This window comes from Sessilibacter corallicola (assembly GCF_021290925.1).
GTDB classification, from domain to species: Bacteria; Pseudomonadota; Gammaproteobacteria; order Pseudomonadales; family Cellvibrionaceae; genus Sessilibacter; species Sessilibacter corallicola.
Genome location: NZ_JAJSLX010000005.1, coordinates 57,672 through 115,342, shown reverse-complemented (window position 1 = coordinate 115,342; position 57,671 = coordinate 57,672). Strand labels below are relative to the sequence as shown.

Genomic DNA, 57,671 nt, shown 5'->3' with positions numbered 1-57,671 from the left:
TTTCTCGCTTTTGATGGCAAAGAATTCTTCTACACCAGCAACAAAGCAGAATCAATCCAAGAGCTGACACCGGGAATTTACGGATTATCCAACCATTTGTTGGATACACCTTGGCCGAAGGTAGTCAGTGGAAAGCAAAGATTTGCAGAAATCATTGATCAACAGACCGTATCTGTTGATGATTTGTTCGATTTGATGACCAACACCGACCGCGCAGCCACAGAAGATCTGCCAAGTACCGGGGTCAGTTTAGAACTTGAACATCACCTTTCGTCACGATTTATCACTCCAACCGCAGACAACATCCCCGACAGTCACGGCAATTACGGCACTCGAACCTCAACGATCATCCTGATCGACCACAAAGGTCACGGTCGCTGGTATGAACGAAATCACGATCAAGGATTGGTCAGTGAAGGGCCGACGGCTGAATTTGAGTGGTAATCTGAGTTTTCGCGGCTACTGGTAAAAGCAGTAGCCGTTCATGCAATAGGTGCGTGTAATAGAAGAATTACACCAGCGCATCAAGCATAAGCTGTAAGCACTGTTGCGGAGTTTTCTGCTCGCAATCGATGGTGATGTCAGCGTATTTCGAATACAACTCAACGCGCTCTTCCATCAGGGACTCAAAACTCTGCCCCGGTGCGCGCGCGATTCCCCGCTCTTCGTAATTGTGAATACGACCGCGCAAGGCATCTAACGACAATGATAGATACACCACGCGCCCGTGCTTGCGCATGTTTTCCATACCAAGCTCGCTGTAAACCGCGCTTCCACCAGTCGCAACAACCTTTGGCGTTAGAAATTTCAGTTCAAGCAGGACTTGCTGTTCGACATCACGCAACGCTAAGTAACCGTTTGCGTCCATGATTTCTTGCAGTGTTTGGCCTTCACGCGTTTGAATGGATAAATCGGTATCAACAAATTCCATACCCAATTCTTTTGCGAGCAAGACCCCTAGAGTACTTTTGCCCACACCGGGCATACCCACTAATACAACACTTTGCTTTTGTACTCCCAAGGTACCTACCTCAACCATAGAAAAAATAATTATATACATCACGTAAGAAGGCGATGTTTTAGCGATAAATACCGCCACAAGCAACCAAATTTTGCGATTTGTGGTTAAATTTTATCGATAAGAATGGATTATTGATCGATCTCGATGTCTTCTGTGGCCGCAGGCGTGCGCAGTAACTTGTAGACTCCGGCTTCTTTCAGAAACTCATCGACACTGTGATTCACACTGGGGGCGTCAGGAAATTCAATCACCTGAGCGAGCAGCTCTTCGGCGTCTTCGACTGTAATCGCGCGCAGCGCCGCTTTCACTTTCGGCAAATTAGTAGCATTCATCGACAGCACATCATAGCCCATTGCCACCAACAACATGGCAGCCCCAGGATCACCGGCCAATTCACCACAAATGCTCACTGGTGTGCCTTGGCTGTGCGAGTGCTCGACAATATCTTTTAATGCTCGCAATACGGCGGGATGCAAAGATTCATACATACCCGCGACTCGACCATTGTTTCGATCAACGGCCAACAGATATTGGGTTAAGTCGTTGCTGCCCACAGAGAGAAAATCGACGCGCGCAGCCAATTCCCGGGCCTGATAAACCGCAGCTGGAACCTCTACCATCACGCCAATTGGCGGCAGTGAAATCGCGTAATTTTCATCGAGCAGCTCGTGGAACGCCCGATAGATAAGGACTTGGGCTGACTCCAACTCACTGACGCTGGAAATCATTGGCAGCATAATGCGCAGGTTGTCCAAGCCTTCACTGGCTTTCAGCATCGCGCGAATCTGGGACAGGAAAATCTCAGGGTGATCGAGCGTAACGCGAATCCCGCGCCAGCCTAAAAATGGGTTGGCTTCTTCGATGGGAAAATACGGCAGGGATTTATCACCGCCAATATCCAACGTGCGCATCGTCACAGGATTAGGATGAAAGGCTTTTAGTTGCTCGCGATAGATTTTGCGTTGTTCTTCCTCGGATGGAAAACGATCACGCAGTAAAAATGGCACTTCCGTGCGATACAAACCCACGCCTTCTGCGCCGCGCTCTAACGAACGCATAACATCAGCCATTAATCCAGTATTTACCCACAGTGCAACTCGGTGATTATCCAAGGTTTCACAGGGTAAATCGGTAATCGCCTCTAGCCCTTCAACCAGTTGCTTCTCTTCTTCGGCAATGTGCTGATATTGGCTGACCAGCTCTTCAACCGGATCGGTAATGACAAGACCGCGATAGCCATCAACGATGATCGAGCGCTGATCCATCTTAATGTAAGGAAGATCAACCGCACCCATAATGGTGGGAATGCCCATAGCACGAGCCAAAATCGCCACGTGGGAGTTGCTCGATCCTTGAACGGAAACCACGCCCGCCAATCGACCTTGAGGAACTTCGCCCAAAATAGACGCCGTCAGCTCTTCGCCGACTAAAATCGTGTTGTCTGGGTAAATTCGACACTTCGCCGCCGATTGCTGCAAATGCCCGAGAACACGTCGGCCTAAGTCGCGCAGATCGGAGGCTCGCTCACTCAAATAGGCATCGTCCATATGAGTAAACGCAGCGACGTGATTGAGAATGACCTGGCTCCAAGCCCAAGTTGCACTCTCACCGGTATGAATGCGATCGGTAACTTCTTTAATGATGGTGGCATCGTCTAGGATGGCCAAATACACATCAAACAGCGCCTGTTCTTGCGCGCTTAAACGGCCTTTTAACTGCTCGGCGAGATGCTCGATGTCAGTTTTTGCCCGTCGCATACAACCGAGCAGAAATTCAATTTCGCTGTCGGGATCGTCACAGACAGTTTGAGCCACAGCCGATAAATCCGCCGGCGGAGTAACCACAACACCCTCGCCGAGAGCAACACCACCTGAACAACTGACGCCACTGAATCGCGCTTGCTTAGGGGCAGAACCGATAGAACCAAGGGCACCAGTCGCTTCGGCGTGGGCGATCACCCCGGCCAGCTGCGCCGATACCGTCACCAAAAAGGCTTCTTCGCTTTCGTCGAACTTTCTGTTTTCAGACTGTTGAACAACCAGAACACCGAGCACTTCGCGGTGATGAATGATAGGAGCGCCCAGGAAACCCTGGTATTTTTCTTCGCCGGTTACCGGGAAATATTGATAGCGAGGATGCTGAGCAGCATTCTCCAGGTTGATAGGCTCGGCCCGAGCAACAACCCAACCGACCAGACCCTCGTCAAAACCCAACACCACTTGACCGACCGATTCTGACATCAGTCCTTCGGTGGCCATAAGCTGGTAGTTTTCTTTTTTGGTACGCAGATAAATAGAACAAACGTCGGTTTGCATGATTTCACGCACTCGCTGAACGATAATATCCAGCGCAACATGAAGATCATGTGTGCTGTTTACCTCTTGGACCAGCGTGCGCAGTGAATGCAACATAGATTATTGCCCGTAAGCGGTCTCCAACTGACTGTGCAGAGCCGACAATTCTTTGAGTGCTCGACGATAAACATCGCGTTTAAACGCCACAACTTTACCCAGCGGATACCAGTAACTGACCCAGCGCCACTGGTCAAATTCCGCATGGCCGAACTTTTCTAAATCAATGGATGAATCCTTTGCCACCAGCCGCAGTAGAAACCACTTCTGTTTTTGGCCAACACAAATGGGCGTGTTGCCTTGGCGAATTAACCGTTTTGGCAAGCGATAACGCAGCCAACCGCGCGTGCAACCGAGTATTTCTACATCCTGGGGTTTTAAGCCAACTTCTTCAAACAGCTCTCGATAAAGGGCTTCTTTAGGAGATTCATTTTCATTGATACCACCTTGGGGAAACTGCCATGCATCTTGACCATTAACCCGCCGGGCCCACAACAAACGACCTGCGTTGTTCGTCAAAATTATCCCCACATTCGGGCGAAAGCCGTCGGCATCAATCAAACCTAACTCCAAAAAAATCTTCGATGAAACTTCAATATAAACTATTGTTTCACAAGTTTCACAATTTCAGAAACTTACCCCCATTAAAATTAGCTAAATAATTCCATCTGCGCGTTAAAACAGTGACAAGAACCCTTCCCTTCTAGGAAAATACCATTAATGTTCGTTCTGTGCTCGAACATTACATGCTGCACCTGCACAATAGGCGAGGAAATATTTTGAGTTTAGCGATTTTTGATTTAGACAATACGTTAATTCGTGGCGACAGCGACCACAGCTTTGGCGAATATTTAGCGGACGAAGGCTTGGTCGATGCCGATGAATTCCGCGAACAAAACGACCTTTTTTACCAACAATATTTGCAGGGCACTTTGGATATTTTTGAATACTCGCAATTTGCCTTAAAAACCCTCGTCGGTAAAAGTACCGATGAACTTTCATTCATCCAAAAAGATTTTTTCGCCAAGAAAATAGAAAAAATGTACTTGCCTAAGGCGCAAGAATTAATCGACTCACACCGAGACCAAGGTGACGACCTGCTCATTATCACCGCCACCAATCGATTCGTAACCGCCCCGATTGCACAGTGGTTAGGCATTACCGAATTGCTCGCAACCGAGCCAGAAGTGATCAATGGTGCCTACACAGGAAAAGTTGTCGGAATTCCGTGCTTCCAAGACGGAAAAGTAAAACGTCTCAACGAGTGGTTAAAATCCTACAACGGCGATTTGAACAACAGCTGTTTTTACAGCGACTCTTTCAATGATATTCCGCTACTGGAAATTGTTGATACTCCCGTAGCAGTTGACCCGGACGATAAATTACGAAAACACGCAGAAAATAATCACTGGAAAATCCTGTCGCTGCGCTAACCATTGACTACGGAAGATAATCACGGAATGAACAACGCAAGCTCAAAACAACGCGTTTTATTAAACCCCTGCACAAAAATAATAATGAGCGGCTTGTTCGCGTCGATCATGTTGATTGCCGGTTGCGATCAACAATCGACACCGGAATCGACACCGGATACCAGCACTGCCAACAAAACCAGTAATACAACGGTTGCTGATCAACGCGGCAGCCCCGACCAGCTTGAGAGTGCACAATCTTCCGTCAATATCGTCAACGATTGGATCAATAACGCTATTATTTCGGCGGCAAAAGAAATAGAAACCTTGTCTAACGCAGGCGATGCCTTCTACAACACACCGTCTGAGCAAACCCTCGAACAATTAAAAACCGCTTGGGTAAATGCTCACACGGAATTTTCTAAAACAGCCCCTGTATTTTCACTGGCACACGCAAGTCCAGATTTATTTTATTCCCTGCGCCAGTGGCAAAATTTGCTGGATGCTCACCCAGTTCAACCGGGGTACCTCGACAGTTTCGACGTTTATACTCACAGCGGTATTGTTAACGATACGCTGTTGAGCATTAATGCAGAGACCATTCGCAATCAGCATCAATTAACGCACAGTGATGAAATCGCATTGGGATTTCACGCCATCGAATTTTTAGTGTGGGGAGAAAACAGCAACCGAGACTTAAGCTTGTTTATCGCTGAAGGCAACGACAGTTCTGCCGCAGAAAAACCGGAAAATCGGCGCAGAGAATTAATCCGATTATTGTCGCTGTTGTTATTGGATGATTTCCAACTCCTGAAATCTCAGTGGCAAAAATCAACTCAACAACAGTTGTCGCGACTAAGTCCGTTATCACAAGCGCAACTTTGGAAACAGGCCATTACCCATTTCTGGCAGGAATACAGCGTTAAACAAATTGCGAACAACGACGATGACATTCACAACCCATTCTCAGGGCAAAGCTTCGATGATTTTCTCGCAATGAATGCAAACACATTGCAGGGAATTTTATCGTTATCGGCAACACACGATACTTCCCTCTACAGCCAAGCCACCACTAAAAAACTCAGTGAATTAATCACTGAATTTCAAACCGTGATTCTTCCTGTGTCTACAACCGAAACCACCTCATCGACACAACTCAATTCCAGTACAGACGAAGTACCTGAAGAGAATAAAAATGAAGAGGGTCTCGCCGACAGCGTAGATTCAACTCTGCAAAGTCAACGAGAAAAACTCAGCCAAGACATTTATCGCCTACTCAATACTGGCGTTTAAGCCATAAAAATGCGGGCGAACTGAGCTTTCAGATAACGTGTTTCGGGAATGGCCGGATGAATGGGGTGATCAGCACCTTGAGCACCGTAGTGAAAAATTTGCGACTGGCGATCCAAATGGCGGCTGGAAGAACGAATAAGATCGGTCAGTTTATCTTCTGCTAAATGCATGGAACACGAAGCAGACACCAAAATACCGTCACGCTTTAATAAACGCATCGCCAATTCGTTTGTATGGTAATACGCCGCTTCACCGGATTTTTGATCTTTCTTACGTTTAATAAACGCAGGCGGGTCTAAGACAACAATATCGTATTTTTCGCCCGCTTCAATCAGCGCTTTTAATACTTGAACGGCCTTGCCTTCGATGCCTTGAAAACGATCCAAAACACCGTTTAATTCTGCATTTTTTTCGGCAACATCTAACGCAAATTCGGAAGCATCAACACAGGTAACCTCGTCCGCACCTGCGGCCAACGCCTGAATACCCCAGCTGCCAACATAAGAAAAAACGTCCAACACACGTTTCCCTTTGGCGATGGATTGCAAATATTGGCGATTATTTCGGTGATCATAAAACCAACCGGTTTTTTGGCCCTGCATAACGGGTGCGACAAAATTGACGTTATTTTCTCGCAGCTCAACAAACTCGGGCACATCACCGACTGCATCAACGTATGAATTTAGTTGTTCCAACTCACGCGCCGAATGATCGTTTTTAAACAAAATACCTTTGGGTTTTAAGCATTGTTCAAGCGCTTGCTGAATGTCGTCTTTGACGCGATCCATTCCCGCCGTCGCCATTTGCACCACCAAATAATCGCCAAAGCGATCCACGATCAAACCCGGTAAAAAATCCGAGTCGCCGTAAATTAATCGATAAAAAGGCTCGGCAAAATTTAATTCGCGCAATGACAGCGCTTGTTTAATGCGATGCACTAACAACGATTTATTAAGACTGTGTTTTTTATCGCGACTGACAACACGTGCGCAAATTAAACCGCTGGGATTAACTGTCGCAATTCCCAAACACTTGTCACGCTCACCGTAAATTTCAACTTGATCACCGGCATTAAGCGCTTTTAAGGGCGTCGCTTTGATGTCTATTTCGTTGGAATACAGCCAGAGATGGCCTTGCTTTAATCGGCGATCGGCCTTGGCTTTTAATTGCAAACGAGGCAGAGACATACAACTTCCTTAACTTAATACAAACAATTGATTCGCCATAAAGGTAATCGCTGGTGAATCAATATCAGAGAATTTACGGAGCAATCTTATGGTTTGTGAATTCACATTTTCTGAGCGCGAAAACTAAATAGCCCGGCCAAAAGCCGGGCTAAGAATTCAGCAAACAAGATTTCTTAACAACGAATTTAGTCGTCGTCTTCAAGCGTTGCTTTGTAACCGTCGACATCTAACGCATCGTCGAGATCAGTCAGGTCGCTCGGTTTTACTTTGAAGAACCAACCGTCGTCGTACGGAGATTCATTAACGGTCTCAGGCGCGTCTTCTAAAGCACTGTTGACGGCAATCACTTCACCGCTGACCGGCGAGAAAATATCAGATGCCGCTTTTACGGACTCAACCACACCAGCTTCTTCACCGGCATTGACTTCGCTGCCAACCTCAGGAGTTTCTACATAAACCACATCGCCAAGGCTTTCTTGGGCGTGGTCAGTAATACCGATGGTTACGGTGCCATCTTCTTCAACACGCGCCCACTCGTGGGAAGATAGGTATTTTAATTCGTTGCGAAATTCGCTCATTATTTGTTCCTCAAAAAAGCGGATTTGTCACCACTAACGGCTAATCATTTCACCTAAACAGCAAAGTCGCTTTGAGCATTTCTCAGCTGTTTATAGGGTAGTCACTTATAGGATAATTAGAAAGCAAAAACGACCAGGAGGTAAAGCCCCTGAATAATTTTAGTAAATATTTAATCGCGATTACTGCGTCGAATCATCATTACTACTGGAATGATGCTTACTAAAACAAGCGTTACTGCGGGTAATGCTGCGCGTTGCCATTGACCTTCTGCGGTCATCTCAAACACTCTTACCGCTAATGTATCCCAACCAAAGGGGCGCAAGATTAACGTGGCTGGCATTTCTTTTAAAGTATCTACTAACACTAATAGTGCCGCCGTTAATAATCCGGGGCGCAAAAGCGGCAGATATACCTGGCGCAAAATCTGGAATTTCCCCACCCCCAAGGTTTGCGCAACCTCTTGATAACTCGGGCGAATCATATCCAAACTCGACTGCACCGGACCAACCGCAACCGAGAAAAAACGAATCACATACGCCAAAATTAGCGCCGCCAAACTGCCGACCAATATTTGATTAAGGCCCAGCCAATTTTTCACCGGCGCAAGCAGATTGTTCTCCAGCAAGGTAAAAACCAGCAAGATTCCCACCGCCAAAACCGACCCCGGCAAGGCGTAACCAAGACTGGCAATGCGCATCCAAAAGCTCAAACCATTCACCGGGCTCTGGCGACGTCCATAACCCACCAACAGCGCCAGAAACACCGAGGTCACCGCCGCAAGTACCGCCAAAACCAAGGAGTTTTTCACAAATCCCCAGTAGCGGCTGTCGATATCGTTCAAATGCCCCAGAGTCCAAACGACCAATTGACCGATGGGTATGGCAAACGCAATCAAGAATATCAGCGCACAAAACCCGGTAGCGGCAAATGCTTTAACACCGGTTAGACGATAGCGGTCGTACTGCGCTCTTCTCGACTGATTGCGGCCACGGCTGCGCGCTTGCTGCTCAGCCCATACCCCCAACAAAACAAATAACAGCAGTAACGATGCTAACTGCGCAGCCGCCGGCAGACTGAAAAAGCCAAACCAAGACTTATAAATTGCTGTGGTGAAGGTATCAAAGTTAAAAACAGAAACAGCCCCAAAATCGGCCAGAGTTTCCATCAACGCCAATGCCATTCCAGCAGCAATTGCCGGACGAGCCATAGGTAGAGCTACTTTGAAAAACGCCCTTGCTGGAGAAGCCCCTAAGCTGCGAGCGGCGTCCATGAGTTCGCGACCCTGGCCGACAAACGCCGAACGAGCCAACATATACACGTAGGGATATAGCACCAACGACATAACAACAATCACACCTGGAGCGGTGCGAACATCGCCAATACCGCGAGCCAGACCAACAGTCTCTCGCAGCCAGGTATTGATCGGTCCGGCGTAATCGAGCAAGCCCAAAAAGACAAATGCCAACACATAAGGCGGGATAGCCAGAGGCAACATCAGGCCCCAATCGAGCCACTTGCGCCCCGGAAACTCACACGCCGCCACCAACCAAGCCAACGCCACACCAATAACAGCAACAACAACCCCAACGCCCACCATCAGCACAGCGGTGTTTTTCAATAACCGAGCTAATTGAGTATCGAGTAAATGCGCCCAAATTTCGGGCTCAGGTGTCAGCCACGAAAGTACAATGACCGATAAGGGCAGAATAACCAGAGCGGCAACAAAATAGGTGGGGAAACGCCACCAAAAACCCGGCTTGATGATCCGGGTTTTTACGTCAGTGGCGCGAGGGATAGCAACTTCGGGATTGGACAAAAGATTAATGACTCACTATTGGTAACCCACACGATCCATCAATCGAATCGCATCGGCTTGTAATCGACCGGCAGCCTCAACGTTAACAGAATCCGCTTTGAAATCCCCCCAAGACTTTACTTCCTCGGAAGCTTCAACGCTTGGATTCACAGGGTATTCCTGATTCGACTCAGCAAATAAATACTGCGCCTCAGGTTCACTGAGCCATTCTAAGAAGGCTTTTGCGCCCTCGGGGTTTTTCGCGTGTTTGGTAACTCCAGCGCCAGAGACATTCACATGAACGCCGCGATCTTGTTGATTAGGCCAAAAAATTGCCAGCGGTAAATCGGGATTTTCTTTTTTCATTCGCCCGAAATAGTAGGTATTCACCACAGTGGCATCACACAAACCGGCAACCACAGCTTCCATTGCTTTGTTGTCGTTAGAAAACGGCGAGGTCGCTAAATTATTCACCCAACCGGCAACCAGGGATTCGGTTTCTTCCTCGCCCAAGGTTTTGATCATCGTTGCCACCAACGATTGGTTGTACACCTTTTTCGAGGTGCGCAAACACAAGCGGCCATTCCAATCTTCATCGGCCAAGGCTTCGTAGGTACTCAACGACGCAGGATCGACACGATCTGTTGAGTAAATAATGGTGCGCGCTCGCAACGACAAACCCACCCAATCGTTTTCGCTGGAGCGATAAGATTCAGGAATATTAGTAGTTAGAGTTTGTGATTCTATCGGCTGTAACACGCCTTCGTTAGACGCCTGCCACAGATAACCCGCATCTACCGTCACAAACAAATCCGCAGGCGTACCCTCACCTTCGGCTTTAAGACGAGCCAACAACGGACCTGCGCTGTCGGTGATGTAACGAATCTTAACTCCGGTTTCTTCGGTATAGCGATCAAACAAAGGTTTGATCAAATGCTCGTTACGCGCGGTGTATACCGTGATCACAGATTCGTCTTCAGGCTCGTTCGCACAGGCGCCCAAGAGCGCCGATAACAACACAGCCGCGGTAACTTTTAAGGATTTTTTCAGTCTCAAGTGCAACATGATTCGTGTAGGATAGTTCATAAGTAAAATAACCGATCAAAATAAGGCGGGCAGAAATTCAACATTGCTATTGATGCTGCTCTAATTGCGAAATAATTGCAAATGATAATTCTTATCGTTTGATTTAATCGGTGATGTCCTCGTCGGTGCATTTTAAAGACTTTGGGGAAACTCATGCAAAAGCTATTGAAAATATTATTGGGTGGATTACTGGTTTGTGTCGCCCTCGTTGTTATCACTGCGGTCATTATCACCTCAGTGATTGACCCCAATGATTATAAAGGGGAAATAGAATCCACCGCAGCCAAACAGGGTTACCCTATCGTTATTCACGGCGATCTTGCCTGGCAGTGGTTCCCAGAATTGGGCATCAGCATTGGCAAAACCGAATTACTGGTTGATGACTCCCAACAACAGGCATTTGCATCCATCAGCAGTGCCACCGCCTCAGTCCAGCTACTGCCCCTAATCAAACAAGAAATTATTGTTAAAACCGTTGAATTGGTCGGCCTAAAAACTCACCTAGAAATCGACAAAAACGGCACCGGCAACTGGGAAGTATTTATTCCAGAGTCCGACGATACTACAGCAGATACTCAAGTAAATACGACCAATAGCTCAAGCGCTTCACCGTTATCACTAGAAGCAGAAACCATTCGTATTCGCGACGCCGCAATTACCTTTGCCGATCAACAAAGTCAGCTCAACGCCAATTTAAACGACTTCGATTTAATTATTAATAATCTCAACCTCGAAGGAAAAAGTTTTCCAGTTGAAAGCCAATGGCAGGCGGGCGTATCTGGGGGCGATTTTCCACAACCCGTTAAGTTTGCAGGCAGCCTTACCTCAAAAATTACCTTATCCGATGATTTTTCAGCGGCGGAATTAGCCGACAGCAAACTGGCTGTGTTAATCGAAAATACCGCCGCTGCTGTATCGGAATCAATTGTGACTGAATTTTCGCTGGCGGCGAATTCTATCGATACAAATCCAGCGATCAACGGCCGAGTTAAAATCGACCCATTTAATCCAAAAAACATCATGAAAGCCTTGGGATTAGAGGCCATAGAAACACAAAATTCTGAAGCTCTTACCCGAGTTGGCCTTAATCTAAACTTGGAAGGCAATCAAAACGATTTAACTGTCGGTCAAATTAATTTAGCTCTGGACAAAACCAACGTCACAGGTAATTTATCCGTTAAAGATTTATCGCAAATCGCGTTAAATTTGCGCGGCACGCAACTTAATTTAGACGACTACTTGCCCCCTGAATCATCCCAAGAAACCACGCAGATAAATACAGCAAGCGCCGAGAACAATAATGAATCCAACAGCGATGAAGCGTTGGATTTGAGCTTTTTAGATGAATACGCAGCCAACGTTGATATCGCCTTTGAGGCATTAACCGCCAATAATCTAACGTTTAATAAACCCACGTTTAAATTTAATGCCGGTAACGGTAAAGCCGCAATCGAAGAAGCCTCGTTGTTGTTACAAGGCAAAAAAATCGCAGTTACAGGAGATATAAACAAAGCCCAACAATTTAATGCCAAGGTAACCGTACCGACATTAAATGCGAGCCAACTGATGACAGATTTCGGCATTGAAAAACCGGAAATGTCCGATCCAAAAGCGTTAACCCAAGTCGCTGCTACTCTTGTTGCCAAGGGTACACCGCAAGCTATAAAAATCCCAACCATCGATTTATTACTGGATGGCACCAAAGTAACAGGCACCGCTGAACTCAAGACCTTGAATTCGCTGACCGTAAATTTAAACGGCGGCAAGCTCGATGTCGATCGCTATCTGCCTGAACCCGTGAAAGAAACCGAAACCAATAATAACCAAGCCAGTAATACAGCAAGCTCAGAACCAGAAGAGCCTTTACCGTTTGAATTACTCTCGGATTTTAACGCCGACGTAAATGTGAATTTTGAGCAAATCAAAGTCACTAACCTTGCCTTTGATAATTTTAAATTCTCCGCCAACAATCAAAACGGTTTGGCCGTATTGAGAAATTTCAGTGCCGATTTTTTCCAAGGCACTTTAGCCAGTAAAGGCAGACTCGACGCCAGAGCAACACCCGCAAAATTGTCGTTATCGGGCAACGGTAGCGGCATTGCTATGGAACCGCTGCTAGAAGCCTTATCGGAAGAACCTGCCACCACAGCACAACAATTTTTAATTCGCGGTTTAGCCAACGGTAATTTTTCATCCAATACTCAAGGCAATACCGTCACAGAAATGTTTGAAAACCTCAACGCCAATGTAAACGCCAATACGCAAGCGCTACAACTGGTGCCCATCAACGTTGAAAAAATGGTGTGCCAAGCCATTGCCTTGGTACAGGGTGACAGTTTTAACACCGAGTTTAACTGGCCAGAAATTACCAAAATGCAGGAGTTCGCCGCAGAAATTACCTTTGCCAATCAGGTTGCGAACATCAAAACCTTATCCGCTGGCGTGCAACAAATTAATCTCGGCGCCAACGGCAAAGTAGATTTAAAAAATCAAACCTTAGATGTTCGCATGCCGTTTTCGGTAACCCAGGCGGATTTAGAAACCCAAGGCTGCCCAATCACTAACGATTATTTAGTCGGCAAAGCGTTATCGTTGGTGCGTTGTAAAGGTGATTTAACCAATCCACTGGCCGCCTGTGGTATTGATAATCGTGCCATTCGCGAACTGGTTAAAGATTTTGCCGAAGACAAAGCCAAACAAAAACTCGCTGAAAAAACCAAAAAGCAGAGAGACAAGTTCGATCAAAAGAAAAATGAATTCCGCGAGAAAATCGACGATAAACTCGGCGAAGGCGCCAGTAAATTGTTAGAAGGATTGTTTAAGCGCGACAAAGATAATTAATCATTCGAAAACACTCTGAGTCGTCAGTCGATGACTCAGAGGCTCCTATAAATCTTTCCAGCAAAACGCTACACTCACGTCGCCTGTTAATACTCTTATAAATGACATACGCCGTGAAAGCTGAAGCATCTTCCAATATCTCACCTCAAGAATTCACCCAACGCGTTTTGTCGTGGTATCACCAACACGGCCGCAAGGATTTGCCTTGGCAAAAAAACATTACCCCCTACCGCGTGTGGATTTCAGAAATCATGCTTCAACAAACTCAGGTGGCCACGGTAATTCCGTATTTTGCCAAATTTATGAAGCGGTTCCCCAGTTTAAAATCGCTGGCAGAAGCTCCGGTCGATGACGTGCTCAGTCACTGGAGCGGGCTTGGCTACTACGCACGCGCACGCAATTTACACAAATGCGCGCAAACCGTCGTCAGCGAATTCGCAGGCCGGTTCCCAAAATCCGTAGACGAACTGGAAACCCTACCCGGCATTGGCCGCTCCACAGCAGGCGCCATTGCGACCATCAGCATGGGCTTGAGCGCGCCAATTTTGGACGGCAACGTTAAACGCGTTTTAGCACGACACTTTGCCGTAGAAGGTTGGCCGGGCAAAACTGCAGTCCATAATGCACTTTGGGATATCGCCGAGGCACACACGCCAGATTCCGACTGCAATCACTACACACAAGCCATGATGGATTTAGGCGCGACGCTGTGTACACGCACAAAACCCGACTGCAAACGCTGCCCACTGGTATCAACCTGCATTGCGGAAAAACAAAATCGGCAACTGGAATTTCCAGGCAAAAAACCCAAGGTCAATAAACCAGTTAAACAATCCGTGTTTTTGATCATTCAAAGCAAAAACGGAAATCTATTGCTAGAGCAGCGCCCGCCTCAGGGAATTTGGGGCGGACTGTGGAGCTTTTTAGAACAGCCCCTGAACACATCAATTAATGCCGATTTAAGCCCTGAAGAGTGGCTAGACCTCGCACACCCTCAGCTACAGTCGATCAGCTCCAAAATCTACTCAGTAGAAATTTGGCCAGGCTTTCGCCACACGTTTAGCCACTACCACCTAGACATTTACCCGCTGTTGATAACGCTTGAAAGCCCACCAAACACCATCAACGAGAAGCAACAACAATGGCTCGCGCCAGCTGAGGCGTTGGAATTGGGTTTAGCCGCGCCGGTCACCAAGTTACTCAAGCGCCTGAGCAATCACTCAGGCAACTTGAATCTCTTCTAACAAACGATCCAGCGCTGCCACCAACTTCGGCAGTGCCAGTTCAGAAGACTCAATGTGTAAGTCTTCGACCTCAAAGTATTCGATGTCATCGGCAAGATTCTGAAAGTGTTCTTGCATCATTGGATAGTGCTCATCACGACTCGCGGCAATCACTCGATCATACTGATCAAAGTGCTCCTGTTCGACGCTCTCAGGGTAGCGGCTGTCATCCCAATCAATGCCTAGAGTCGTCAGATAATCCAGCGTGTGGCCGGAAATTGGGCCAATATTGGGACCGTTTTGCATATCGCGCAGCAAACCCATCGAATAAGCCCGCCAAGGCAGATTCATTGCATCCGCGTGATGATTAAAATACTGCTCAGCAAAACGGCTGCGATAGTAATTGCCAGTACACAAAAACAACAATCGATTCATAAACCTTCCCAATATGCTGATGTTTTGAACATGAATCCAACAACGTAAACAAACGCGCTCACAGCGATAAAAAATCGTATAATAGCGCTCAAATTTGACCATACCATGAGAGACACCATGCGCACCGTATTCTGCCGTCGCTACCAAAAAGAACTCGAAGGACTCGACCGTCCGCCCTACCCCGGCGCCAGAGGCGAAGACTTGTTTAACAACATCTCGAAACAAGCTTGGGCCGATTGGATGAAATACCAAACCATGCTCATTAATGAACGTCAGCTCAATATGATGGACCTTACCGCGCGTGCCTACCTCAATGAACAGATGGATAAGTTCTTTGCTGGTGAAGAAACCGACAAAGTGGAGGGATATGTACCACCTGAACACGGCGGTGATGCCGGTTAATTTTCAAGCACCTGATTTTTCATAAGTTTTTCTTCAATTTGGTCTTGACTCACCCGCTAGCAACAGGTTTAATACGCGCCTCTTGCAGCGAAGCTTAAACGCCGCAAAGTATTGCCCAGATAGCTCAGTCGGTAGAGCAGGGGATTGAAAATCCCCGTGTCGGTGGTTCGATTCCGCCTCTGGGCACCATAGAATTCTAAAGCCTCGCACTAGCGGGGCTTTTTTATGCCTGATAAAAACGCAAAAATAGTGGCGGTTGAGAAACACCGACCGTGGTTCGATATTTCAGATTCAGCCTAAAGCGACCAAGCATTGAGTCACAAGCGCATCGCGCGCAGCCCGCAGCCCGCAGCCCGCAGCCCGCAGCCCGCAGCCCGCAGGGGAAGAATAGCCCAAAGGCTATTCGGATGCTTCCGCCTCTGGGCACCATCGAATTTTAAAACCTCTGTAATGCGGGTTTTTTTTGTACCTGAAATAAAACCGAGATAGAATTGATCCAAACTCGATTTATCAAACTAATACCTAAACCACAAAAAACAAATAATTCAGAGACTGTGGAGATATTTCCGCATAAGCATCTCGCCTACCACCACAAAACTCCCCCTAATACTCAGTATTATTTCCTACTTTTGAATATGCAAGTCCGTAAAAACTCAAGCTGTCAAAATAGACATCACAGAATTATACGGTAAGCTGCTGGATAAATGGTACGCTATTTCCCTATGTCACACTCAATTTTCTAAAAAATCAGTCAAAATATTGAACATATTTTAAGGCATATTAAGGTACAAATGTGTTAGACCAGTCATTTTCTCCAGAAAATTTCAGAAGAATCATCGATTACGAAAATAGAAAAGGGAATTATTTGGAGAATAAATTTTTTCCAAACCTAGAAGATATAACTCTAGAAATAAGGTCAAAAATTTCAAACATAAAAGAATTAAAAAGGAATAAGAGAAATTTATCACCGAAGACTTACAAAGAAAAAATAAAAGAGTTATACAAAGAAAAAAAACAACTTCAGGAAAACAAAGAGATCATACTTAGAAACTATCTAACAAAAACAAGCAACAACATCGCGGAAAAAAAGTTCACATTTAACGTAGAGGAAAAAACCACTCACAACAACAAAAAAATATATACTACTGGCGAAAATCAAGAAGCATTTTTCGCATTAAAACAACTTCAAAAAAATATTAGCCATTTATACAAAATAAAACAAAGTAATAGAAATCATATCATCTCCCAACTAAAATCAACTCTATCTGACAACTTTCCCAAAACCATTATCAGAACAGATATAAAAAGCTTTTATGAAAGCATACCAAGAAAACCACTCATTGAAAAAATAAATAACGACACATTGTTAACGCTAAAATCAAAAAAACTAATAAAACAAATATTATTTCAATATGGAGTTTTAACCAATTCTGAAACAGGGATCCCAAGAGGAATAGGCATTAGCGCTTATTTAGCAGAATTATACATGAGGGATTTCGACAAAAAATACAAAATAAACGAAGAAACTATTTACTATGCAAGATATGTAGATGACATTATCATAATAATTTCACCAAAAAATAGAATAGATGAATCACACTACCTTGATGAACTCAAAGACAAGTTGAGCATACTAAAGCTAGAGGTCAATGAAAACAAGACCAACTATAAAAATTCAACAACTGACAACTTTTCCTTTGACTACTTAGGTTATGAGATAAATATATCGAAAAATAGCTTTGAAACAAGACTTACGAATAAAAAATTAGAGAAATATAAACATAGAATCAAACTATCAATAATTGAGTACAAGAAACTAAAAAACGAAAAAAAAGCTAGAAAACTACTAAAGAAACGACTGATGTTCTTAACTGGAAACACTAGACTAGTTAATAACAAAAGAAATGCTGTTGTTGGAATTTACTTTTCGAACACACAGCTGACAAATCCAACCGATTTAGACGGGCTAGATCAATATCTAAAAAATCAACTATTTTCAAATAAAATTAAAATACCGGAAACAAAATTTAGCTTCAAAGAAGGATTCAACAAAAGAATATACTACAAATTCTCTGGAGAAGAGCTAAAGTTAATTGTAAAGGCTTGGAAATATGCCCCGCAAGAAAATTAGATTGAATTATAAAAAAGAGCGAGTAATATTATCGGACACGCTGCCTTATGAAATTCCAATAACATTCACAAATCGCCACCTATACAACTTTATCACCTACAACCACATAGAATATATAGATGGAGGATTATCCTGGAAAGAAAACAGTCAAACACTAGATAATATTATCCATATTTTATTCTCTTTACCCAAAGAAGCGCGCAATCTAAAAAAAATAGAAAAACAAATTGGTCCAAACTCATTTTCTTTTAATATATACACACTTAAAAGCAGAGATTTATCACTAGTTCCATTTGATTTCAAAATCAGCCATAAATACAAAGAGTTTCGCAACCTAAGCATCCCCCATCCAAGAAGCCAATTAGACGTGGCTTCATTTTACGACCAATACAAAGAGTTAATTATTTATTACTGTTCTTTAAGCCCATTCTCTATCAGAAAACCAGCCAGAGTAGCAACATACAAATACCATAAAGATCGTCTGCATTATGAAAATCTAGCAACAGATGACCCACCAATTGAAGAACAAAATAAAGAATATGAAAATTTAAAATCTTTTTTCTCATATGATGATTTCAGCAACATTTACAAATTTTTTGGATCTCACACCCATCACAGATGCGAAAAAAAGTATAATAAAATGTTGAAATTAGATATAACCAAATGTTTTGACAGCATTTATACACACTCACTATCATGGGCTATATTTGGTAAAAATACAGTAAAAGATAACATCAAGCTCAGTGAAAAAACTTTCTCTGGAAGATTTGACAATCTAATAAGAAATTTGAATTATCAAGAAACAAATGGAATCGTTATTGGGCCTGAATTTAGTAGAATATTTGCAGAATTAATATTACAGGCTGTAGACAAGTCTGTTTATAGAAAACTAAATGGAGAGATCCCACCCATCTCTCACAAAAAAGATTATGAAATATTCAGATACGTAGATGATTATTTTTTATTTTATAATGAAGAGTCACACAAGGATATCATAGTAGATTATCTTCAGCACTCACTCAAAGAATACAAACTACATTTGAATTTCTCAAAAGTTGTAATTTACGAAAAACCAATTATTACAGAAATATCTATTGCCAAGAAAAAAATAGCTGATCTCTTCGACGATACTATAAAATATAACTTAGACAAAAGAACAGATAAAACCGAAAAAACAATATATACTGGATCTATATACATCAACACCGAGCAATTAATAACCAGCTTCAAAACAATAATAAAGGAATGTAATGTAGAATATAAAGACTTACTAAACTATGGACTTGCAACAATAGAATCAAAAAGCAAAAAAATACTAATTAACTTTAACAAAACCTCAAATGAATACCGCCCATTCAAACAGCTAATAAATTCCATTCAATCTATATTAGAGTTTGTTTTCTTTATCTACTCCGTATCTCCCAGAGTAAACACTACAATAAGACTGTGTAGAATACTAAGAATTTATTGTGAATTCCTAAGATCACCAAAAGTCAACAATGAAGCAAAAAGTAGAATTTTCAAATACATTTTCGACAACATCTGCTTTATCTTAAATAAAAACAAGAACAGCAAACATATCCAAGTAGAAACACTATATCTATTAGTTACACTATCCGAACTAGGAAAATATTTTTGGCTAGAACAAAAACAACTTGCAAAATATTGTAATATTAAGCATTCGGAACGAGACAACTCTTTTGAAATTCCAGAGCTAAATTATTTTTCCTACACAGTTCTTTTATTTTACATGAAAGACAAAAAAAGGTATCTAACCCTAAGAAACTCCATAATTTCAAAAATAGAAAAAAAATTAACTACTAGACCTAGACCAGACAAAAATTGTGAATCAGTAATGTTATTGTTCGATCTGATTTCTTGCCCATACATTCCTAATGACACTAAAAAACGAGTTTTACACTCACGAGGCATTACTGATCACCAAGAGCAGCTTGACATCATCAACTATAAAGATCGAAATGGAATGAGACAACTATGGTTTACTACGTGGGATAACTTCAATTTAGGTTTAGAACTGGACACCAAACAAAGTCTAGAAGTATACTGATATTTCGTGCCTCACCCACAATAAGTAGCTCATTGCAGCTCACACACATGCGCGAGTGCAACCTTGCATAAAAACGATGTTGTACACAGAAAGCGGCCTAGGTGAGCCGCTTTTTAACTTATTAAACTAAAGCCTGCCCACAAAATATGGCTTATCTTCACCCTTTTGAGTCACGGACACCAACTCAAATCCCTTTCCAAACGCTGAGCTGATATACCAATCCAATCTCAGTATCATATCTTCGATACCGTCTTTATTGAAATCGCCCCGCGCCATAACGACATAGTTAATAACTAAATCGTCCGACAAAGCAAGTTCAATCGAATTTTCACTCTCAGACAGAACTTCTATTTTTTCCTCAAACTCCTTCAAAATGCCACTACGCTGCTCAAGAAACTGACCGCCCAAATCAGGAACGGTGGTTGCGGGAAGATTTACGATAAATTCTTCATTGATTGCATTTGGCAAATAACTTTTATAAACAGGTGTAGACAAAGATTGATAGTAATACTTAGCAGCAATACAATTTTTCTTAATTAACTGCAATAAATAAAACTGAGAAGTATCAACATTACTTTCGGACGTATTTTCTATTGATGGACATGAAGCAAATTGAAGCTCATCCCCATTTGGAGTATCCAAAGAATATTCCAGCACGACACTTTCATAGGTATCGCCACGCTCAATAAAACCTGTAATTTCATTCTCATTGATAAAAGGTGCTATTGCTTCACCAGTATTAATTTGACCCGAGGAACACGCTATTAACACGAAAGAGCATAAACCTGACAGAATAACATTTGCTTTCATAAATCTCTCGATCTCACGGAGTTGCAACGGCAGCTTTATTAGCGGATGCATGAGCTGCATTAAACAAGTCACGAACATACTTATTTCGAGCGGCATTTACATCAGGACGATTTGACTGCTTCGCCGCAACATCCCACTGCTCTTTCTTTATTGCTTTGTTAAAATTAACAAACACGTTTCTTAATTTAGTCTGACCTAGATTAAAAATCATATCAAACAACGCTTTCTGAACCTCTACTGGAAAATCATCAAAGTCACTGGTGTAACCTTTTGATTTTTTATAAACACCGACCAGCTCCGAATAAAAAGTATCGATATGTTTCTTTCTTTGAGCATTAATATCGGAATCTTTCATCACTAAACTCGTATGTTGTTTATACCAGCTAGCTTTATAATTCTTTTTTTGCTTTGCAATGACATCATATTCATCTTGCTTTTGCTTTGTCGTGGCTATTGTCGATGGCTGCCCATTCTTGACGGTATACATAACCACAAAAGCAGCTGCCGCCTTATTAGCAATTAGGTGTCCTACACCAACAGTTACCTTTCCTTTGGTGTCTAGATACATATGATTATACCGACCTTCATACTCTTCTAACTTCTTTTCAACTACCGATCTAACATTTGCATCTAATGGCATAATCCCACCCCAGTTAAAAAGCTAAATTATCAAATTTCATACAAGGTCACATACTAACTAAACTCACACCAGACAATTAAAACTAGATCACAAATAAATTAGCATTACACTATCAACTCTCAATGAGTGACACTTCAAAAAACTTAACACAAAATTGGGAAGTTTATTACGCCATAAAAGATACTGACTGCAAGTTAGATATAAATAATTATAAGACACGGAAAAATATTAGTGAATGTTTTAGATGTTCTGAAAAAATAGCACTTAAGTTCACCAAATTAACGAACATGACGGTGGAGCCACTTCAATAAAAAATTAGTTAAGACGGAAAAAAAAAAAAACGGCACCTCCTACAGTGCCGTTTTTTATTTTCATAAATACCACTGCGAATTAATTACTAATAACAGGCGCTCCTGATGTCCAGGGGCCACCGGCATTAATAATGGCTTGCTGTAGTTTTGGCAAAGCATTTTCTTTTGCTGTTTTTAATCGTTTGTTAACTGCGTTTAAACCTTCCAGAGCAAAACCGAGCTGCTCTTTATGTTGTGCGGTTGGGCCGTAAGTTGACCATTTCGCTGACGCGGCGTACCACAAACGACTGTTGATGTTGGCAGGTTTAATACCTTTTCTATCTCGGGAATCTAAACCATTTAATTCAAAATGAATGGTGTTTATTTCCGATTGAATAGCGGCGTATTGTGCTTCTAAAGCAGTAACGTCGCCAGGCGTTAAATCAAGTGCAGAACGCACGCTTTCCATGCTCGCAACCATTTCTGTCAAAACAGCATTCGTCGACGAGGCACGTTGCTCCGCTGACATAATTTTTTTGCTGAATTCAACAACGGCATTTTGGCTCGGTCCAGAAAGCGTTGGGGTATGAATGGGTTTTAATTCAAATTCAACCGCATTCGCCAACTGGGTAACCTCACTGCCAACGCGCTGATAAAGCGTTGCTGAATAGGTTCCCGGTGCTGCAGTAACACCCACGTAGAATCGATTATCGTCTTCGTCGGCGCCATTAATAATGGCGTTGGTGTTGGCGTAGGTCATATCCCAAGTCACACGGTGTAATCCTTTTTTGGTATCACCAGCAACGCGATTAATAAACTCTCCCGCCGCGTTTCGAATTTCAAGATACACCGCAGGTTCTGGCTCTTGATTTTCTTTCTCGATGGCTTCCCAAGAAGGATATTTCGGGTATTTTTTCTTTTCGACGAGTTCTTTTTCTTCCTCTTTACGTTTTTCCTTGGCCGTTAACAAACTTTCTTTTAAGAAGTAAGTAAGCGTCGCGCCGTGCTCTGGATTTTCCGCAATGTAGCGATCATCGCCGTCGGTGCTGGAATGGTTGTCGTCCAATTGGAACCATTTAACAGGACGACTCGGCGCAAACAATAGCGCGTCTTGTTCCATAGCCTCTTCGGTTAGAGTACGCAATGGACTGTAATCGTCGAGAATATAAATTCCGCGACCAAAGGTACCAACCACCAAATCGTTTTCACGGCGCTGAATCACAATATCGCGCGTGGAAATGGTTGGAATGCCGCCATCTAGCTCAATCCATTTTTTACCGCCATCAATGGTGAAGAAAACGCCGAATTCGGTGCCGATAAACAATAGATTTTTGTTAACGTGGTCTTGAACAATACGCCACACCAAGTGTTTTTCGGGCAGATCGCTCGCCAACGATGTCCAGCTTTTGCCCAGATTGGTGGATTTAATCAAGTAAGGCTTAAAGTCTCCGTACTTATGATTATCAAGCGCAACGTACACGGTATTAGGATCGAATAAATCCGCGCGAATATCATTAACGTAAGCCGTAGCCGGAACCCCCCTTACGCTTTTTAGATCGATTTTTTTCCAGTTGTCGCCGCCATCGCTGGTTACTTGAATTTGGCCGTCATCGGTGCCAACCCAAAGGATGTTTTCATCGACTGGGCTTTCGGCAAAGTTGGCAATGGTGTGGTATTCCGACATCGCGTAAATGTCCCACCCCGCTTCTACCGACCAAGTACGACCCATCAACGGCAAGTGCATGCGGTTGCCATTTTTGGTGAGGTCACCCGAGATTGGCGTCCAACTGTCGCCACGATTATCCGAACGCCAAACGCGCTGAGACGCAAAATAGATACGTTTTGGATCGTGAGCAGACACGTTGATAGGCGCGTCCCAGTTGAAGCGCTCTGCTGGCTCACCCGGACGAGGTTGCGGTTTGATGTAAACATTTTCACGCGTGGTGCGATCGTGACGGGTCAAGTTACCCTGCTGCCACTGAGAATACATGATGTTGGGATTGCCTGGCTCAATCGCAGGCTGATGGCCGTCGCCGCCGAGGGTTAAGAACCAATCTTTATTTTTGATGCCGTCTTCGCGCAGAGTGCGAGAAGGACCACCTTGGGTTGAGTTATCCTGCGTACCACCGTAAACGGTGTAGAACGGTTCGGCGTCGTCTGCGGCAATTTTATAGAACTGAGTCAGCGGTAAATTGGCAATATAACGCCAGTTTTCCATGCGATCGTACGACTGATAAATACCGCCGTCTGAACCCATCAAGACAAAATCGGGATCAGTTGGGTGAAACGCCATCGCGTGGTCGTCCACGTGCTTGCGTTCGGTGCTGATCGGCGTCCAGGTTTTACCGCCATCGTCCGATACTTTACTGTAGTTACTGGCGATATAAACACGATCAAACTGATGTTGGTCGGCGTAAATTTCTTGGTAGTAATGCGGGCCTGTACCACCGCCAACTTCGTCGGACATTTTAGTCCAGCTCGCACCGCGGTTTTCTGAGCGATAAACGCCACCTTTGCGGTTATCAATTTCGATTGCCGCGTAAAGCACATCGGGATTAATCGGAGAAATCGCCAAACCGATTTTACCCATGTTGCCATCAGGTAAGCCGGTTTCTAATTCGGTCCAGGTTTCGCCACCGTCATCCGAAGTATGAATACCCGAACCCGGCCCCGTTCCCACGTACGCAGCTACCGAGCGCTGACGCGACCAAGTCGCAGCGTAGAGTTTGTTTGGGTTGCGCGGATCAATCACCAGCGAGGTTACACCGGTCCATTCATCTTCGCCTTCTAGCACCAGCTCCCAATTCTCACCGCCATCGGTGGTCTTATACAAACCGCGTTCGCCACCGCCGTTCCAGAGTGGACCTTGTGCGGAAACCCAAACAATATCGGAGTTATCTGGGTGAATAATGATATCGGAAATACGTTCGGTCTTTTCCAAGCCCATGTTTTCCCAGGTTTCACCGCCGTCGAGGGATTTGTAAACACCATCGCCAAAGCTGATGTGACGTCCGCCGATATTTTCACCAGAGCCGACCCAAATAATGTCGGAGTTACTCGGATCAATAGTGACATCACCGATGGAGTACACGTCTTGATCATCAAAAATAGGCTCCCACGTGGTGCCCGCATTCACGGTTTTCCACACACCACCCGAACCCACGGCGGTGTACCAGGTTGATGGTTTTTTTTGATCAACGGCGATATCGGCGATACGGCCAGACATATAAGCTGGGCCAATGCTGCGCAGCTCCAAGGCTTTAAAGGTGTGACTGCTAAAGAGCGGCTTCTCTTTTGCGTCTTCAGAATCTTCTTGTGCTATTACATAGGCACTGGAATTGATGATGGATACAGCCAAAACGGCTTTAATAAAAATATTCATACATTCGCCAGTTGAGTTAATAAAAACTAGTAAATCAGACAAACAACCTACTCAAAGTCGAGTAGATTTAAGAATGAGCCGTTAAGCGGCCAGCTATCAATACCCAACGAACAAATAGCGCGAATACTCAATGCTTTCCTGTTGGATTAGCCAGTTAAATATTGACCCAGCCAACCCTCGCGAACGTATGACATTAATAAGAAGTGTAAATGAAAAATAGGTGGCTATTTATTAGGACAAGAGCAAATTTTATCGGCTGAAAATACGGTTGAAATCCATTCACTTTCCAGCGGATAGGTAAGGCAGTTTTACGACGGGAATACATCTGGCATTGCAAATTTAAGAAACGGTTTTAAATTTCTTAAAAATCTAGATAGAAAAGTTATATTAAACTCAAAAAACTGGCTGCCAACGTGTAAGACATAATTCTATCCAAACTAAAATCCAATCATTAGTTTCTTGCAAAAATTTGGAAAGAAAAATAAAACGCCGGCAGCAAACAGTTTATGCGCGCAATAAACAATAAATGTTTACTCGCCAATAGCAATAAAGTTGAAACCCATATCTTCTAGGAAGAAAACAGAGAAACCGTAAGTGGTCATGTCGGCAAACTCTAAACCACTGATGATACAACCTTGTGATGGTTCAGAAAATCCAGATGCTTCATGAAACGCTTGGTAAATTTCAGTAGAAAACAAAGAAGCCGTAACGGTCGGTGGCGTCATAAATTCAGTTTTAAAAATAATGCGGTAGCTTTTGTCATCAAGCCTATGGACTTCAATATCGTTACCGCCGTTGCTGCCATTAATAACCTTTCCTGCTCTGTCGATCATGGCGTGAACAATTTTTGTGCTCATAGGATATTCCTTTTAATTAACTATTCGATTGATACAAAGAAATTAAGCGAGAGATTTTATGAATTTAGCTGCCCCGCCTTACGTTGGTGCGAGCATTCTAAAATTGCTCACAACAGCCATTCAAGATGGTAAATATTTAATTTACAAACCAACGTAATTTTCAAATAAATAAATAAAACAAAAGCAAACATAAACACCGATAAAATAAAGCGATAAAAAACCCCAACAATTCAAACCAACAATATTATTTTTATAAATGTAAAATCGATTTTAAAGATAATTAGATAACAATGAAATTTTATACACGAGCGCTAATGAGCAATCAGAATATAAATCGCTAATATAGGCAGTAAATTCAGAATGGTTGAAAATCCGGTTGAGCATTGGCAATCTTTTTATACACTCAACTTAAAATTAAATATTTCGCTATTAACAATAAAGTAATATCTCCACGTGATTATCTGATCAAAATACCAACACCATAGCATTTAACGACTTCGAATCATGTACGTTTTTGTTCTTAGTCGAAATTCCTTTGATTTTAATTTCCGACTGTACAAATTGATCTAAGAACGCGTAAGAATTAAGCCTTCTTGAAAGATTTGTAACCCAATTCCAGCCACCAATTCTATAAGATGATCAGCTAACCACGCTTTAGTATTAGTGATAATAACCTTTACTCGTATGAGTATGGTGAGCTGAAAAATCGATTGCAGAAATACAGATAATAGAAATATGGCAGAACAACCGATAAAAGTAGAAACAACGTCCGACAAACTCAAAGGATTACTGGCTCAGTATCCTCATTGCCGACGCTTAGTCGTCTACAAAAATGCGGTATTAAAAGATTTTGATTCGTTTGATTTTGTCATCAAACTGCTGGATGGTTACGTTTCAATTGAACTCATTGTTGATTCACTGCCCAATATACAATCGTTGGCTATTCACGGGTTTAATCTGGAATATCCTCATCATGCACTGTTATCTTTAGGAAGATTAAAACTTTTATCGTCACTGGATTTATCCGACAATAAAATCAGCAATCAAGGTGCAACTGCACTGTCTTCACTCACCCATTTAAAAGTGCTGGTATTATCGAACAACAATATCGATGACCGAGGCGCCCAATCTCTCGCCGCTTTGCAAAATTTGGTTTTTCTAAGACTCGGTTACAATAAAATTGGTTCAGAAGGTGCCAAAGCATTATCGTCACTAACAAAACTGCATTCTTTGTATTTATCCAACAATAAAATTGGCGATGCAGGCGCAGCAGCAATTTCCGAATTAAAACGACTGGCTATTCTTGATCTATACAATAACGATATCGGTGATCTTGGCGCTAAAAGTTTATCGCAATTACCAAAACTCAGCACACTGTATTTAGACAGCAATAAAATTGGCGCCGAAGGCGCACGTTGTCTCGCGCAAATGATCAGCCTTAAATGTTTAGACCTAAGCAGCAACCAAATCGGCAGCGAAGGCGCTAAAAAGCTGTCGGCACTCACAAACCTAACGGCGTTAATTATTGGCAATAACAAAATTGGCGATACGGCTTTACCATCTTTAAGCCGTCTTACCAATCTAAAAAATCTGGACATACAAAATAATCCGATCACCGATTTATCGTCACTGTTAAATCTGCTTAAAGATTATCAGTTAATCGATGGTACCAATCGAATCAAACAAGCGCGTAATATCAATATTTCTGATTGCCCAATCAGTCACCCGCCAAGAGAGATCATTAATCAAGGTGTGGAAGCTATTCTCAAATATTTTGGCGAGCTAAAAGCTCAAGGTGAAACACAGCTATTTGAAGCCAAAATGTTAGTCGTTGGTGAAGGTGGTGTTGGCAAAACCAGTTTGATCCGACGACTGTTTTCACCGAAACGAGAATTACCCAAAGATGAAGAAACCACCAAAGGGATTGACATCGACCCCATTCGATTTCCCATCAGTGACAATCGCGAATTCCGGCTTAATGTTTGGGATTTTGGCGGCCAACATATATACCACGCTACCCACCAGTTTTTTCTGACCAAACGCTCATTGTATATTTTGGTCGACAGCAGTCGTACCAGCGATAAAACCGTACAAGACGAAACCTTTAAATATTGGCTAGAAGTCACAGAAACTCTGAGCGACAACAGCCCCGTGATTATGTTTCAAAACCAAATCGGCGGTCGCAGCAAGGCCATCGACAAACGCGGTATCCAATCGCGTTTTTCTAACATTAAAGATTTCTTTGAAAGCGATTTATTACAACCCGATGATACCAACCGAATTTTATCGGCGGTAGAACATCACGCCCAACAGTTGCCTCACATTGGTGATAAGGTTCCACAAAAATGGCTCAATATTCGAAACGAAATAGAAAGTCTAGCCACTGAAAAACCGTTTATCAGCCAGCAGGACTATTTTGATATTTACGCTAGACATCTTGATTACAATCGCGATAAAGCCTTGTTTTTGAGCCAATACTTTCATGATCTTGGCATCTTCCTGCACTTTCAAGAAGACATTAATTTGCAATCGCTGGTGATTCTACAAAACGAATGGGCCACCGAGGCGGTATTTAAAATATTGGATGACGAAATTGTTAAGCATCAAGGTGGCGTATTTAACTTAAACGATTGCAAAAGAATTTGGAATGACTCACATTACCAAGACATGTTGCGCGAGCTATTAGCCTTAATGGTGAAATTTGAATTGTGTTACGCCCTGCCAGATACGCAACCGCAAAGTTGGCTGGCAACGCAATTACTGCCGCCATCAATGCCAGAAGATTTGGAAACACATTCCCTGCCCGATGTTCGCTTGCGTTATCACTACGATTTTATGCCAAAAGGCATCGTCAATCGATTGATGGTTCGCATGAATCGCTTTGTAAAACACCCTGAATTAGCGTGGGCCAACGGCGTTGTGTTCGAAAAAGCCAACACTGAATTGTTGGTACAGGTCTCTAATACCGGCAACGAAATTGACCTGAGCGCTAAAGGTTCTCAAGCAAAAGCATTAATCAGTGTTATCGCCAATGACCTTGATGCCATTAACCATTCCTTTGAAGGATTAAAAGACAAGGTTAATAAGTTTATTCCCTGCATTTGCGAGACGTGTAAAAACACTGACACGCCGCATTTATTTGAGGAATCAAAACTAATTCACCGAAAAGACAAAGGCCGCTACACGGTTGAATGTGAAATTAATTTCGACGAAGTCAGCGTATTGGAATTACTCGAAGGTTTACGCATTGATTTACCTCAGTGGGCCGGCGATAAGTCAGAGCCACAAAACAACAGTCAATCACCGAGAAGCGAGCTTGCAACGTTGAAAACGGTACAAATATTTTTAGCGTCTTCCCAAGAACTTGCCAGTGAACGCGATGAGTTCGAATTGTTCGTGCGCCAGCAGAGTGACCGTTTACTGGATCAAGGGGTTTATCTAAAAGTGGTACGCTGGGAGAATTTTTTGGATTGCATGTCGGAATCCAGAATGCAAGACGAATACAACAAAGCCGTAATATCCAGTGATATTTTCGTCAGCCTGTTTAAAACTAAGGCCGGGAAATACACCGAAGAAGAATTCGATACCGCCTACACGCAATTTATCGAACATAAAAAACCCAAGATTTATACTTACTTTTACGACGCTCCAACATCCATTAGCAATTTGGACAAACAGTCGTTGCAGTCACTGTGGGGATTTCAAGAAAAACTGAAATCGTTTGGTCATTTTTATACGGAGTTTAAATCCGTACCCGACCTCAAAGTACATTTTCGTTATCAATTGGATTTGTTGTTGGAAGAGTATGCTGCATAAATCCGAGGTTCTTTAAAGAGCCTCGGATTTATTGATTGGTGTTATAGCCTGGATGCTAAGTTTGCGTGTGCGCTCACCATTTTTCTGCTGAGCGCTTCATCGGGCTTTGTGCTGTAGGCATTTCTAATGGTGGTTCCACCCAATATTATTGCGCCTTTACGTGGGAACATGTAATAAAATTCGTTCGGATCAACCGCCACATAGGAATAATTAATTTCTGGTTGTGGTAACAACAATGTCAATTGGCCTTGCACGGGCAGTAACTTATCGTCGTTGAACAAGTCCTTTGCGCCCAACCCAGTGCAGTTGATAATGACATTCTCTTTTAACGATAACACTTCTTGCAGTGATCCAAACTTTTTACGCTGAAAAGTCGCGCCTGAAATTTGCGCATCCAACTTTATTCGCTGTAAATAAAAGCTGGGATCAATCATCAGTGACTTCATTTTTTCTTGATACGCGTATCCAAACAGGTTGTTTTCGGTAGAAACCTTGTATTGCGGATACAAATCATTACCGCCGGGCAACTCGCGCTTTCTTTTGGGTAATCGATGCGACAAGAAGTGATAGTCATGCCAGAAAACACCGTAGTCCGGCTGGTTCACGTATCCGTAAAAGCCTTCTAATGCTGCACGAGATATTTGTTTGTCTTTTGCTAAAAAATCTTCAGAAACTTCTTTTCTGTCGTAATAGGAGGTAGGTAACCAAAGTGCGGCGGCAATGTTAGATGTGGTGTGGGGTGGAAACTCTGCTGCGTACACCGTTACCTTCACACCTTGGCGTGCAAGTATCAACGCACAGGTAATTCCCATCACTCCCGAGCCGACGACAGCAACGGATTGCGGGCTGCTCTCAAGCGCTAACTGAGTCGCTATCGAAGACGTGCCCCAAGATAAGCTGATACCGCCACCACCGTGACCGTAATTATGAACAATTTTTTTGTTATCGAACGTTTCCGCCTCAAGGCGATAACCGGCAGTACGGTAGGGCCGCAAGCCAACTACGTTTTTAATGACCCGATCTAAAGAAGATTTAACGGGGTAGTATTGCGGTTCTTTTCTGGACTGAGGTAAGGCAGTACATGCCGAGAGCCCAACGGCACCCGTGGCGAATAGAAATTCTCGTCTTAACACAGAAGCAATCCTTGTCGTGGTTTTCAGTGGTACAATCAAAAAGCAATTTTAAAACCACAATCATAACCAAATCTGGTTATGCGATCACATCCTGTCTAAATAAGTCGCGGTGCTTTACAAACAACAGCTTCACTCGATTAATATTTTCGTAACCCGACAAGCCAAGCAATAATTTCCAGTGATTGAATATCGCATTGGTCTCGATCGTGTATTGATCCCGGCGCTCCAGTAATTGCTCAATCAAGGCTTCATGAACAACACTGTCGTGCCAATCACCCAAATGGGTTTGCAGTTGCTTGCACAGAGCAATCATCGCTTTTTTTCGCTCTTTATGAAACTTGCTCTGCGAATGACAGTGCTCAAGTTGGTAACGCAGCGTTTTTACAGAAACACGCAAATCGTGCCACGCATTTGAATGATTCCGGCGATAAGCGACGATGTATTTTCTCAGTAGCACAGGGGCATAGTTGTCAGACAATAACAGCGCATTGTCTTCAGAGGTTTTTTTATTACGATGTAAATACGTTTTACTGCTTGCGATGGGAGCATCCCATATGTTTTCGTTCAATGCGTCGTAAACATCGTTATGCAATTGTACGCAGTAATTTTCAACAATTGGTCTTACGTTTAAATACTCGTCTCTGGTTAGATAAGTTTCGCCATTAATAAGTAAGGTATCCCAATCTCTAGCGGGGTTGGTTTTTTGAATCAGAAGGCTTAATTGCTTTCTGAGCTTTTGAGAAGATTTGGTTGGAATTTTTTTAAGTAAACTTCTTACCCGCCTTACACCCACCCGAACCTGATGTAAGTCTTCGGCATTGTATTTTTGCATTAATGAATTTCTGTGTGCATTTAATTTTTTATACATTTTTTTTATTTTCATCATTGCATCACCCACTTTTCAATAAGAAAGCGTTTTAATATTCTCTCCTGCTAATACACACCTCGTTATTCAACTATCAATTAACCGCAGACAATTAATCTCAGATAAGTCTCTAACGTCGAGTAAGTTCGGCAGCGTTCAAAAATGCTTGCGCAATTTCTAATAATACTGCAGAGACTTATAACATTTTCTTCAATCTTGTAATGAATTCACCCATTTTAATAATACGCTTCTTCGCCTGGTCTTCAAGTCATGATATAAGAGCGCTTTTGAACTGTTCTTTTGCGTTTAAGCCACGGGCTTTGGGTAAATTTTTAAATTTTGCGAGTGCGGTGCAATGAACAAACATTACAAAGGCAGTTGCCTGTGTGGCGCAGTTACTTTCAATGCTTCTGGGTTCAGCAAGCAAGCAGCACATTGTCATTGCAACATGTGTAAGAAATTTCACGGTGCGGCTTTTGGAACTCTGGTGGCTGTGGAGCAATTTGAATGGTTATCGGGAGATGAGTTCATAAAAGAATTCAAAGCGGCAAACGGCACCGTGCGAACATTCTGCAGCCAATGCGGTTCGAGCTTGGGCTTTCGTTCAAAAGATTCCGCACCGGATTCCATCGAAATTGCCATATCCACATTTGACGAGAAATTACCGATTAACATCAACGCTCACATCTACGCCAATTACAAAGCTCACTGGATGCATCTAGATGACTCTTTGCCCATATTTGACGAAGGCAGAGACTCAAACACAGATTAAGCGGTAAAAAAGAACGAATTTTAAGAGCAAAAATAACAAAATAGTCACTAATACCGTTCAATTTAATCTATTGTGTAATAAATACCAATCGACACTGTCCATCAATTAATTAGCCAATAAACTCTACAATCAACATAAAAGAACCGATACTTATCATGAAGAAACATATCCCTTTAATTCTCGCCCTGTTCGTTGCTTTTGTATTCTTACAATCCTTGTTCTTTAAATTCGCGGAGATATTCAGCGAACCGGCAGACATTACGGTTTATATATTTTCAACGGTTGGTGATTGGATCGGTTCTCTTGGCTTGCCCGCACTAGGAGAAGCCTTCACCGCTTACGGTGGCATAGTGATTGGCTCGGCGGAGCTAATCGCAAGCATTTTAATTTTAATCACCGCAACTCGGTTTTGGGGAGCGCTTATTGGCTTTGGTATTATGTCGGGCGCTATCTTCTTTCATGTATTCACCCCACTCGGTTTATTCCCCTACACAGATTTGAGTTGTTTAGAGGCCGGTTGCCCACAAGAGAAAGCATTATTTTTTATGGCCTGTGCCGTGTGGCTGATTTGCGCGCTTTTTGTAGCCACGCTATTTAAGACAGTATTCCCATCAAAAGAAGTGGCGAATTAACAGCCGCTTTTAAACCGCATCAGTAAAAACAAGATAAACGCAACACAAGGATGCGTTGCGATATTTTCTATTGAATTATTTGATCATTATTCCCACGTCTAAAACCTTTCCACATAAATAACTAGGGCCTGTTCACACTAATTTAACCACGCCTGTCGCCCCAAAAACGCGTCAGTCTAGGCGTGAGGAGTGCAGTTTAGCGCGCTAAATAAGCGACGAACAACAACGAATGGCGTGTTTTTGGGGCGACCCTAGGGGCTCGGCGTATTTTTCCCGTATTTTGTGTTGCAGCTCGTTTATTTGGAACAACCAAATAACACTCACTGCGCCTAAAATACGAAAAAAATACGCTCCAGCAGGTGTGATTAAATTAGTGTGAACAGGCCCTAAATACCAAGAATTATTAACTCACAAGCCCTTCCTGTAAATTCCTGAAAAACCAAATTACGATAATAAATTTAAAATCTATTTTCTTATTGAATAAGAAACTTTTGCCTCCGACCAATACTCACTCCACTCTATAACTATCGAGTTATCTTGTAATAACACGTAATTTTTATTATTCATTCCAACTGCTAAATTTATAGATGCTGTTCTCAACCAACATCCAGATTTTCAACACTACTACAACACAGAAATCCCCTGGACACCTTCTATGATTAGCTATCAACCGTTAAAAAAAATTACCCAGCTGTCGGTAATAACTACAGGATTATTATTTACCCACGCCTCCTTCGCCGACCAATGCCCAGCCCTTGAAGAATGGTTTCCGCATTCGCAAACACCACGCCCCAACGATGCGGCCTTTAGCAGTTCCAGTAACTGTGAGTTTCATCAGTGGTCTTGGCAAATGTTTCTGTGGCTTACCCAAGAAGAAGACGGAATGCCACGTTTTTTGAGTTTTAACTCGCCACAATCTTTATTGGGTATGGAACACAGAGGTTTTTTGCCTCGCATGACCAAAAGTCCTGGCACAGAAAGTTTTGACGAATACTTACAAGCAGGCACTGACGGAATTTTTGTCGATCACAACGGCAAAGCGGTGTATTACTCTCAGTACATTAATTCTACTTTCGAAAATTTTATTACCTCAAATCAATTAACTGATCCCGCCAATGTTAGAAGTATGGACCCTACCACGGCGTTTCCAATTGATGGCACGAAAGGAGCGCTGGAATTAAAAGCCTCGTGGAAAATTGTCGACAGTGACGATGAGGTTTCCGATATGTTCACCATGGAAACCACCGTTGCCAAACTTGAAAACAAAAACGGAAAAATCGTTATTAATCCCGATAAATCAAAATCGGTGACCGTAGCTCTGGTTGGTTTTCATATTGGCGGCATCGTTGAAGGCCACCCGGAAATGATTTGGGCAACCTTTGAACACAAGCGCAATGCGCCGGATGTGCCTCATGGTACAACGTTAGGACAAGTAGTCTCTACAGACGACTACACCTTCTACACCGCTGGCACCAAACTCGGTGACTGTAACGTTAACGCCGCCGCTAGCAATTTAACGCTCAACCAACGCAAACAAACGCTCTCGCCCATCACTCAGGCATGTCGTCAATACGCTTTTGGTAACGCCAAAGGCGTCAACACCTCAAATACCGAAAGCATACAAACCATTAACGCCAGCGTGTATTCACAATTGGATTCCAGCAGTGTTTGGCGAAATTACTTTGAGGTCGGCGCGATTTGGTTTTTAGAGCAAAATGCTTTAGAGCCCGGAATGAACTTAGCGACAGACAGCTTCACCGCGCCTTCGGGAAGATCGGTAAATTTGACCGGTTCGTTAAAGCTTTCCAATGCCACCATCGAAACATTCACTCAGCGCCAGACAACTATGGATAATTGTTTCCGCTGCCACAATACCGCCCAGGAATTCCCACCCAAGATGACTCTGGAGCCACTACCGGCAACTAATTTAAATATCAGTCACGCCTTCCAAAATATTTATTTTTGGTCGCAAGAAAATCAAAACAATAATTAAGTTTCTGGAGAATTGATGATGAGTTATTTTAGAGTACACCCAAGTATTAATTTTGCTCGCGTCGGTAACAGCGAAGACTATTACATCGCCCCAGAAACCGCTGCGGGTGAAGTCGTCGATAAGAGTACCGGTTTGTTTGGCGGCCTGCCCATTCAACCGGGAACCGAAAACACAGCAATCACCGAAGACGATTTTCGAGATGCAAACCAAGCGGTAAAACGACAAGCCGCACGGTTCCGACTGTTTGCCTATCAAGAAGATCAAACAAAATACCCGAGCGATGATCCCGGCCGAGAAATCAAGGTTGGCGATACCGTTGATGGAAAGGTGATTAAAGACATTATTTGGCAAGTACATTTAGCCAACAAGAAAAACAACAACTTCACAATCACCTCAATCAACGATGAAGGAAAAAAAGTAGAGGAAGGTATCGTCGCCTATGAAGACAACAACACGCCGCCGGTCCGCAATCCAAAAAGTACCGGCTACGCAGACAGCGACGACTTAAACGATCCGTGCCGACGCACGAAACTCGTTATTGATGCTGGCCCTAGAGCTGTGTCAGTTTCCTCTCCGAGCGTTGCTAAATTCGATAACTCAACCACACCCAATTACGTTAACGATAGCGGTAAAATTACCCCACAACCGAATTATCCCACCAGTTTTCCCGATGAACATTTCTCAATGTTCAACCCGTTAGGCGCTATCGACACACTGGGTGAAATGTTTATTGAGAATAACACCGGGCGTTTAATTGTTGCTGGAGGTTACGGCCGCGCTAGCGCCATCGAAACCGACGGAAAACCACCAAAATTAACCGGTGCTATTGATAATGACGGTTGGTTTGACGACACCTCCGACGGCCCAGTGTGCGCCACCATTGTTTTTGAAGACGGTTCGATGTCTGAGGCGGTTCACGGCTGGGTAGTGTGTACCGATCCCGGTTACGCGCCGCAAACACGTAACGTGGTTTCAACCTGGGACGACGTTTACGACACATGGATTCAGCAGTTACACCTGCAACCGCAAATATTCAATCAAGGATTTCAGAGCGATTATCAAGCTCAGTTTGATCAAGATGTGTTACCGGTTTTTCACGCGGCTTTTCTGCAACGCTGGAATACCAATTTGCCGCAAAGAGCCATTAACGGCCACGAATTTATGGCAACCATCACCCCCAGTGACGACCCGAAAGCGAAACTGCCGAGTTTCAAACAGTTAATTCGCAAACCATCACCGCCGGGAACCAGCGATGCGCCCGACAACGAAGATGGCGAAGGTTATAAAATGCCGCTGGCGTTAGGCGATGCGATGAAGAGCTTTTTGTCGGTTACCGAAACGCAATACTTTTTGTTATCGCAGTGGTATGACAACAAATTCGTCGACTCAAATGCACCGTTAGGTCGGGGCGAGAAACTCGATCAAGACGCGCTGCAAAATTGTTTGGGCGGTCGATATTCTCCCGGTATTGATCTGACGTTTATTGTTCGAGACGTTAATTTGTATTCGCAAAATTGGCAGAGTGAAATCGGTCCGTTTCGAATTAATAAACAGGAATTACTGTACGCTAAAGCCAATAAAAACAGTCCTTTTTTAGAGGTCGGCTACATTCCATTGAGAAACGCGAAAGTTGAACCCGGCGATTTGTGTAAGTTTATGTCGCAACCTTGGCACACCGATTACAACAGCTGCGCAACCCACACACCCGATCCAAATCCCGAAGGTAACAATACCTTGTATTGGTCGTGGCCAGCACAGCGCCCGGTAACGGTCTATCCGAAATCCGAGTGCACTTACAATCACGAGAGTAAAACTTGGAACCTCGGTGGTTTGTTATTCAGTGTTCGCGGCGAAGGAACTGAAACCCCTTACCCACAACAACAAGGTCGCTATCAGTGTTACTTTGACTTTGTCGAAAATTGGCACAAGGTTGGTTTTATTATTCAGGGCACTCAAGTAAGCGATGAACACGGTAATAATTACGGTTCGAACAATTTTATTGAAGTTTCAAGTTTGTTTGATACCGATGGCGATACTGTTCAGGTGTGGCCAACGGCAAAAGAGTTAGGCTACAAAAAACCGGACAACTGCGGTCCTTAATTTTAAGATTTTTGGTTTTAAAAACTCTCGGTAACTAATTTTACCAAAACACGTGGTTGCTCTGAGCAATAAATTTCAGGGCAACCATTTCATACAAATACTAAGAAGCCTGGTTATGACTTTATCAGTGCATATTATCGGTGGCGGCCCAGCGGGTTGTGCGACAGCGCTCGCACTTTATCAACAAGCACAGCGTTTGGATTTATCGATTTCAATTAACATTGTTACGGATTCTGATACTGCAGCTTTTCATATTGGTGAAACCATTCCTCCCGCTGCGACGGAGTCGCTGACCAAACTGGGTATTTCTGAGTTGTTAAACGAGGGACATTTATCGTGCCCAGGCAGTATTTCTGTTTGGGGAAATAAAACCCCTGGCTACAATGATTTTTTATTCACGCCAGTTGGCCAAGGTTATCACTTAAACAGAAAACTTTTTAATCAGCAGTTAGTTCAGTGTTGTCAGAATTTGGGCATTCAATTAATTAACGATACTAAAATAAAAAAAGTAGAAACCAACGCAAATAAAGTAACACTAACCTTACAGAAAAAATCAGAACACACCACGCTTGAAGAAATAACCACAGATTTTGTCGTCGATGCCACCGGCATTCGAGGATTTGTTGCCAGAGCGCTGGGCGTTACTCGCAACGAATACGATTCGGTTTTATCGTTGTGCGCTTTTTACAACACACGCAACACCAACAACCGACCGAGTCACACATTGGTGAGCACATCAAATGTTGGTTGGTGGTACGCAAGTCAGCTACCCAATAACCAAGCGATTGTCAGCTTGTGCACAGATGCCGAAACATTAAAACAACATCAACTGAAACAACCCGCCGACTGGTTTAACCATTTTTTGGCAACCGACTGGTTTTTTAATCAATGTACAGAATCGTTTCAATGCTCGTTAGATCAGCCTGAGAATTTGCACTTGCGGGTGTCGCCCTCGGCAATATTAACCAATTGCGTAGGACAACGATGGCTAGCCGTGGGAGATGCGGCATCCAGCTACGATTCCATGACCTCAGCGGGCATTACAAAAGCCCTTAATCACGGAATTTTAGCCGGAAACGCAATAGGACATTTTTTATTAGGCGATAACTCAAAAGCATTAAAAGACTACCAAGCGACAGTCTTTAACGATTTTAATCAGTACCTTCGTCTACACCAATTACTGTATTCCAAAGAACAGCGCTACATCGATTCCGGTTTTTGGAAACGACGAATATTTTCCTAGGGCCTGTTCACACTAATTTAACCGCACCTGTCGCCCCTAAAACGCGTCAGTCTAGGCGTGAGGAGTGCAGTTTAGCGCGCTAAATAAGCGACGAACAACAACGAATGGCGTGTTTTAGGGGCGACCCTAGGGGCTCGGCGTATTTTTCCCGTATTTCGTGTTGCAGTTCGTTCATTTGGAACAACCAAATCACACTCACTGCGCCTAAAATACGAAAAAAATACGCTCCAGCAGGTGTGATTAAATTAGTGTGAACAGGCCCTAGCTACATATTCGGGTAATTCGGCCCGCCAGTGCCTTCGGGTACTACCCAACGAATATTTTGGGCCGGGTCTTTAATGTCGCAGGTTTTGCAGTGCAGGCAGTTTTGCGCATTAATTTGGAAACGCGGCTCGCCACCTTCATCTTCAACCACTTCGTAAACACCGGCCGGGCAATAACGTTGCGCGGGTTCTGCGTAATCCGGCAGATTTCGTTTCAACGGAATGTCTGGGTCGGCCAGTTTTAGATGGCAAGGTTGATCTTCTTCGTGGTTGGTATTGGATAAATACACGGAGCTAAGCTTGTCGAAACTGAGCACTCCATCGGGCTTTGGATAAATAATTTTCGGGCATTCAGACGCCTTTTTCAGCTGCGCATAATCTTCGGTATTATCGCGCAAGGTCATTGGAATTTTTCCACCAAAAATATTTTGGTCGATAAAATTAAATGCGCCGCCGAGTATAGGGCCAAATTTATGCATTGCTGGGCCGAAATTGCGTGAACCGAACAACTCTTCGTACAGCCAAGAGTTTTGGAATTTCTCTTTAAACGCGGTTAAATCTTTGCCGCCTTCATCGCCGGAGCTTATTGCTTCAAAAATGGTCTCTGCCGCGAGAAGACCCGACTTCATTGCGGTATGAGTACCTTTGATTTTTGAGAAATTCAACGTACCTGCGTTACAACCCGCAACAATTCCACCGGGGAACGTCATTTTAGGCAAGGCGTTAAAACCGCCTTTGGTGATTGCGCGCGCGCCGTAAGAAACGCGTTTACCGCCGTCTAAATACTGTTTGATCACTGGGTGATGTTTGAGTCGTTGGAATTCATCAAACGGACTCAAGTGAGGGTTTTGGTAATTGAGGTCAATAATTAAACCCACCACCACTTGGTTGGCTTCTGTGTGGTAAAGAAAAAAACCACCGCTGGCGTCGTCAGACAATGGCCAGCCGGAACCGTGCAACACCAATCCGGGTTGGTGTTTATCGGGATTGATATCCCACAACTCTTTAATGCCAATACCGTAATGCTGGGCGTCAGCTTCGGCGGCGAGATCGAATTTCTCGATCAGTGTTTTACCCAAATGACCTCGGCAACCCTCCGAGAAAATAGTGTACTTAGCGTGCAGCTCCATGCCGGGCATGTAGCCGTCTTTTTCTTCGCCATTAACACCGACGCCCATGTCGCCAGTGATAATACCTTTAACGCTGCCGTCATCGGCGTAAAGCACTTCTGACGCCGTGAAACCGGGGAAAATTTCCACCCCCATGCTTTCGGCTTGCTCTGCCAACCAACGACACACATTGCCGAGACTGACAATATAATTACCGTGGTTGTGCATGGTTTTCGGCACAATCGCGTTGGGTAATTTGACGGAATCGTTTTCGTTTTTCAGTAAAAAGATTTGGTCTTCGGTAACCGGCGTATTTAACGGTGCGCCTTTTTCTTTCCAATCAGGGAATAGCTCGTCCAACGCTCGGCTTTCAATAACCGCGCCGGATAAAATATGCGCGCCGACCTCTGAGCCTTTTTCAACCACACAGACGGTCAATTCTTTTTCGGCTTTTTGCGCTTGTTGCATTAATCGGCACGCGGCGGATAAACCCGCCGGGCCCGCGCCAACGATGACAACGTCGAATTCCATCGACTCTCTTTCGAAATCGCTCATGGGCTTTCTCCTAGAATTGATCTTCGCTCAACGCCATGGTGCTCTCATCACCAGAATAAATAGCGTTTAACGAACTTACCGTTCTCGGTAACATTTGTTCGGCGTAGAAACGCGCACAAACAATTTTTGATTCTAGGAATTCTTGGTCAGCGCCCTCTTCAGCTTGCAGGCTTAAGGCACGATTGGCCGATTTCGCCATCAACCAACCGCCACACAAGTAACCCAATAGCATCATAAAGTGCACACTCACCGCACCGGCAACATTGGCGTCTTTTGCGGCTTTATCAAGGATCCACTGCTGCGCCGAAATTGCGTTACTGAGGGATTCCTGCATGGAAGTCACGACGCTTTGCAATTTTGGATCGGTGATTTCAGACATATCGGAATTGATTTCTGCGATCAGTGCACTCAACGCTTCGCCGCCGTCGGCAAGGGTTTTACGACCGATTAAATCCAAGGCTTGAATACCGGTTGTGCCTTCGTAGATGGTCAGAATACGGGCGTCGCGATAATGCTGGGCAACGCCGGTTTCTTCGATAAAGCCCATTCCGCCGTGCACTTGAACCGCGAGGTAGGTAATTTCTTGGGAAAGCTCGGTGATCCAGCCTTTAACAATCGGCGTGTACAGATCTACGCGCGCTTTGCGCTTGGCTTTGACCGCTGGATCGGTTTCTGCGGCGTGCTGGTCGGATTCGGCCTTGGCAACGTAGGTCAAAGCCCGCATTGCTTGGGTACAAGATTTCATTTGCATCAGCATTCGGCGCACATCGGGATGCTTGATGATGCTAATGCGAGAACCATCACGCAATGTGCCCTGAATACGTTCTTTGGCGTAGGTTAACGCCTGTTGGTAGGCGCGTTCAGAAATCGCCAAACCTTGAAGGCCAACACCTTGGCGAGCGTCGTTCATCATGGTGAACATACACGCTAAGCCTTTGTTTTCTTCGCCAATCAAATAACCGATAGCACCGTCGTTGTCGCCGAAACTCATCACGCAAGTTGGACTGCCGTGAATACCGAGCTTATGTTCCAGCGATACCGCGTAGGCATCATTGCGTTGATCGGTGGTATTGCCATTTTCATCGAGCAGGAACTTAGGCACCAAAAACAGGGAGATACCCTTCACACCAGCAGGTGCATCGGGCAGGCGAGCAAGCACCAAATGGACAACGTTGTCCGTCATTTGGTGGTCACCCCAAGTAATAAAGATCTTTTGACCGGTAATGCGGTAATGATCGCCATCACGCACCGCGCGGGTTTTTAACGCCGCCAAATCGGTGCCAGCGTCAGATTCGGTGAGGTTCATCGTACCGGTCCACTCACCGCTGATGAGCTTGGGCAAATACTGTTGTTTCAGTTGATCGCTGCCGTGTGCAGAAATCGACTCAATGGCACCTTGGGTTAACAGTGGACACAACGACCAAGCCAGATTCGCCGACTGCCAAACTTCGTTAACAGCCACGGCAAGCGCTGCCGGCAAGCCCTGGCCACCGAACTCAGGATCGGCCCCTAACGACGGCCAGCCACCCTCGCAGAAGTGTCGGTAAGCGTCTGAAAACCCAGGAGTTTCATGAACTTGGCCGTCTTTCAAAGTAGCACCGGTGGAATCGCCCACTCGGTTCAACGGAGCAAGTTGCTCCGATCCCATTTTTGTTGCTTCGTCCAATATTGCCTCAGCGAGGCCATCGGCGACATCGTCTAAGCCGGCTTGGTGACAAATTTGTTCAAGACCGATCAACTCGTTTAATACGAAAATGCCGTCTTGATAGGGATAGCGGTAATCACTCATGGTTTGCTCCAATACTGGCTGAGACACACGGAATTATTGTTGTAAGGTTTAGACCTAATCTTGTTGTAAATCAGCCAATTGCGACAATAACAATTCAGCCCTTAATCATTAACAAAATCAGTCAATCTTTAAAATTATTATAAAAATCAATCACTAACAAAACTGCCTTATTGGGGAATGCGCTGGCAATAGACATCACTGCGACGGTACTCGCCCGGAGTCATACCCGTCCATTTTTTAAACGACCGGAAGAATGCCGAGGGCTCTTCAAAACCCATAAGGCCAGCGACATCGTTGATCGACAGCTGTGGGGAATTCATGTAATTCAGCGCCGCCACCTTGCGGCACTCATCTTTGATTTGCTGATACGACTCGCCTTCTTCGAGCAGCCGTCGGCGCAGCGTCGATACCGACATGTGCAGCCGGTGCGCGACTTCCTCGGCGCTCGGCAGCACCTGACTGAAATCTTTGCCAATCAACGCCACCACCTGGGATTTTAAGCTGGCGTCGTCATCGACCATCACAATCAACTGATAGGGCGCGGTTTTTAGGAAACTGCGTAAGCTCTCTGGGGTTTGAACGATGGGAAAATCCAGATAATTCGCCGGAAAAACAATCGCGTTGTCGTGCTGATCAAAGCGCACTTGGGACTGAAATAAGGTTCTGTACTGGCTGACGTCGTCGGGTTCGGCAAAGCTAAAATACGCAGCTTTCAGCTCCAAACGTTTACCAATCAACCAACACAAAAAATGATGCCACATCGACAGAGAGGTTCGAATTCGAATGGCGTTTTCGTTGTGGAAGATTTGATCCAAGGGTTGGTCGGCGGCTTCGGTGGTCGTAAAACTGATTTTGGCGTACCGACCTTTTCGCGTCAGCAGCGGTTTTACCGACGTACCACGGGAGATTTCATGGAAATCGCTGGCTCGATAAACGGCTCTACCTAGGGTTTCACAGTGAATAATGCAATGGCACATCATTCGAAACGTGCCATTGGGTACTTTGCCGCCATTGGCTAGGCCAAAAAATTCATCTTGGGCAATGTAGTAAATACTCTGGTATAAAGCACCGAATTTATCCGCTGGAAATTCTGTTTTTGCGTCGATTTCTTCGGCATTAATGCCGACGTGACTTAACAGTTCATCGACACTCAACCCTTGCTCGTCGACCAATTTTAGCAATTGGCGCACATAACCAGCAGGCACAGTAATTTTTCGTTCCATAACGTTTACCCATAAGGAGCTAACTGTGGTCTCTGTACAACGTTATAAAAATAACGGGTTTAACTCACATCGCAATTTCATAAAAGAGACTATTTTTATATTCTTGGCTTCATTTGATATTTTTTTCAACCCCACAGAACAAATTTGTTAATAATCTTGGAGACATATGTTATTGAGAGTTTGACTGCGCAAATTGATCATAGTCACCGTAAGAAAACCTGAAATTGTTACTCTAACGACTTATATTTTCAGAGTTTTTTGATATATTGACTATCGCTATCAAATAGCCAGTCAGCACCTTTGACAAAAATAAAAAACTAGGTGAACGAAATGGCAATAAGAAAACGGATTTTGCAATCAAGCAAAAACCCAAGCCCGAGTTTTACTCGTCGGCTACTTCCAACCCTCATTGGAACTGCATTTTTACTTCCTCAAGCACACGCTTACGAATTTACCTTTGGCGAGATTGAAGGTCAGATTACCTCTCAAGTTTCCGTTGGTGCTAGCTGGCGACTTGACGATGCGTCAAGCAATTTAATCTCCGTTCCTAACGGCGGAACCAGTAATGGCTCCGGCAGTTATGACGACGCCAACTTAAACTTTGAACAAGGAGAAACCTTCTCCGAAATTGTAAAAGGCTTCCACGATTTAGATTTACTCTACAAAAACATGGGCCTTTTTGTACGAGTAAAATACTGGTACGACAACGAATTAGAAAACGGCTCGCGTGATCACGGCCACTTGGCAAACGGGTATCAACCTGGCGATGAATTGCGCGATAACGACTTCAATAATTTTGCTAAATTTTCAGGTTTCGAATTACTCGACGCCTTTTGGTACGGCAATTTTGATATTGGCGATCGACCATTAGATATTCGTTTGGGCCGCCAAGTTATCAACTGGGGCGAAAGTACTTTTATTCAAGGCGGATTAAATTCCATCAACCCGGTTGACGTCAGCGCATTTAGACGGCCTGGCGCCGAAGTAAAAGAAGGCTTATTGCCGTTAAATATGGCGTTTGTCTCATTCGGCATTAACGATAATTTAAGTGTAGAAGGTTTTTATCAATTTAAGTGGGAACCTACTGCCATTGACGGCTGCGGCACGTATTTTTCAACCACCGATTTTGTCGCCGAAGGCTGTGACGGCATTCGAATTCCTCTACCACTGACCGACCAACAGTATTTTGATCCTGCCATTTCTACAGCGGTTCTTGGCTATGACCCGTCTATTGTTAGAAACGAAAATGGCCGTCGCGAACCAGACGATGAAAATCAATTTGGTATCGCCGCACGTTACTTTGCAGAAAATTTAAACGACACCGAATTTGGTTTTTATTACGCTAAATACCACAGTCGTTTACCTCTGCTAAACGCAGTAAATACCAATAGCGATGCCGGAACCTTCTTAAATACCTTTGCCGGAACCGTTATTGCACTCGGTGGTAATCCGTTAGCGCCAACACCAGCACAAGTTCAGGCAGCAACCGTTGCTTCTATTGGTACCTTGGTCGACACCACCTATTTCACCAGTTACTCCGAAGACATCGAATTAATCGGCGTGAGTTTTAACACCAACGTTGGCGATGTTGCTTGGTCCGGTGAAGTCAGTCACAAAAAAGACGTTCCGCTACAAATTAATGGCCCACTGTTAGTTGCTGCCATTCTCAACCAATATTCAGGTGGCTCCGGTAATGCCGCAGCAGATGCTCTAGTTGCACAGGCCGGAACTGGCGGAACCATTCAAGGCTTTGAAAAATTCGACGTTACACAAGTACAGTCAAGCTTGATTAAATTCTACGATCGCGTTCTTGGCGCCAGCCGTCTGGCATTAATTGGTGAATTTGCCTGGACTCACGTACACTCTTTTGACGAAAGTGTTGATGCCTTTAAGTTCGGTCGCAATGGTGCTTTCGGATTCGCTGCAGGCGATAACGATGGCTTTGTCACCGAAGACTCCTACGGCTACGTGTTACGTGCCGCATTAGATTATCCCAACGCATTTGCCGGCGTTTCCCTTTCACCGCAAATCAGTTTTAGACACGGTTTGGAAGGCTACGGTGTACAGCCTGGCTCTGCATTTAATGAAGACGAAAAAGTTTTGGGTGTCAGCTTAACCGGTGAATACTTAAGCAAATATTTAGTTCAGCTTTCGTACACCAGTTATTCCGGTGGCGATTTTAATGCCCTGGAAGATCGAGATTTTATTTCACTCAGCGCATCTGTTTCTTTCTAAGAAGCAACTTAGGAACGGAGAATATTTTATGATAACAACCAAAAAACTGTTGCTGAGCACAGCATTGTTAATGGCTTCATCGTTTAGTCTTGCTGCGACGACACCAGAAAATGCCGCCAGACTCGGCAATGAATTAACCCCAGTCGGCGCAGAGCGCGCCGGCAATGCAGCCGGTACTATTCCTGCGTGGGACGGCGGACTGTCTCAATCCAACGACCGCTACACCAACCCTTACGGCGATGAACAACCGCTGTTTACCATCACCGCAGAAAACTTTACTCAGTACCAAGACAATCTGACACCAGGTCAGATTGCCATGCTACAAAAATACCCCGACACGTTTAAAATTCCGGTTTACCCCACTCACCGCAGTGCAGCCATGCCGGATGATATTTACAGCGCAATTAAAGAAAACGCGACTAAAACTCAGTTGACCGAAGATGGCAACGGAATTGTCGATTTTAATCTTGCGGTACCATTTCCGATCCCAGAAAGTGGTCTTGAAGTCATTTGGAATCACTTCACTCGCTACCGTGGCGGCGCACTGGAACGTACTTACGTACAAGTTCCTGTGCAATCGAACGGCAGTTACACGCCGGTAAAAATTAATGAGAAATTATCGTGGCCAAGCTTTTTAGAAAAAGGTCACGACCCGAGTAAAGACAGCAATGTTCTTTTCTACTTTGTTCAGGAAGTAAAAGCACCTTCTCGCTTGACCGGTAACATCTTATTGATTCACGAAACCATGAATCAGGTTACTCAACCTCGCCAAGCGTGGACTTATAACTCTGGCCAACGCCGTGTACGTCGAGCACCACAAATTGCTTACGACGCACCGGGAACCGCCAGTGACGGTTTACGCACCACAGATAATTCCGATTTATTTAACGGCGCCCCCGATAAATACAACTGGAATTTAGTGGGTAAACAAGAACTGTATATTCCTTACAACAGCTTTAAATTAGCTGACCGAGATGTGCGTTACAAAGATATTTTGCACACCGGACATATGAATCCAGAATTAACGCGTTACGAATTGCATCGCGTTTGGAAAGTAGAAGCAACACTGAAAGAAGGCGAACGCCATATTTACGCAAAACGTGTTTTCTACATTGACGAAGATACCTGGCAGATTTCCGTTGTTGATCACTACGACGGCCGCGGCGAATTATGGCGTGTTGGCGAAGCACATCAGTTCACCTACCGCGACGTAAAAGTACCTTGGTTAACCGCAGAAATGCTTTATGATTTACAATCAGGTAGATATTTAGCAGCCAGCTTAACCAACGAAGAAGGCAACGGCTTCGACTTTGAAAAACGCTTTGACTATAAAGACTTTACGCCACAAGCGATTCGTCGTAAGGGGAGATAAAAGTTTAGCTTTATAGCGCTTAATCTAAAAAGCCATTCTTGAGAGAGAATGGCTTTTTTTATAAATATACAAGAGACTTATTATTTTGTTTTAGTAATATGAAGAAAAGTCTCTTTAATCATACGAACATCTTCAGCAGCCCTGTGATGCCGAAATCGACCAGATTCCGCCAACAACGCCTTGTGTGCATCGAACTCATGCCATTTCTCTTTATCAATAAGATCGTATATTGAGTCAACATAAAAATTCCGTTCAATCTTTGCAGCAAAATACAATGTTGAAACCCAATCATCATCCCATCGATTAGCATCACTGTATAAAACAGTATCTGAGTCAGACAAAAATTCATTAATTTGATGCGCTACATCGCACACAGAAAGACCATTCTCGTATAGGTCTCGGCGCTTAATCCCGTGCAAGCTTTCAGCGGTTTCACACCAGTAAGTCCAGTTTTTTTCAGGCTTTATCAACCAAGACTTACAGATGCCTTGGCGTAAAATAGCAATTTCGATTGGATAAGAATCAAAATGCAAGCCGCTGGCTTCGATATCAATAATCCCTATATCTGTTTTCATAATATGATAATTAGGTCTCATTACTTGTCGCGCCTTAAAACATTGAATTTTACATACAGTGGCATAATAACAACTTTGAGAGGTTGTAATGACAGATTTTTGGGTTATAGATACAAAATGTAAAGTTTCACCAGAAAGTGGATTACCGCAAGACGGCAGCGATTTTTACTACGGGCGTAGTGTTGTTCCAGCAGAAAATAAAGACATTGCCATCACCAAACTAAGAAAACTATTAGAATCACACAAAATAGTCATTGATAGTGTTTTAGAATCTATTACGTATGAAAATGGCAATTGGGACGATGATGAATTTGATATCCACCATAGCCATGAAGAATCAAAAGCAGAAAACTCTATAGAACTTGGATGTTTTCTATCAGAGAATTCCCACTGTCAGTCTTGCAACAAATAAAGTTCTTTCACCTGCTCAATAAAAATATTCTGCCCACCGTAACTTGGGTGTCTTACTTTTATCACTGGCACATTAGTCTCTAATTTTTTCAATGCATTTTCGGCATCGTTACCAATGGCGATCAATCGTTTCGGCTTGAGCAATTTAATTAGGTCGTTAAGAATTTCTATTCCGGCGTCGCGCTCTTTTGCATTGTGGGCTCGATTGGTTAATGGTTGATTAGGCTCGTGGGGATGTAATGGAAATACGTTCCAAATAAATACTGGCACATCAATCTTTTTTAGTTGATCCCAAATAATGGTTGAGGTTCTTTCGGATATTTCTTTGCCTTTGGTGGTGCGTTCTGCGTTAACTCCCCATTTATTTAAATTTAATTTAAAATGCGTATCGTCAGTCATGGGTAGACCCGTTCGTCTTCCGCCGCGATAACCCAGATCGCGACCAATCCAAATTGAATCTACGCCTTGTTCACTGGCAATGTCTAAAACTTGTTTTAATAGCTTGCGACGTTTTTGAGGGGCGTTGTGATAATCGTAAATATCGCAACGCTGGCTGTAGGGGTTAAAACTATTTTCAAAATGTAATCGGCGAAGTTTTTTAACGAACTGATTAACGGTCATAAATCTACGAAGGAATTTTTGGTGTTACTTGTAACGTTATTTATGTTGATGAATTAAAAGCTGAACGGTGGTTTTGGCAATGTCTTCAAATTCTTCTCGATTAACATAAACACCATCAATAAATAATCGACACAATCCGTGAAGCGATGCCCAAGACGCTTGCGCTACTCTTAACGAAGGTAATTGTTGATTGAACAGTCCTTGTTTTTGTAATTCGTTAATCCAATGCAACCACACTTTGAAACTGTTGTGGGCGATATCTTTTAAAGAATCACTGACTTCGCCGGTTTTCCAAATTTCACGACCGTACATTAAGTCGTAGGTTTGCTGTTCTTGCTCGGCAAAGCGTAAGTACGCCAAAACGTAATGTTCAAAGGCTTGTGCCGGTGACAGGGCGTCGGTTTCTTTTACCGCCAAACTGACCAACCGGTTTTGGTTTAGAAAACCCTGTTCCGCTATCGCACACAAAAGCGCGTTTTTGTCTTTGAAATGATGGTATGGCGCGGTGCGAGAGACACTCGCCCGTTCTGCCAATTTGCGTATCGATAAGCTCTCTACACCGCCTTCGGCGATGATGTCGGTAGCCACGTCTAGCAAGGTCTGGCGCAGATCGCCGTGGTGGTAGGGTTTGGTTTCAGTACTCATCCTGGCAATCTAGCATTCGATCTTGACAGCGTCAAAATTAGCCACTATCTTGACACTGTCAAGATCGATTATAAAGCGGATAACAATAATTCACTTAAGTTGCGGCAAAACGATCAATCAAGCGATCGCAAACAACAATAACAACGCGATGAATCAAAAGCATTTACCGAGTTTTGCCTGCAATAGACCAAGCCTGGCTTGCCTGAACGGAGAACGTAATAACCATGTCCAGCAACTATCCGAATTTACTGGCTCCATTGGATTTAGGATTTACTCAGCTCAAAAACCGTATTCTTATGGGTTCCATGCATTTGGGTTTAGAAGAACAACCCAAAGGTTTTGAACGAATGGCTGCGTTCTATGCAGAACGCGCACGCGGCGGTGTCGCCTTGATTGTAACCGGGGGAATCGGCCCTAACTCTGAGGGCGCGGTACACAGTCACGCGGCGATTATGGCCAGCGAAGACGACGTTAAGAACCACCGTTTAATTACCGACGCGGTCCACGAAGCTGACGGAAAAATTTGTATGCAAATTTTGCATACCGGCCGCTACGCCTACAATCCGAAGTCTGTAGCGCCCTCGTCTGTCAAAGCGCCCATTAATCCATTCCCGCCCGAAGAACTGTCCGAAGATGGCATTGAGCAACAAATAACAGATTTTGTTAATGCCGCAACGTTAGCAAAAGAAGCCGGTTACGACGGCGTTGAAATTATGGGTTCGGAAGGTTATTTAATTAACCAATTTATTGCCGCACGAACCAATCAGCGCACCGATAAATACGGCGGTGAATACGAACACCGTATGCTATTTCCGGTCGAGGTCGTAGAACGAGTTCGCAAAGCTGTCGGTGAGGATTTTATTATTATTTACCGCTTGTCTATGTTGGACTTAGTGGAAGGCGGCAGTAATTTTGATGAAATCGTAACCCTCGGCAAAGCCATTGAAAAAGCCGGGGTCACCTTAATTAATACGGGTATTGGCTGGCACGAAGCTCGTATTCCAACCATTGCCACCAAGGTACCTAGAGCAGCATTTACTTGGGTAACGGCAAAAATCCGTGAACATCTAACTGTGCCTGTAGTCACGTGTAATCGAATCAATACTCCAGAAGTTGCCGAATCTGTTTTAGAGCGCGGCGATGGCGATATGGTATCGATGGCGCGACCGTTTCTTGCCGATCCAGAATTTGTGGTCAAAGCTCAGGAAAACCGCGCCGACGAAATCAATACCTGCATTGGTTGTAACCAAGCGTGCTTGGATCACGTCTTTGAAGGCAAGCTGACCAGCTGCTTGGTGAATCCTCTCGCCTGCCATGAGACGGAAATCATCATTAATCCGGTTCAGCAAAAGAAAAAATTAGCCGTTGTTGGTGCCGGCCCTGCTGGATTGGCCTTTGCTACCACGGCAGCACGACGTGGCCACGACGTTACATTATTTGATAGCGCCTCGGAAATCGGCGGTCAATTTAACATCGCCAAGCGCATTCCTGGCAAAGAAGAGTTCTACGAGACTCTGCGTTACTTTGGTCGCCAAGTGCAATTAACCGGCGTTGACTTGCAATTAAATACTCGTGTTGATAACCAATTGCTCGCACAGGGTAACTTCGATGAAGTCGTCATAGCCACTGGAATTACACCCAGAAAGCTCGACATCGACGGTATCGATCACGCTAAAGTGGTCACCTATTTGGATGTTATGAGCGGCGCTGACATAGGCAACAAGGTTGCGGTTATTGGTGCAGGCGGAATTGGTTTCGACATTTCTGAATACCTTATTCACGAAGGAACTTCCACCAGCCAGGACATCGCTGCGTTTATGCGTGAGTGGGGTGTCGATATGACGTTGAAAGCTCGCGGCGGTGTTGAAGGAATGGCACCAGTAATTGAGCCTGCCAAAAGAGAGATTTATTTATTGCAGCGGAAAAAGAGTAAAGTCGGCAATAATTTGGGCAAAACCACCGGCTGGATACACCGAGCTAATCTAGCCAATAAAGGCGTTAACATGCTCAGCAGCTGTGAGTATCTAAAAATAGATGACGACGGTTTGCACCTAAATATTAACGGTGAATACAAAGTGCTGGACGTTGATAATGTGGTGATTTGTGCCGGACAAGAACCTCGACGCGACCTAGCCGATACCATCACAGATATTCCTGTGCATTTAATCGGTGGCGCTGATGTTGCTGCTGAACTCGACGCAAAACGAGCCATTAATCAAGGCACCGTGTTAGCTTCGGAAATTTAACGCGCTGATTTTTAAACCGCGTCAATCAACAAGAAAAAAACTCAGGCACTCCAACCGTGTGCCTGAGTAAATGACTACTGATTGCATTAAATCTCAAAACATCGCCTATAAAATCATCTAGCGAAAAAATCATCGAGCGAAGGTACATTAAATTTCCTGGCCGATAACTAATCCTTTTATCTCGACAGAAACCACAGCGGATAAAAATCCTTGCTGGGTTATTTAATGACGAGAAAATAATAGCTATAGGAGCCTCTGACTAACCTCAAGATCACTCAGGCCAAGGAGTTTTTTTCTGATTAAGGCGTGTTTTTGAAGGTCTAACGGGTTAAATCGAAAAAGCACAACGCAGAGCAGGAAAAAACTGGCAGGCCCCGAAGGGCGTGTCTCAAGCGCACATTTGCAGCGTTGCTGTTTTTATTAAGGACTACGGCCATTAATTGCAAACGTCGCCTTGCAACTGCACGCTTGAGATCACGCTGAGTAATTTTGAGGTTAATCAGAGGCTCCTATAAAATAAGGAAGAAATATGGCCTAAATTTTCAGATTTATACAATCAAAATCCAGCCACTGCCCCACCGATTTTGAGCAATTGTTTTGAGCATTTCTAACCCCACACAAGTAACGCTTGATCAAATTAACAGCGTAATCGCATAACCCTTTAGCGATATGACTCGTGACGGTAAAAGCTATAAAATTCGTCCTTATTGATACCCTATAACTCACGTCTCACAAGGGTTTTTGGAAAATTTTGTCACCAAAACTGGTGCTATTTGTTATTGGCCAATTCCCTACAAATAGCGCAAGCTTGAGCTTTGTTCAATGCTGTCATATTGAACGGAATTCAATCAGGCCCATCCTTTTGAGGCAGCCACCCAATAACAATAACTAGCGGTTGATGCATGCTTAACAACTTTATATTTCGTGTTTTTTTGGTAGTCAGCGCTTGCCTTGCTCCTTTTTCCTTGTACGCCGCAGATCGCCTAGAACAATCCGCCCTTGTACGTGAAAACGCCGAGCAGTCACTGTTGCTTTCAGTTGCGCAATCGCAATCACGATTGATCAGCGTCGGTGAACAAGGCTTAATTCTGCTTTCTGATGACAACGGCGAGAAATGGCGCCAGGCGCCCGCTCCCGTGAGCACGCTGCTTACGGCCATCAAATTTTCTAGCCCCAATAATGCTTGGGCCGTCGGTCACGACGGCGCCGTATTATCGTCGTCTGACAATGGCGAAACCTGGCAAGTTAATCTGACCGGACGAGAAATTAACCAACTGAGAAAATCGGCGTTAGAAAAAGAAGTCGAACGACTGAGTGCAGAAAATGCGGATCCAGAGGTTATTGAAAACCTCACTTACGCACTCGATGACGCGGTATTTGCCATAGAAGATGGGCCCACGTCGCCGCTGTTAGACGTTTTATTTACCGACGCTAACACCGGTTTTATTACGGGTGCTTACGGGATTTTGCTGTCAACCCAAGATGGTGGCAACAGTTGGAATTACCTCGGCCACCGCTTACCCAATCCAGACGGTTTACACATCAATCGCGTGTACCAGTTAAAGTCGGGCCGATTACTGTTACTCGGCGAAGCCGGACTCATCATCACCAGTGACGATCAAGGCAATTCTTGGCAGCAGTTAGAAGCACCTTACTACGGCTCCTATTTTTCGGCAGTGGAAACCGACGCGCTTTATATTTTCGGCTTGGTTGGCCACAGCTTCCGTTACGATGAATTAAACAACCGTTGGGAGCCTGTCTCTCTGAGCACCGAAGCAACGATCAACGACGCCATTGCCGTTGACAACAAGCTTATTTTGGCCGGTCAAGGCGGTGCGTTATTGCGACAGAATTCAACTGGGTTTTCTCCCGTTGGAGAACGACAACTACGCTCATTTAGCTCGCTCGTTTTTACAGGAAATACACTGGTACTTACCGGTGAAACCGGCATCACTCGCATTACGCTCGGTAAGGAATAATCATGAATAAGCTGTCTTCCATTTTACTTTGGCCAATCTATACCAGCGAAAAACTGTCTGAGTGGTTGCTGTTTTCTTTCCGCAAAACCCTACTGTTTATTTTCTTATTAATTACCGTTGTTCTTGCTTGGCAAGCTTCGAAAATTCGGCCCGACGCCAGTTTTATTAAAATGATTCCGTCGTCGCACCCTTATGTAGAAAATTATATCGAGTACCGCGATGATCTCGCCGGACTTGGCAACAGTATTCGAGTGGTTGTCGCCGCCAAAAACGGCGATATATTCAGCGCCGAGTTCCAAGAAACATTAAAGCAAGTGACCGACGAAGTTTTCTTTATTCCGGGCGTTGATCGCTCTGCCTTAAAATCTTTGTGGACACCCAACGTTCGCTGGACGGAAGTCACTGAAGAAGGTTTTGTTGGCGGTCCGGTTATTCCACCAAAGTACGATGGCTCACCCGAAAGCCTGGAACAAATTCGAATCAATATTTTACGCTCGGGCCAAGTAGGCATTTTGGTCGCCAACGATTTTCGCTCTGCGTTAATTCAGGTGCCGTTGTTTGATACCAATCCCGATACCGGTGAAAAATTAAATTATCAGGATTTTTCCAATCAACTGGAAGAATTAATCCGAGATAAATACTCTTCCAATGAGATCTCTATTCACATCACCGGTTTTGCAAAAATCATCGGCGATCTGATCGATGGCTCCGTGCAAGTGGCTCTGTTTTTTGCAGTCGCAATTATCATTACGTTAATTCTGCTGTATTTGTACTCCGGCAGTGTTATGGGTTCAATTATCCCGCTGCTGTGTTCACTCGCTGCGGTTATTTGGCAGCTGGGTATTTTAAGTACACTCGGTTACGGAATTGATCCTTATTCTATGCTGGTGCCGTTTTTGGTATTTGCTATTGCCGTGAGTCACGGTGTACAAATTGTTAACACCATTACACTCGCCTCGGCCACCAACGGCGACGATAAACTCGATGCTTCTCGCCACGCATTTAAAACTATTTACACACCGGGTTTAACCGCGCTGATTTCAGACGCCATTGGTTTTATCACATTGATGGTAATTGAAATTCAGGTGATTAAAGATTTGGCGGTAGCGGCGTCGATTGGTGTTGCGGTCATTGTGTTGACCAACCTAATGTTTTTACCGCTACTGATGAGTTATGTTGGCGTTGGTAAAAGAGCCATTAACCGAGCAAAAGTAAATATCGAAAAGAAAAACTCACGCTGGCACTTTCTGTCTGTGTTTGCCGAAACCAAAGGTTCTTACACAGCCATCGCCATTGCCGTTTGTTTTCTGGCAGGTGGTTTGTACCTCAGCCAAGATTTAAAAATTGGCGACCTCGATAAAGGTGCACCGGAATTACGCCCAGATTCGAGATACAATTCCGACAACACATTTATTACCGAAAACTTTTCTACTTCCAGTGATGTGTTCGTGGTAATGGCAACCACCACGCAAGAGCAATGCAGCAGTTTTGATACGCTCTCTTACGTGGATCGTTTTCAGTTCTATTTAAAAGGTGTTCCCGGTGTTCAATCCAGCGTCTCGTTAGTGGATGTTTCCAAACGGGTTACCGCAGGTCTGAACGAACGCAATCTTAAATGGCAATCAATCAGCCGTAATCAGTTTGTGATTAATGCCTCCCTTGCCCATGTGCCATCGGGCTTGATGAATAATACCTGCTCTTTGTTGCCCGTTATTATTTATTTGAACGATCACAAAGCAGAGACACTGAAAACACTCACAGCGGCGATCGAACAATTTATCGATGAAAACCCATTAGACAGCGTCGACTTTTTAATGGCCGCAGGCCCAGCAGGATTTGAAGCCGCGACCAATGAAGTTATTGAAACCGCGCAATACAAAATGTTGATTTGGGTGTATTCGGTGGTGAGTATTTTGTGCTTATTAACCTTCCGCTCTATCCGCACGGTTATTTGTATCATCACACCATTGGCGTTAACGTCGATTCTCTGCCAGGCATTAATGTCTCAATTTGGCATTGGTGTAAAAGTCGCAACCCTTCCCGTTATTGCTTTGGGCGTTGGTGTGGGTGTGGATTACGGAATTTATATTTACTCCAAATTACAGACGTACCTATCAAAAGGCCACTCTTTGGCAGAAGCCTATTTAGAAACCTTACAGAGCACCGGAAAATCCGTTGCCTTCACCGGATTCACCTTAGCCATTGGCGTTGTCTTTTGGGTATTCTCACCCATTAAATTCCAGGCAGACATGGGCATACTCCTAACCTTTATGTTCATCTGGAACATGTTAGGCGCACTTATTTTATTACCTGCCATTGCCTGTTTGCTGTATCCGAAAAAAGCCGCTCCTGCGCATTAAATTCACAACAAAAAAGCCAGCTTAGTAATAAGCTGGCTTTTTATTAACAACGTTAAAATTTTTCTCTATTCTACTTCCCCAAGCTCACGCTCTTCTACTTGCTGGCTTTCTGTCTGAGGCACAACTGCACAATTAGAACAAATTAGCGGATATTCATCTGGATCAGTCGCAATAGTCGACACGCCTAAATATTCTGTTAATACCGATTCTAAAGCATGAAACTACACTGTCTATCCAAGAGCAATTATCAACCAAAATTTAGGCAACCACTTGGATGGCATTAAATTTTTTGTTCTGTATGTTGAAAAAGAGAACCTATTAATTTATCGACAGCATTATCCATCGTCTCCGTCGTGCTAAAACCTCTGTCTTCAACGTTGTATAACCACATATACTCACCAGTATTTACATTAATCAATCTAGCTGCTATACCAACAGAAACAATATTTCTTGTCTCTGATTTCTGTTTATATTCAAGGTCTTCTCTTATCGCATCAGGAGTAAGCGTATCCTTTCTGAGCCTTCGTATTTCCGCAAGTTGATCTTGCGCAGGTTTTCCTAAGGCAGTAGTTGCCAAAATTTTTCCGCCTAAGTCAGATTTTATTTTATTCTCAGTAACTAATAACTCTGAAACAAAATCATTATACTCAGATTCATAACGATCATATTCACCTCTTTTAAAGACACGCTGTAATGCAATTATCTTTTGATCGCTAGAATACTCAATAACGTTTCCATCCAATATGTAATCTGCGCTAATTAGCTTACCTATTCTTTTCGCCTGATCTTTATCAGACAAATTTGTAAAGTTACCATCCCTCAATTCTAACTCTGACTTAATTGTATTTATCTGAGATCTATCAATTACTTCCTTCAATCCATATCTACTTTTAAACTTGAGAAGCTTTTGTGCAACTTGCTGAGATGCTAGCGGACCACCTGAAGGATCACCACCAAAATCACGAATACCAATTATTTTTCCTTCCAAACTTTTGTGCTTGGAAACCCACTCTGAAGAAGGTACTGGTATATCTCGCCTAACAACTTCCTCTGTTAACTGCCAACGAGTACCTGGAGGATTAGGAGCCAAAGGAATTGGTTGCGCGGCACACCCAATTAAAAAAGCTATAAAAAAAGCGAAAGCCATTTTTTTATAGTTATTACATATAATTACAGATAATACATTACTCAGAATCATATTACTTTCCCCTTTAAGAAATTTTCCGTATCGACAAATAACGACATAACTTACATACCCAATCAGTCTTATGATATAAGCTACAAATAATTTATTGTACAATTTTTGTGTTATAAAAATTAATCAAAATTATTCAGCAATAGAAAAATCACCAAACAACCAACATCCTGGTAAAAAATTATGAGAAAAATATTTTTTATCCTTAAAAGAAAACTCAATAAAAAAACCATCTTATCTATTCCAATTCTCTCTATCATTCCTTTAATAGTCGGGACCATTGAAATTAGAGAACATTGGGAATCAATCGGCACAGAAAAGGACTTAGAGGGAAGACTGAAAAATGCTAATCTAGAATTAACTTCAATGATTTATGAAATAAAGTCAACAACCGATAAATTTATATTGGATAAAAACAAAGAGAGAGAGATTGAATGTATCATTGGAAAAAATTTAATATTCGACATAAATTTTCCAGACCCACTAAAGCCAGGAAGTCCTGAATCAATAATCCAGGCTCGAGAAGACATGTTAGACGAATATGAACTATCGATAAATGACTTGACGTCTCTCTTAATCTCCAGAAACAAAGTCATATCTAGCGACGCTTTATACGCCAACACAACCACCTTTAATAACATTGATCATGAATTTAAAGATATTTTTAATAATTTAGAATCTTCATTTTCATCTAAATTATTTTTAAGCCATCTAACAGCCAGGTACGATAACTTAT

Annotated in this window: 42 protein-coding genes and 1 tRNA gene (2 of these 43 cut by a window edge); 22 read left to right on the top strand and 21 right to left on the bottom strand. The window is 43.7% G+C overall.

The window, feature by feature from the left end:
- Window positions 1-444: the 3' portion of an NRDE family protein gene (locus tag LU361_RS19055; RefSeq protein WP_233090755.1), read on the top strand. 333 nt of this gene lie to the left of the window's left edge; the window shows 444 of its 777 coding nt (coding positions 334-777); the start codon falls outside the window, past its left edge; the stop codon is at window positions 442-444.
- Window positions 445-511: 67 nt separating this feature from the next.
- On the opposite strand, the gene LU361_RS19050 is transcribed toward LU361_RS19055, so the two are convergent.
- The 3 genes from LU361_RS19050 to LU361_RS19040 are packed head-to-tail and all read right to left on the bottom strand — an operon-like array spanning window position 512 to window position 3,933.
- Entirely contained in the window at window positions 512-1,099 is a 588-nt protein-coding gene (locus tag LU361_RS19050) for a shikimate kinase (RefSeq protein WP_233090754.1), read from the bottom strand.
- Window positions 1,100-1,149: 50 nt separating this feature from the next.
- A complete protein-coding gene (gene ptsP / locus LU361_RS19045; RefSeq protein ID WP_233090753.1) occupies window positions 1,150-3,432 on the bottom strand; it encodes a phosphoenolpyruvate--protein phosphotransferase in 2,283 nt (760 codons plus the stop codon).
- 3 nt (window positions 3,433-3,435) lie between these two features.
- A complete protein-coding gene (locus LU361_RS19040; RefSeq protein ID WP_233090752.1) occupies window positions 3,436-3,933 on the bottom strand; it encodes an RNA pyrophosphohydrolase in 498 nt (165 codons plus the stop codon).
- Between the two features lie 218 nt (window positions 3,934-4,151).
- Here LU361_RS19040 and LU361_RS19035 point away from each other — a divergent pair, with 218 nt between their 5' ends.
- On the top strand, window positions 4,152-4,805 hold the full coding sequence (locus tag LU361_RS19035) for a histidinol-phosphatase (RefSeq protein WP_233090751.1): 654 nt from the start codon (window positions 4,152-4,154) through the stop codon (window positions 4,803-4,805).
- Between the two features lie 84 nt (window positions 4,806-4,889).
- Window positions 4,890-6,077 (top strand): imelysin family protein, encoded by a 1,188-nt coding sequence (locus LU361_RS19030; protein WP_233090750.1) that lies wholly within the window; start codon window positions 4,890-4,892, stop codon window positions 6,075-6,077.
- Here LU361_RS19030 and LU361_RS19025 read toward each other — a convergent pair.
- From LU361_RS19025 to LU361_RS19010, 4 genes are all read right to left on the bottom strand, one after another.
- Entirely contained in the window at window positions 6,074-7,264 is a 1,191-nt protein-coding gene (locus tag LU361_RS19025; RefSeq protein ID WP_233090749.1) for a class I SAM-dependent rRNA methyltransferase, read from the bottom strand. The genes LU361_RS19030 and LU361_RS19025 overlap by 4 nt on opposite strands.
- A gap of 185 nt (window positions 7,265-7,449) precedes the next feature.
- Window positions 7,450-7,842: a glycine cleavage system protein GcvH gene (gcvH, locus tag LU361_RS19020; RefSeq protein ID WP_233090748.1), complete on the bottom strand. Its 393-nt coding sequence runs from the start codon at window positions 7,840-7,842 to the stop codon at window positions 7,450-7,452.
- A gap of 170 nt (window positions 7,843-8,012) precedes the next feature.
- Window positions 8,013-9,659, bottom strand: a complete 1,647-nt coding sequence (locus LU361_RS19015) for an ABC transporter permease (RefSeq protein WP_233090747.1) — start codon at window positions 9,657-9,659, stop codon at window positions 8,013-8,015.
- 15 nt (window positions 9,660-9,674) lie between these two features.
- The gene (locus tag LU361_RS19010; protein WP_233090746.1) at window positions 9,675-10,724 is read right to left on the bottom strand and encodes a Fe(3+) ABC transporter substrate-binding protein; all 1,050 of its coding nucleotides are present in this window, start codon (window positions 10,722-10,724) and stop codon (window positions 9,675-9,677) included.
- A 153-nt stretch (window positions 10,725-10,877) separates the two neighbouring features.
- Between LU361_RS19010 and LU361_RS19005 the strand changes: the two genes are divergently transcribed.
- Both LU361_RS19005 and mutY read left to right on the top strand, forming a co-directional pair.
- Window positions 10,878-13,565: an AsmA family protein gene (locus LU361_RS19005; protein WP_233090745.1), complete on the top strand. Its 2,688-nt coding sequence runs from the start codon at window positions 10,878-10,880 to the stop codon at window positions 13,563-13,565.
- 113 nt (window positions 13,566-13,678) lie between these two features.
- Window positions 13,679-14,809 (top strand): A/G-specific adenine glycosylase, encoded by a 1,131-nt coding sequence (mutY, locus tag LU361_RS19000; RefSeq protein WP_233090744.1) that lies wholly within the window; start codon window positions 13,679-13,681, stop codon window positions 14,807-14,809.
- Here mutY and LU361_RS18995 read toward each other — a convergent pair.
- Window positions 14,786-15,223, bottom strand: coding sequence for an arsenate-mycothiol transferase ArsC (locus LU361_RS18995; RefSeq protein WP_233090743.1), 438 nt, complete (start codon window positions 15,221-15,223; stop codon window positions 14,786-14,788). The two genes, mutY and LU361_RS18995, sit on opposite strands and share 24 nt — an antisense overlap.
- Before the next feature lie 117 nt (window positions 15,224-15,340).
- On the opposite strand from LU361_RS18995, the gene LU361_RS18990 reads away from it, so the two are divergent.
- The 4 genes from LU361_RS18990 to drt3b all read left to right on the top strand — a co-directional run bounded on the left by LU361_RS18990 (window position 15,341) and on the right by drt3b (window position 19,824).
- Entirely contained in the window at window positions 15,341-15,625 is a 285-nt protein-coding gene (locus LU361_RS18990; protein ID WP_233090742.1) for an oxidative damage protection protein, read from the top strand.
- A 113-nt stretch (window positions 15,626-15,738) separates the two neighbouring features.
- Window positions 15,739-15,814 (top strand) — tRNA-Phe (locus tag LU361_RS18985).
- A gap of 604 nt (window positions 15,815-16,418) precedes the next feature.
- Window positions 16,419-17,756 (top strand): antiviral reverse transcriptase Drt3a, encoded by a 1,338-nt coding sequence (gene drt3a, locus LU361_RS18980; protein WP_233090741.1) that lies wholly within the window; start codon window positions 16,419-16,421, stop codon window positions 17,754-17,756.
- Window position 17,757: 1 nt separating this feature from the next.
- Window positions 17,758-19,824 carry an antiviral reverse transcriptase Drt3b gene (gene drt3b / locus LU361_RS18975; RefSeq protein ID WP_233090740.1) on the top strand — a complete coding sequence of 689 codons (2,067 nt, stop codon included), beginning with the start codon at window positions 17,758-17,760 and terminating at the stop codon, window positions 19,822-19,824.
- Window positions 19,825-19,950: 126 nt separating this feature from the next.
- On the opposite strand, the gene LU361_RS18970 is transcribed toward drt3b, so the two are convergent.
- From LU361_RS18970 to LU361_RS18955, 4 genes are all read right to left on the bottom strand, one after another.
- Complete coding sequence (locus LU361_RS18970; RefSeq protein ID WP_233090739.1) at window positions 19,951-20,634, bottom strand: hypothetical protein; 684 nt, start codon at window positions 20,632-20,634, stop codon at window positions 19,951-19,953.
- A gap of 13 nt (window positions 20,635-20,647) precedes the next feature.
- A complete protein-coding gene (locus LU361_RS18965) occupies window positions 20,648-21,274 on the bottom strand; it encodes a lysozyme family protein (RefSeq protein ID WP_233090738.1) in 627 nt (208 codons plus the stop codon).
- A 390-nt stretch (window positions 21,275-21,664) separates the two neighbouring features.
- On the bottom strand, window positions 21,665-24,946 hold the full coding sequence (locus LU361_RS18960; protein ID WP_233090737.1) for a WD40/YVTN/BNR-like repeat-containing protein: 3,282 nt from the start codon (window positions 24,944-24,946) through the stop codon (window positions 21,665-21,667).
- 530 nt (window positions 24,947-25,476) lie between these two features.
- Window positions 25,477-25,803: a hypothetical protein gene (locus LU361_RS18955; protein ID WP_233090736.1), complete on the bottom strand. Its 327-nt coding sequence runs from the start codon at window positions 25,801-25,803 to the stop codon at window positions 25,477-25,479.
- A gap of 735 nt (window positions 25,804-26,538) precedes the next feature.
- Between LU361_RS18955 and LU361_RS18950 the strand changes: the two genes are divergently transcribed.
- Window positions 26,539-29,619 (top strand): COR domain-containing protein, encoded by a 3,081-nt coding sequence (locus tag LU361_RS18950; RefSeq protein WP_233090735.1) that lies wholly within the window; start codon window positions 26,539-26,541, stop codon window positions 29,617-29,619.
- Window positions 29,620-29,660: 41 nt separating this feature from the next.
- Here LU361_RS18950 and LU361_RS18945 read toward each other — a convergent pair whose 3' ends face one another.
- Complete coding sequence (locus LU361_RS18945) at window positions 29,661-30,752, bottom strand: FAD-dependent oxidoreductase (RefSeq protein WP_233090734.1); 1,092 nt, start codon at window positions 30,750-30,752, stop codon at window positions 29,661-29,663.
- A 76-nt stretch (window positions 30,753-30,828) separates the two neighbouring features.
- Window positions 30,829-31,638 carry a CHAD domain-containing protein gene (locus LU361_RS18940; RefSeq protein WP_233090733.1) on the bottom strand — a complete coding sequence of 270 codons (810 nt, stop codon included), beginning with the start codon at window positions 31,636-31,638 and terminating at the stop codon, window positions 30,829-30,831.
- Between the two features lie 334 nt (window positions 31,639-31,972).
- Between LU361_RS18940 and LU361_RS18935 the strand changes: the two genes are divergently transcribed.
- The 5 genes from LU361_RS18935 (at window position 31,973) to LU361_RS18915 (ending at window position 38,357) form a co-directional block, all read left to right on the top strand.
- On the top strand, window positions 31,973-32,389 hold the full coding sequence (locus LU361_RS18935) for a GFA family protein (protein WP_233090732.1): 417 nt from the start codon (window positions 31,973-31,975) through the stop codon (window positions 32,387-32,389).
- Window positions 32,390-32,544: 155 nt separating this feature from the next.
- Complete coding sequence (locus LU361_RS18930; RefSeq protein WP_233090731.1) at window positions 32,545-33,021, top strand: hypothetical protein; 477 nt, start codon at window positions 32,545-32,547, stop codon at window positions 33,019-33,021.
- 655 nt (window positions 33,022-33,676) lie between these two features.
- Window positions 33,677-35,014 carry a hypothetical protein gene (locus LU361_RS18925; RefSeq protein WP_233090730.1) on the top strand — a complete coding sequence of 446 codons (1,338 nt, stop codon included), beginning with the start codon at window positions 33,677-33,679 and terminating at the stop codon, window positions 35,012-35,014.
- A 15-nt stretch (window positions 35,015-35,029) separates the two neighbouring features.
- Window positions 35,030-37,114 carry a LodA/GoxA family CTQ-dependent oxidase gene (locus LU361_RS18920; RefSeq protein ID WP_233090729.1) on the top strand — a complete coding sequence of 695 codons (2,085 nt, stop codon included), beginning with the start codon at window positions 35,030-35,032 and terminating at the stop codon, window positions 37,112-37,114.
- Window positions 37,115-37,229: 115 nt separating this feature from the next.
- Window positions 37,230-38,357, top strand: coding sequence for an NAD(P)/FAD-dependent oxidoreductase (locus tag LU361_RS18915; RefSeq protein WP_233090728.1), 1,128 nt, complete (start codon window positions 37,230-37,232; stop codon window positions 38,355-38,357).
- 265 nt (window positions 38,358-38,622) lie between these two features.
- Here LU361_RS18915 and LU361_RS18910 read toward each other — a convergent pair whose 3' ends face one another.
- The 3 genes from LU361_RS18910 to LU361_RS18900 all read right to left on the bottom strand — a co-directional run bounded on the left by LU361_RS18910 (window position 38,623) and on the right by LU361_RS18900 (window position 43,296).
- The gene (locus tag LU361_RS18910) at window positions 38,623-40,284 is read right to left on the bottom strand and encodes an electron transfer flavoprotein-ubiquinone oxidoreductase (protein ID WP_233090727.1); all 1,662 of its coding nucleotides are present in this window, start codon (window positions 40,282-40,284) and stop codon (window positions 38,623-38,625) included.
- 10 nt (window positions 40,285-40,294) lie between these two features.
- The gene (locus tag LU361_RS18905) at window positions 40,295-42,073 is read right to left on the bottom strand and encodes an acyl-CoA dehydrogenase family protein (protein ID WP_233090726.1); all 1,779 of its coding nucleotides are present in this window, start codon (window positions 42,071-42,073) and stop codon (window positions 40,295-40,297) included.
- A gap of 167 nt (window positions 42,074-42,240) precedes the next feature.
- Entirely contained in the window at window positions 42,241-43,296 is a 1,056-nt protein-coding gene (locus LU361_RS18900) for an AraC family transcriptional regulator (protein ID WP_233090725.1), read from the bottom strand.
- A gap of 330 nt (window positions 43,297-43,626) precedes the next feature.
- Here LU361_RS18900 and LU361_RS18895 point away from each other — a divergent pair, with 330 nt between their 5' ends.
- Entirely contained in the window at window positions 43,627-45,531 is a 1,905-nt protein-coding gene (locus LU361_RS18895) for a DUF1302 domain-containing protein (RefSeq protein WP_233090724.1), read from the top strand.
- A 28-nt stretch (window positions 45,532-45,559) separates the two neighbouring features.
- Window positions 45,560-46,903 carry a DUF1329 domain-containing protein gene (locus tag LU361_RS18890; RefSeq protein ID WP_233090723.1) on the top strand — a complete coding sequence of 448 codons (1,344 nt, stop codon included), beginning with the start codon at window positions 45,560-45,562 and terminating at the stop codon, window positions 46,901-46,903.
- Window positions 46,904-46,983: 80 nt separating this feature from the next.
- On the opposite strand, the gene LU361_RS18885 is transcribed toward LU361_RS18890, so the two are convergent.
- Window positions 46,984-47,478 carry a 3'-5' exonuclease gene (locus LU361_RS18885; RefSeq protein WP_233090722.1) on the bottom strand — a complete coding sequence of 165 codons (495 nt, stop codon included), beginning with the start codon at window positions 47,476-47,478 and terminating at the stop codon, window positions 46,984-46,986.
- A gap of 88 nt (window positions 47,479-47,566) precedes the next feature.
- On the opposite strand from LU361_RS18885, the gene LU361_RS18880 reads away from it, so the two are divergent.
- Entirely contained in the window at window positions 47,567-47,890 is a 324-nt protein-coding gene (locus LU361_RS18880; RefSeq protein ID WP_233090721.1) for a hypothetical protein, read from the top strand.
- On the opposite strand, the gene LU361_RS18875 is transcribed toward LU361_RS18880, so the two are convergent.
- Together LU361_RS18875 and LU361_RS18870 are read right to left on the bottom strand one after the other, a co-directional pair.
- Window positions 47,872-48,510, bottom strand: a complete 639-nt coding sequence (locus LU361_RS18875; RefSeq protein WP_233090720.1) for a uracil-DNA glycosylase — start codon at window positions 48,508-48,510, stop codon at window positions 47,872-47,874. The genes LU361_RS18880 and LU361_RS18875 overlap by 19 nt on opposite strands.
- Window positions 48,511-48,546: 36 nt before the next feature.
- On the bottom strand, window positions 48,547-49,155 hold the full coding sequence (locus LU361_RS18870) for a TetR/AcrR family transcriptional regulator (RefSeq protein ID WP_233090719.1): 609 nt from the start codon (window positions 49,153-49,155) through the stop codon (window positions 48,547-48,549).
- A 224-nt stretch (window positions 49,156-49,379) separates the two neighbouring features.
- Between LU361_RS18870 and LU361_RS18865 the strand changes: the two genes are divergently transcribed.
- The 3 genes from LU361_RS18865 (at window position 49,380) to LU361_RS18855 (ending at window position 55,740) form a co-directional block, all read left to right on the top strand.
- A complete protein-coding gene (locus LU361_RS18865; RefSeq protein ID WP_233090718.1) occupies window positions 49,380-51,401 on the top strand; it encodes an oxidoreductase in 2,022 nt (673 codons plus the stop codon).
- Window positions 51,402-52,303: 902 nt separating this feature from the next.
- A complete protein-coding gene (locus LU361_RS18860; RefSeq protein WP_233090717.1) occupies window positions 52,304-53,380 on the top strand; it encodes a WD40/YVTN/BNR-like repeat-containing protein in 1,077 nt (358 codons plus the stop codon).
- A 2-nt stretch (window positions 53,381-53,382) separates the two neighbouring features.
- Window positions 53,383-55,740, top strand: coding sequence for an efflux RND transporter permease subunit (locus tag LU361_RS18855; protein ID WP_233090716.1), 2,358 nt, complete (start codon window positions 53,383-53,385; stop codon window positions 55,738-55,740).
- A 280-nt stretch (window positions 55,741-56,020) separates the two neighbouring features.
- On the opposite strand, the gene LU361_RS18850 is transcribed toward LU361_RS18855, so the two are convergent.
- Window positions 56,021-56,938: a penicillin-binding protein activator LpoB gene (locus LU361_RS18850; protein WP_233090715.1), complete on the bottom strand. Its 918-nt coding sequence runs from the start codon at window positions 56,936-56,938 to the stop codon at window positions 56,021-56,023.
- A 180-nt stretch (window positions 56,939-57,118) separates the two neighbouring features.
- Between LU361_RS18850 and LU361_RS18845 the strand changes: the two genes are divergently transcribed.
- Window positions 57,119-57,671 carry the 5' portion of a hypothetical protein gene (locus LU361_RS18845; protein ID WP_233090714.1) on the top strand. 242 nt of this gene lie beyond the right edge of the window, so only the first 553 of its 795 coding nucleotides appear in the window; the start codon lies at window positions 57,119-57,121; the stop codon falls past the right edge of the window.

Excerpts from the sequence above, each read along its gene's own strand:
- ptsP (WP_233090753.1), bottom strand. The coding sequence starts at position 3,432 with ATGTTGCATTCACTGCGCACGCTGGTCCAAGAGGTAAACAGCACACAT.
- LU361_RS19030 (WP_233090750.1), top strand. The coding sequence starts at position 4,890 with ATGAGCGGCTTGTTCGCGTCGATCATGTTGATTGCCGGTTGCGATCAA.
- LU361_RS19025 (WP_233090749.1), bottom strand. The coding sequence starts at position 7,264 with ATGTCTCTGCCTCGTTTGCAATTAAAAGCCAAGGCCGATCGCCGATTA.
- gcvH (WP_233090748.1), bottom strand. The coding sequence starts at position 7,842 with ATGAGCGAATTTCGCAACGAATTAAAATACCTATCTTCCCACGAGTGG.
- LU361_RS19010 (WP_233090746.1), bottom strand. The coding sequence starts at position 10,724 with ATGAACTATCCTACACGAATCATGTTGCACTTGAGACTGAAAAAATCC.
- LU361_RS19005 (WP_233090745.1), top strand. The coding sequence starts at position 10,878 with ATGCAAAAGCTATTGAAAATATTATTGGGTGGATTACTGGTTTGTGTC.
- LU361_RS18995 (WP_233090743.1), bottom strand. The coding sequence starts at position 15,223 with ATGAATCGATTGTTGTTTTTGTGTACTGGCAATTACTATCGCAGCCGT.
- LU361_RS18990 (WP_233090742.1), top strand. The coding sequence starts at position 15,341 with ATGCGCACCGTATTCTGCCGTCGCTACCAAAAAGAACTCGAAGGACTC.
- LU361_RS18970 (WP_233090739.1), bottom strand. The coding sequence starts at position 20,634 with ATGAAAGCAAATGTTATTCTGTCAGGTTTATGCTCTTTCGTGTTAATA.
- LU361_RS18965 (WP_233090738.1), bottom strand. The coding sequence starts at position 21,274 with ATGCCATTAGATGCAAATGTTAGATCGGTAGTTGAAAAGAAGTTAGAA.
- LU361_RS18960 (WP_233090737.1), bottom strand. The coding sequence starts at position 24,946 with ATGAATATTTTTATTAAAGCCGTTTTGGCTGTATCCATCATCAATTCC.
- LU361_RS18955 (WP_233090736.1), bottom strand. The coding sequence starts at position 25,803 with ATGAGCACAAAAATTGTTCACGCCATGATCGACAGAGCAGGAAAGGTT.
- LU361_RS18950 (WP_233090735.1), top strand. The coding sequence starts at position 26,539 with ATGGCAGAACAACCGATAAAAGTAGAAACAACGTCCGACAAACTCAAA.
- LU361_RS18940 (WP_233090733.1), bottom strand. The coding sequence starts at position 31,638 with ATGATGAAAATAAAAAAAATGTATAAAAAATTAAATGCACACAGAAAT.
- LU361_RS18935 (WP_233090732.1), top strand. The coding sequence starts at position 31,973 with ATGAACAAACATTACAAAGGCAGTTGCCTGTGTGGCGCAGTTACTTTC.
- LU361_RS18930 (WP_233090731.1), top strand. The coding sequence starts at position 32,545 with ATGAAGAAACATATCCCTTTAATTCTCGCCCTGTTCGTTGCTTTTGTA.
- LU361_RS18925 (WP_233090730.1), top strand. The coding sequence starts at position 33,677 with ATGATTAGCTATCAACCGTTAAAAAAAATTACCCAGCTGTCGGTAATA.
- LU361_RS18920 (WP_233090729.1), top strand. The coding sequence starts at position 35,030 with ATGATGAGTTATTTTAGAGTACACCCAAGTATTAATTTTGCTCGCGTC.
- LU361_RS18915 (WP_233090728.1), top strand. The coding sequence starts at position 37,230 with ATGACTTTATCAGTGCATATTATCGGTGGCGGCCCAGCGGGTTGTGCG.
- LU361_RS18910 (WP_233090727.1), bottom strand. The coding sequence starts at position 40,284 with ATGAGCGATTTCGAAAGAGAGTCGATGGAATTCGACGTTGTCATCGTT.
- LU361_RS18905 (WP_233090726.1), bottom strand. The coding sequence starts at position 42,073 with ATGAGTGATTACCGCTATCCCTATCAAGACGGCATTTTCGTATTAAAC.
- LU361_RS18900 (WP_233090725.1), bottom strand. The coding sequence starts at position 43,296 with ATGGAACGAAAAATTACTGTGCCTGCTGGTTATGTGCGCCAATTGCTA.
- LU361_RS18895 (WP_233090724.1), top strand. The coding sequence starts at position 43,627 with ATGGCAATAAGAAAACGGATTTTGCAATCAAGCAAAAACCCAAGCCCG.
- LU361_RS18890 (WP_233090723.1), top strand. The coding sequence starts at position 45,560 with ATGATAACAACCAAAAAACTGTTGCTGAGCACAGCATTGTTAATGGCT.
- LU361_RS18885 (WP_233090722.1), bottom strand. The coding sequence starts at position 47,478 with ATGAAAACAGATATAGGGATTATTGATATCGAAGCCAGCGGCTTGCAT.
- LU361_RS18880 (WP_233090721.1), top strand. The coding sequence starts at position 47,567 with ATGACAGATTTTTGGGTTATAGATACAAAATGTAAAGTTTCACCAGAA.
- LU361_RS18875 (WP_233090720.1), bottom strand. The coding sequence starts at position 48,510 with ATGACCGTTAATCAGTTCGTTAAAAAACTTCGCCGATTACATTTTGAA.
- LU361_RS18870 (WP_233090719.1), bottom strand. The coding sequence starts at position 49,155 with ATGAGTACTGAAACCAAACCCTACCACCACGGCGATCTGCGCCAGACC.
- LU361_RS18865 (WP_233090718.1), top strand. The coding sequence starts at position 49,380 with ATGTCCAGCAACTATCCGAATTTACTGGCTCCATTGGATTTAGGATTT.
- LU361_RS18860 (WP_233090717.1), top strand. The coding sequence starts at position 52,304 with ATGCTTAACAACTTTATATTTCGTGTTTTTTTGGTAGTCAGCGCTTGC.
- LU361_RS18855 (WP_233090716.1), top strand. The coding sequence starts at position 53,383 with ATGAATAAGCTGTCTTCCATTTTACTTTGGCCAATCTATACCAGCGAA.
- LU361_RS18850 (WP_233090715.1), bottom strand. The coding sequence starts at position 56,938 with ATGATTCTGAGTAATGTATTATCTGTAATTATATGTAATAACTATAAA.